The 55,621-nt window shown below is 71.9% G+C and carries 51 protein-coding genes and 1 pseudogene; 25 read left to right on the forward strand and 27 right to left on the reverse strand.

Annotated features, from left to right (window positions below):
- Positions 1 to 659, reverse strand: a pseudogene (locus tag B7P34_RS15850) (hypothetical protein); the annotation flags it as partial.
- A 180-nt stretch (positions 660 to 839) separates the two neighbouring features.
- Entirely contained in the window at positions 840 to 1,280 is a 441-nt protein-coding gene (mce, locus tag B7P34_RS15855; RefSeq protein WP_106677022.1) for a methylmalonyl-CoA epimerase, read from the reverse strand.
- A 207-nt stretch (positions 1,281 to 1,487) separates the two neighbouring features.
- Here mce and B7P34_RS15860 point away from each other — a divergent pair, with 207 nt between their 5' ends.
- From B7P34_RS15860 to B7P34_RS15870, 3 genes are all read left to right on the forward strand, one after another.
- Complete coding sequence (locus tag B7P34_RS15860; protein ID WP_223267897.1) at positions 1,488 to 2,705, forward strand: acetyl-CoA C-acetyltransferase; 1,218 nt, start codon at positions 1,488 to 1,490, stop codon at positions 2,703 to 2,705.
- A 43-nt stretch (positions 2,706 to 2,748) separates the two neighbouring features.
- Entirely contained in the window at positions 2,749 to 3,702 is a 954-nt protein-coding gene (gene meaB, locus B7P34_RS15865; RefSeq protein ID WP_223267904.1) for a methylmalonyl Co-A mutase-associated GTPase MeaB, read from the forward strand.
- A 154-nt stretch (positions 3,703 to 3,856) separates the two neighbouring features.
- On the forward strand, positions 3,857 to 5,755 hold the full coding sequence (locus B7P34_RS15870; protein WP_106677028.1) for a transglycosylase domain-containing protein: 1,899 nt from the start codon (positions 3,857 to 3,859) through the stop codon (positions 5,753 to 5,755).
- Between the two features lie 8 nt (positions 5,756 to 5,763).
- On the opposite strand, the gene B7P34_RS15875 is transcribed toward B7P34_RS15870, so the two are convergent.
- The 4 genes from B7P34_RS15875 to B7P34_RS15890 form a co-directional block, all read right to left on the reverse strand.
- Positions 5,764 to 6,246, reverse strand: coding sequence for a MarR family winged helix-turn-helix transcriptional regulator (locus B7P34_RS15875; protein WP_223267898.1), 483 nt, complete (start codon positions 6,244 to 6,246; stop codon positions 5,764 to 5,766).
- A 93-nt stretch (positions 6,247 to 6,339) separates the two neighbouring features.
- Entirely contained in the window at positions 6,340 to 7,113 is a 774-nt protein-coding gene (locus tag B7P34_RS15880) for an AIM24 family protein (RefSeq protein WP_223267899.1), read from the reverse strand.
- Positions 7,110 to 7,760: an AIM24 family protein gene (locus B7P34_RS15885; RefSeq protein ID WP_106677032.1), complete on the reverse strand. Its 651-nt coding sequence runs from the start codon at positions 7,758 to 7,760 to the stop codon at positions 7,110 to 7,112. The genes B7P34_RS15880 and B7P34_RS15885 overlap by 4 nt, the downstream gene beginning before the upstream one ends.
- Positions 7,760 to 8,398, reverse strand: a complete 639-nt coding sequence (locus B7P34_RS15890; RefSeq protein WP_106677033.1) for an AIM24 family protein — start codon at positions 8,396 to 8,398, stop codon at positions 7,760 to 7,762. The genes B7P34_RS15885 and B7P34_RS15890 overlap by 1 nt, the downstream gene beginning before the upstream one ends.
- 173 nt (positions 8,399 to 8,571) lie before the next feature.
- On the opposite strand from B7P34_RS15890, the gene B7P34_RS15895 reads away from it, so the two are divergent.
- From B7P34_RS15895 to B7P34_RS15930, 8 genes are all read left to right on the forward strand, one after another.
- A complete protein-coding gene (locus tag B7P34_RS15895; RefSeq protein WP_106677035.1) occupies positions 8,572 to 8,916 on the forward strand; it encodes a DUF3817 domain-containing protein in 345 nt (114 codons plus the stop codon).
- Positions 8,913 to 9,209, forward strand: a complete 297-nt coding sequence (locus B7P34_RS15900) for an MTH1187 family thiamine-binding protein (protein ID WP_030368034.1) — start codon at positions 8,913 to 8,915, stop codon at positions 9,207 to 9,209. The genes B7P34_RS15895 and B7P34_RS15900 overlap by 4 nt, the downstream gene beginning before the upstream one ends.
- Positions 9,210 to 9,387: 178 nt before the next feature.
- Positions 9,388 to 10,068, forward strand: coding sequence for a DUF4166 domain-containing protein (locus tag B7P34_RS15905; protein ID WP_106677038.1), 681 nt, complete (start codon positions 9,388 to 9,390; stop codon positions 10,066 to 10,068).
- Between the two features lie 38 nt (positions 10,069 to 10,106).
- The gene (locus tag B7P34_RS15910; protein WP_223267900.1) at positions 10,107 to 10,271 is read left to right on the forward strand and encodes a hypothetical protein; all 165 of its coding nucleotides are present in this window, start codon (positions 10,107 to 10,109) and stop codon (positions 10,269 to 10,271) included.
- 31 nt (positions 10,272 to 10,302) lie between these two features.
- Entirely contained in the window at positions 10,303 to 10,680 is a 378-nt protein-coding gene (locus B7P34_RS15915; RefSeq protein WP_106677040.1) for a hypothetical protein, read from the forward strand.
- A 43-nt stretch (positions 10,681 to 10,723) separates the two neighbouring features.
- Positions 10,724 to 11,254, forward strand: coding sequence for a MarR family winged helix-turn-helix transcriptional regulator (locus B7P34_RS15920; protein ID WP_106677042.1), 531 nt, complete (start codon positions 10,724 to 10,726; stop codon positions 11,252 to 11,254).
- A 57-nt stretch (positions 11,255 to 11,311) separates the two neighbouring features.
- On the forward strand, positions 11,312 to 11,641 hold the full coding sequence (locus B7P34_RS15925; RefSeq protein WP_030368039.1) for a DUF3817 domain-containing protein: 330 nt from the start codon (positions 11,312 to 11,314) through the stop codon (positions 11,639 to 11,641).
- Between the two features lie 132 nt (positions 11,642 to 11,773).
- Positions 11,774 to 13,474: an acyl-CoA mutase large subunit family protein gene (locus tag B7P34_RS15930; protein WP_106677044.1), complete on the forward strand. Its 1,701-nt coding sequence runs from the start codon at positions 11,774 to 11,776 to the stop codon at positions 13,472 to 13,474.
- A gap of 84 nt (positions 13,475 to 13,558) precedes the next feature.
- Here the strand turns inward: B7P34_RS15930 and B7P34_RS15935 are convergent, their stop codons facing one another.
- The gene (locus B7P34_RS15935; protein ID WP_106677045.1) at positions 13,559 to 14,185 is read right to left on the reverse strand and encodes a TetR/AcrR family transcriptional regulator; all 627 of its coding nucleotides are present in this window, start codon (positions 14,183 to 14,185) and stop codon (positions 13,559 to 13,561) included.
- Between the two features lie 182 nt (positions 14,186 to 14,367).
- Between B7P34_RS15935 and B7P34_RS15940 the strand changes: the two genes are divergently transcribed.
- The 4 genes from B7P34_RS15940 to B7P34_RS15960 all read left to right on the forward strand — a co-directional run bounded on the left by B7P34_RS15940 (position 14,368) and on the right by B7P34_RS15960 (position 18,432).
- Entirely contained in the window at positions 14,368 to 15,336 is a 969-nt protein-coding gene (locus B7P34_RS15940; RefSeq protein WP_106677047.1) for a tetratricopeptide repeat protein, read from the forward strand.
- A gap of 561 nt (positions 15,337 to 15,897) precedes the next feature.
- Positions 15,898 to 16,539, forward strand: a complete 642-nt coding sequence (locus tag B7P34_RS15950) for a DUF6230 family protein (RefSeq protein WP_106677049.1) — start codon at positions 15,898 to 15,900, stop codon at positions 16,537 to 16,539.
- Between the two features lie 92 nt (positions 16,540 to 16,631).
- Positions 16,632 to 17,144, forward strand: a complete 513-nt coding sequence (locus B7P34_RS15955) for a DUF6114 domain-containing protein (protein WP_106677050.1) — start codon at positions 16,632 to 16,634, stop codon at positions 17,142 to 17,144.
- A complete protein-coding gene (locus B7P34_RS15960) occupies positions 17,134 to 18,432 on the forward strand; it encodes a PT domain-containing protein (RefSeq protein ID WP_223267901.1) in 1,299 nt (432 codons plus the stop codon). The genes B7P34_RS15955 and B7P34_RS15960 overlap by 11 nt, the downstream gene beginning before the upstream one ends.
- Before the next feature lie 109 nt (positions 18,433 to 18,541).
- On the opposite strand, the gene pyk is transcribed toward B7P34_RS15960, so the two are convergent.
- From pyk to pta, 3 genes are all read right to left on the reverse strand, one after another.
- Positions 18,542 to 19,969, reverse strand: a complete 1,428-nt coding sequence (pyk, locus tag B7P34_RS15965; protein ID WP_106677054.1) for a pyruvate kinase — start codon at positions 19,967 to 19,969, stop codon at positions 18,542 to 18,544.
- Positions 19,970 to 20,041: 72 nt separating this feature from the next.
- Entirely contained in the window at positions 20,042 to 21,253 is a 1,212-nt protein-coding gene (locus tag B7P34_RS15970; protein WP_106677056.1) for an acetate kinase, read from the reverse strand.
- A gap of 104 nt (positions 21,254 to 21,357) precedes the next feature.
- Positions 21,358 to 23,466 carry a phosphate acetyltransferase gene (pta, locus tag B7P34_RS15975; protein ID WP_106677058.1) on the reverse strand — a complete coding sequence of 703 codons (2,109 nt, stop codon included), beginning with the start codon at positions 23,464 to 23,466 and terminating at the stop codon, positions 21,358 to 21,360.
- A gap of 321 nt (positions 23,467 to 23,787) precedes the next feature.
- Here pta and B7P34_RS15980 point away from each other — a divergent pair, with 321 nt between their 5' ends.
- On the forward strand, positions 23,788 to 24,813 hold the full coding sequence (locus B7P34_RS15980; protein WP_106677059.1) for an ATP-dependent 6-phosphofructokinase: 1,026 nt from the start codon (positions 23,788 to 23,790) through the stop codon (positions 24,811 to 24,813).
- 280 nt (positions 24,814 to 25,093) lie between these two features.
- Here the strand turns inward: B7P34_RS15980 and B7P34_RS15985 are convergent, their stop codons facing one another.
- From B7P34_RS15985 to B7P34_RS16005, 6 genes are all read right to left on the reverse strand, one after another.
- Positions 25,094 to 25,987, reverse strand: a complete 894-nt coding sequence (locus tag B7P34_RS15985; protein WP_106677061.1) for an NAD(P)-dependent oxidoreductase — start codon at positions 25,985 to 25,987, stop codon at positions 25,094 to 25,096.
- A gap of 142 nt (positions 25,988 to 26,129) precedes the next feature.
- Positions 26,130 to 28,670 (reverse strand): ABC transporter permease, encoded by a 2,541-nt coding sequence (locus tag B7P34_RS15990; RefSeq protein ID WP_106677063.1) that lies wholly within the window; start codon positions 28,668 to 28,670, stop codon positions 26,130 to 26,132.
- A 112-nt stretch (positions 28,671 to 28,782) separates the two neighbouring features.
- Complete coding sequence (locus tag B7P34_RS15995; RefSeq protein ID WP_189382819.1) at positions 28,783 to 29,583, reverse strand: ABC transporter ATP-binding protein; 801 nt, start codon at positions 29,581 to 29,583, stop codon at positions 28,783 to 28,785.
- A 229-nt stretch (positions 29,584 to 29,812) separates the two neighbouring features.
- Positions 29,813 to 30,811 carry an AraC family transcriptional regulator gene (locus B7P34_RS16000; protein WP_223267902.1) on the reverse strand — a complete coding sequence of 333 codons (999 nt, stop codon included), beginning with the start codon at positions 30,809 to 30,811 and terminating at the stop codon, positions 29,813 to 29,815.
- A 260-nt stretch (positions 30,812 to 31,071) separates the two neighbouring features.
- Positions 31,072 to 31,404 (reverse strand): DUF6255 family natural product biosynthesis protein, encoded by a 333-nt coding sequence (locus tag B7P34_RS39720; RefSeq protein ID WP_353620246.1) that lies wholly within the window; start codon positions 31,402 to 31,404, stop codon positions 31,072 to 31,074.
- A complete protein-coding gene (locus B7P34_RS16005; protein ID WP_146166830.1) occupies positions 31,329 to 31,547 on the reverse strand; it encodes a hypothetical protein in 219 nt (72 codons plus the stop codon). Before B7P34_RS16005 ends, B7P34_RS39720 begins: the two co-directional genes overlap by 76 nt.
- 114 nt (positions 31,548 to 31,661) lie before the next feature.
- Here B7P34_RS16005 and B7P34_RS16010 point away from each other — a divergent pair, with 114 nt between their 5' ends.
- Both B7P34_RS16010 and B7P34_RS16015 read left to right on the forward strand, forming a co-directional pair.
- Entirely contained in the window at positions 31,662 to 32,492 is an 831-nt protein-coding gene (locus B7P34_RS16010; protein ID WP_106677067.1) for a helix-turn-helix domain-containing protein, read from the forward strand.
- Complete coding sequence (locus tag B7P34_RS16015; protein WP_106677069.1) at positions 32,489 to 32,710, forward strand: DUF397 domain-containing protein; 222 nt, start codon at positions 32,489 to 32,491, stop codon at positions 32,708 to 32,710. Before B7P34_RS16010 ends, B7P34_RS16015 begins: the two co-directional genes overlap by 4 nt.
- Positions 32,711 to 32,857: 147 nt before the next feature.
- On the opposite strand, the gene B7P34_RS16020 is transcribed toward B7P34_RS16015, so the two are convergent.
- The 7 genes from B7P34_RS16020 to B7P34_RS16055 all read right to left on the reverse strand — a co-directional run bounded on the left by B7P34_RS16020 (position 32,858) and on the right by B7P34_RS16055 (position 37,774).
- Entirely contained in the window at positions 32,858 to 33,391 is a 534-nt protein-coding gene (locus B7P34_RS16020; RefSeq protein WP_146166831.1) for a hypothetical protein, read from the reverse strand.
- Positions 33,392 to 33,726: 335 nt separating this feature from the next.
- Positions 33,727 to 34,161: a hypothetical protein gene (locus B7P34_RS16030; RefSeq protein WP_106677076.1), complete on the reverse strand. Its 435-nt coding sequence runs from the start codon at positions 34,159 to 34,161 to the stop codon at positions 33,727 to 33,729.
- Positions 34,162 to 34,253: 92 nt separating this feature from the next.
- Positions 34,254 to 35,090 carry a carbohydrate ABC transporter permease gene (locus tag B7P34_RS16035; protein WP_106677078.1) on the reverse strand — a complete coding sequence of 279 codons (837 nt, stop codon included), beginning with the start codon at positions 35,088 to 35,090 and terminating at the stop codon, positions 34,254 to 34,256.
- Between the two features lie 119 nt (positions 35,091 to 35,209).
- Positions 35,210 to 35,542 (reverse strand): DUF6191 domain-containing protein, encoded by a 333-nt coding sequence (locus tag B7P34_RS16040; RefSeq protein WP_106677079.1) that lies wholly within the window; start codon positions 35,540 to 35,542, stop codon positions 35,210 to 35,212.
- Between the two features lie 38 nt (positions 35,543 to 35,580).
- Positions 35,581 to 35,769 carry a DUF1737 domain-containing protein gene (locus B7P34_RS16045; protein WP_106677081.1) on the reverse strand — a complete coding sequence of 63 codons (189 nt, stop codon included), beginning with the start codon at positions 35,767 to 35,769 and terminating at the stop codon, positions 35,581 to 35,583.
- Positions 35,770 to 35,846: 77 nt separating this feature from the next.
- Positions 35,847 to 36,344 (reverse strand): VOC family protein, encoded by a 498-nt coding sequence (locus B7P34_RS16050; protein WP_106677083.1) that lies wholly within the window; start codon positions 36,342 to 36,344, stop codon positions 35,847 to 35,849.
- Positions 36,345 to 36,394: 50 nt separating this feature from the next.
- Positions 36,395 to 37,774: a cation:dicarboxylate symporter family transporter gene (locus B7P34_RS16055; RefSeq protein WP_106677085.1), complete on the reverse strand. Its 1,380-nt coding sequence runs from the start codon at positions 37,772 to 37,774 to the stop codon at positions 36,395 to 36,397.
- Between the two features lie 253 nt (positions 37,775 to 38,027).
- Here B7P34_RS16055 and B7P34_RS16060 point away from each other — a divergent pair, with 253 nt between their 5' ends.
- The 4 genes from B7P34_RS16060 (at position 38,028) to B7P34_RS16080 (ending at position 42,864) form a co-directional block, all read left to right on the forward strand.
- Positions 38,028 to 39,728, forward strand: coding sequence for a sensor histidine kinase (locus tag B7P34_RS16060; RefSeq protein WP_106677086.1), 1,701 nt, complete (start codon positions 38,028 to 38,030; stop codon positions 39,726 to 39,728).
- On the forward strand, positions 39,725 to 40,426 hold the full coding sequence (locus B7P34_RS16065; protein WP_106677088.1) for a response regulator: 702 nt from the start codon (positions 39,725 to 39,727) through the stop codon (positions 40,424 to 40,426). Before B7P34_RS16060 ends, B7P34_RS16065 begins: the two co-directional genes overlap by 4 nt.
- Before the next feature lie 174 nt (positions 40,427 to 40,600).
- Positions 40,601 to 41,968 carry an extracellular solute-binding protein gene (locus tag B7P34_RS16075; RefSeq protein WP_106677092.1) on the forward strand — a complete coding sequence of 456 codons (1,368 nt, stop codon included), beginning with the start codon at positions 40,601 to 40,603 and terminating at the stop codon, positions 41,966 to 41,968.
- A gap of 2 nt (positions 41,969 to 41,970) precedes the next feature.
- Complete coding sequence (locus B7P34_RS16080) at positions 41,971 to 42,864, forward strand: carbohydrate ABC transporter permease (RefSeq protein ID WP_106677093.1); 894 nt, start codon at positions 41,971 to 41,973, stop codon at positions 42,862 to 42,864.
- Between the two features lie 33 nt (positions 42,865 to 42,897).
- Here B7P34_RS16080 and B7P34_RS16085 read toward each other — a convergent pair whose 3' ends face one another.
- Positions 42,898 to 43,671, reverse strand: coding sequence for a hypothetical protein (locus tag B7P34_RS16085; protein WP_106677094.1), 774 nt, complete (start codon positions 43,669 to 43,671; stop codon positions 42,898 to 42,900).
- Between the two features lie 149 nt (positions 43,672 to 43,820).
- Between B7P34_RS16085 and B7P34_RS16090 the strand changes: the two genes are divergently transcribed.
- A complete protein-coding gene (locus B7P34_RS16090; protein ID WP_106677095.1) occupies positions 43,821 to 44,267 on the forward strand; it encodes an RICIN domain-containing protein in 447 nt (148 codons plus the stop codon).
- Here the strand turns inward: B7P34_RS16090 and B7P34_RS16095 are convergent.
- Positions 44,264 to 48,406: a Pls/PosA family non-ribosomal peptide synthetase gene (locus B7P34_RS16095; protein ID WP_223267903.1), complete on the reverse strand. Its 4,143-nt coding sequence runs from the start codon at positions 48,404 to 48,406 to the stop codon at positions 44,264 to 44,266. The genes B7P34_RS16090 and B7P34_RS16095 overlap by 4 nt on opposite strands.
- Before the next feature lie 298 nt (positions 48,407 to 48,704).
- Between B7P34_RS16095 and B7P34_RS16100 the strand changes: the two genes are divergently transcribed.
- Complete coding sequence (locus B7P34_RS16100; RefSeq protein WP_106677097.1) at positions 48,705 to 50,843, forward strand: hypothetical protein; 2,139 nt, start codon at positions 48,705 to 48,707, stop codon at positions 50,841 to 50,843.
- Here B7P34_RS16100 and B7P34_RS16105 read toward each other — a convergent pair.
- Positions 50,776 to 51,378 (reverse strand): TetR/AcrR family transcriptional regulator, encoded by a 603-nt coding sequence (locus B7P34_RS16105; RefSeq protein WP_106677099.1) that lies wholly within the window; start codon positions 51,376 to 51,378, stop codon positions 50,776 to 50,778. The two genes, B7P34_RS16100 and B7P34_RS16105, sit on opposite strands and share 68 nt — an antisense overlap.
- A gap of 139 nt (positions 51,379 to 51,517) precedes the next feature.
- On the opposite strand from B7P34_RS16105, the gene B7P34_RS16110 reads away from it, so the two are divergent.
- Positions 51,518 to 53,194, forward strand: a complete 1,677-nt coding sequence (locus tag B7P34_RS16110) for an MFS transporter (RefSeq protein ID WP_106677101.1) — start codon at positions 51,518 to 51,520, stop codon at positions 53,192 to 53,194.
- A gap of 200 nt (positions 53,195 to 53,394) precedes the next feature.
- Here B7P34_RS16110 and glgB read toward each other — a convergent pair whose 3' ends face one another.
- Positions 53,395 to 55,587: a 1,4-alpha-glucan branching enzyme gene (glgB, locus tag B7P34_RS16115; RefSeq protein ID WP_106677103.1), complete on the reverse strand. Its 2,193-nt coding sequence runs from the start codon at positions 55,585 to 55,587 to the stop codon at positions 53,395 to 53,397.
- Positions 55,588 to 55,621: the final 34 nt, after the last annotated feature.

Raw genomic sequence — 55,621 nt, forward strand, 5'->3', positions numbered from 1 at the left:
AGCAGCCGCTCGGCGTCCGTACGGGCGCGGCGCAGCAGCGCCTCGGCCTCGGCACGGGCCTCGTCGGCGGCGGAGCTGAGCCGGCTCCGGGCCTGCTCGGCCAGGCGCTGGGCCTCGGCGCGGGCCGCGGCCAGGGCCTGCTCGGCCTCCGCCCGGGACTCCTCCAGCAGCCGGCGGGCCTGCGACTCCGTGCGCGCCCGCAGCTGCTCGGCCCACGCGACGTTCTCGTTGACGTGCGACTCGACGGTCTGGCGGCGCTCGTTGAGCTCCTCGTCCAGGCGCTGGCGGCGGGCGACGGCCTCCGCGTGGAGCTCGGCCTCCATCCGCGCCTGGCGCTCGGCCTGCTCCTGCAGCAGCCGCTGCGTCTGCGCCCGGGCCTCGCGCAGCTCGCGCTCGGCGTCCGTACGCATCTGATCCGCCTGAATCTGGGCATTGCGGAGCAACTGCTCCGCCTGGTAACCCATGTCGGCGGTGTCGTACGCCGGGCGGTGGGCGAGATTGCGGCGCGCCTCGTGGAGCTTGGCGCGCAGCACCTCGACCTGGTAGCCGAGGTCGTCGGCGTGCTGGACCGCCTTCTCCCGCTCCTTCTTCAGCCGCTCCATCTCGGCTTCGAATTGCGAGAGGTGGTCGTCAGCCTCGTAGCGGTCGTTGCCCCGCACTGCGCGGTCCCATCCGTCCCCTGGTCGCCTTGGCGGCCGGCCCGTTCCCGCGTGTATCGGTTGGAATCCGGAGCCCGCCCTTCCGAAGAAATGGTGTCAGATCATCGGTACAGCCCGGTCCGGGCCCCCACCCCAGGACCCCGGCCGAACCCGCACTCTACCGGCCGGGGGGAGTGCGGGTCAGTGCTCCTGGTCCGCGGGGGGTGCCGAGGTGACCAGTTCCGTCAGCACGCCGTGGCAGTCCTTGGGGTGCAGGAAGGTGATCCGCGAGCCCATCGAGCCCCGCCGCGGCTCGTCGTAGAGCACCCGGACGCCCTTGTCCCGGATGCCCTCGGAGTCCCCGTCCACGTCCGCCGTGCCGAACGCGATGTGGTGAACGCCCTCGCCGTTCTTCGCCAGCCACTTGCCCACCGCGGAGTCTTCCCGCGTCGGCTCCAGCAGCTGCAGGTACGAGGCCCCGCCGTCCGAGGTCTCGTTGATTTTGAGCATGGCCTCACGAACGCCCTGCTCCTCGTTGACCTCGGTGTGGAACACCTCGAAGCCGTACGTGGCACGGTAGAACTCGACAGTCCGGTCGAGGTCGAAGCAGGCGATCCCGATGTGGTCGATACGCGTCAGCATGGAACCAGTGCACCGCCGTACGGCTTGGTCACGCAACGTGTACGCAACGTGCTTGCGATCACACCCGTTGCCCGGTGACCGCGCGGGTACCGCTCAGTACATTGACGGAAACCACCGTGCTGCACTCCCCGGGGGGCAACCCCCGGACCCCCGGCCGGAAGCGCCGGGCGCCCCGTCGACCATCCACCACCCGAAAGGGCCGCTGCCATGACTGGTAGGAACGGCAACGCCGGCACCACTTCCGTGATCGTCGCGGGCGCCCGCACGCCCATGGGCAAGCTGCTCGGCTCCCTGCGCAGCTTCTCCGCGGCCGACCTGGGCGGCTTCGCCATCAAGGCGGCCCTCGACCGGGCCGGCATCGGCGGCGACCAGGTGCAGTACGTGATCATGGGTCAGGTGCTGCAGGCCGGCGCCGGGCAGATCCCGGCCCGCCAGGCGGCGGTCAAGGGCGGCATCCCCATGCACGTCCCCGCCCTCACCATCAACAAGGTCTGCCTCTCCGGCCTGGACGCCATCGCGCTGGCCGACCAGCTCATCCGCGCGGGCGAGTTCGACATCGTGGTGGCCGGCGGCCAGGAGTCCATGACCAACGCCCCGCACCTGCTGCCCAAGTCCCGCGAGGGCTACAAGTACGGCGCCATCGAGATGCTCGACTCGATGGACCACGACGGCCTCACCGACTCCTTCGAGTCCATCGCCATGGGCGCCTCCACCGAGAACCACAACACCCGCCTCGGCATCGGCCGCGCCGAGCAGGACGAGATCGGCGCCCGCTCCCACCAGCGCGCCGCCGCCGCCCAGAAGAACGGCATCTTCGAGGCCGAGATCACCCCCGTCGAGGTCCCGCAGCGCAAGGGCGACCCGGTCGTCTTCGCCCACGACGAGGGCGTCCGCGGCGACACCACCGTCGAGGTCCTCGGCCGGCTGCGCCCGTCCTTCCGCAAGGACGGCACGATCACCGCCGGCACCTCCTCGCAGATCTCCGACGGCGCCGCCGCCGTCGTCGTGATGAGCAAGGCCAAGGCCGAGGAGCTGGGCCTCGACTGGATCGCCGAGATCGGCGCCCACGGCAACGTCGCCGGCCCCGACAACTCCCTGCACTCCCAGCCCTCCAACGCCATCAAGCACGCGGTGGGCCGCGAGGGCCTGACCGTCGAGGACCTCGACCTCATCGAGATCAACGAGGCGTTCGCCGCGGTCCTCGTGCAGTCAATCAAGGACCTCGGCGTATCCCCGGAAAAGGTGAACGTCAACGGCGGGGCCATCGCGCTCGGCCACCCGATCGGCATGTCCGGCGCCCGCACCGTCCTCCACCTCGCGCTGGAGCTCAAGCGGCGCGGCGGCGGCATCGGCGCGGCGGCCCTGTGCGGCGGCGGCGGCCAGGGCGACGCCCTGATCATCCGGGTGCCCGGCAACGGCAAGTAACCGCACTGCCGGAGAGCCCCCTTACGAGAACGGAGCCGTGATGGTGGACGTCCCCGCCCTGGTGGAGCAGGCCCGCGAGGGCCGGCCGCGCGCCGTGGCCCGGCTGATCTCCCTGGTGGAGGGGGCGTCCCCGCACCTGCGCGACGTCATGGCCGCGCTGGCCCCGCTGACCGGCGGCGCGTACGTCGTCGGCCTCACCGGCTCGCCCGGCGTCGGCAAGTCCACGTCCACGTCGGCGCTGGTCAGCGCGTACCGCCGGATGGGCAAGCGGGTCGGCGTGCTGGCCGTCGACCCGTCCTCGCCGTTCTCGGGCGGCGCCCTCCTCGGCGACCGCGTACGGATGTCCGACCACGCCTCCGACCCCGGCGTCTACATCCGCTCCATGGCCACCCGCGGCCACCTGGGCGGCCTGGCCTGGGCGGCCCCGCAGGCCATCCGCGTGCTGGACGCGGCCGGGTGCGACGTGATCCTCGTCGAGACCGTCGGCGTCGGCCAGTCCGAGGTGGAGATCGCCTCCCAGGCCGACACGAGCGTGGTGCTCCTCGCCCCGGGGATGGGCGACGGCATCCAGGCCGCGAAGGCCGGAATCCTGGAGATCGGCGACGTCTACGTCGTCAACAAGGCCGACCGCGACGGCGCCGACGCCACGGCGCGCGAGCTCAACCACATGCTGGGCCTCGGCGAGGCCCGCGCCCCCGGCGACTGGCGGCCGCCCATCGTCAAGACCGTGGCCGCGCGCGGCGAGGGCACGGACGAGCTGGTCGAGGCGCTGGAGAAGCACCGGGCCTGGATGGAGGAGCGGGGCGTCCTGGCGGACCGCCGCACGGCCCGGGCCGCCCGCGAGGTCGAGACCATCGCCGTCACGGCGCTGCGCGAACGCATCGCCGACCTCCACGGCGACCGGCGCCTGACCGCTCTGGCGGAGCGCATCGTGGGCGGCTCGCTGGACCCGTACGCGGCGGCGGACGAACTGGTGGCGGGGCTCACCAACAGCTGAGCGCCCGGCGGCCGTCCGGCCGCTCCCGTCACAGAAGGCTCACCTGTCATAGAAGCTCACCTGTCATAGAACGCTCACACGAATAACTGAACCGGATCTTGCTCCGGGATCGTCTCCACCGACGTACCCCGTTCCCGTCGAGAGCGATCAGCCCTTGAGCAAGAACCGGCACAAACCGCGTCCCCGCCGCCGCACCACGGACGAGCCGGCAGCCCGCAAGCGCTTCGTCGACTACCCGCGCCGGGGGAGACGCGGCGTGCGCCGCTGGCTCCCGTCGTGGCGGCAGTGGCTGGGGACGGTGCTGTTCTTCCTCGCGTGCGCGACGGGCCTCTTCGCGTACGTCTACGCCACCGTCGACATCCCCGACGAGAACGCGGCGGCCCGCCAGGAGGCCAACACCTACTACTGGTCGGACGGTTCGCAGCTCGCGAGCGTCGGCGAGGTCAACCGCACCATCGTCCACCTGTCCGACGTGCCGGAGTCCGCACAGAACGCGGTGATAGCCGCCGAGAACGAGAGCTTCTACCGTGACCGCGGAGTCTCGTTCAAGGGCATCCTGCGGGCCTTCGCCAGCACGGCGGGCGGCGAGGAGACGCAGGGCGGCTCCACGATCACCCAGCAGTACGTGAAGAACACCTACCTCTCCCAGGAGCAGACGGCCACGAGGAAGGTCAGGGAACTCGTCATCGCCCTGAAGGTGGACCGGACCAAGAGCAAGCAGGAGGTCCTGCAGGGCTACCTCAACACCAGCTGGTTCGGGCGCGGGGCGTACGGGATCGAGGCCGCGGCGCAGTCCTACTACGGCATTCCCGCAAAGAAGCTGAATCCGAGTCAGAGCGCCATGCTGGCGGCCCTGTTGAAGGGGGCCGAGCTCTACGATCCGTCGGTCAGCGCGGGCAACCACGAGCGGGCGGTGGACCGCTGGAAGTGGATCCTCGACCGGGAGGTGCGGACCGGCCGGATGTCGCGCGCCGAACGCGACACGTACCGGGACTTCCCCGAGCCCCGCAAGCCGTCCATGGCGGGCGGCCTCCGCGGCCAGACCGGCTACCTCGTCGACGTCGCCAACAAGTACATCAAGCAGCGGGCCATGCTCACCGAGCAGGACCTGGCCCACGGCGGCTACCGGATCCACACCACCTTCGACAAGAACCGGACGCAGCGGCTGAAGGAGGCCGTCGACGACGTCGTCACCAAGGACATCGACCCCGGCAAGCGCCCGGAGACCGACTCGGACGTCCAGGTCGGCGCGGCCTCCGTGCGCCCCTCGGACGGTGCCGTCCTCGCCCTCTACGGCGGGCCCGACGCCACGAAGCACTTCGCCAACAACGCCGACACCTCGGGCGTTCCCGTGGGCTCCGCGTTCAAGCCGTTCGTCCTGGCCGCGGCCCTGGAGGGCGGGGCGGACGCGGACAGTTACTACGACGACGCCGGCAAGCTGAAGCCGGGCTCCGGAGCGGGCCCCGACGAGAACCACCCGACCCTGCGCCGTGCGCTGACGTCCGGCGGCAACGCCACGTACGTCCGCCTGGGCAAGGAGACCGGGATGGCGCAGGTCCGGGACACGGCCGTGCGCGCCGGACTCCTCAAGGGCAGCATGGCCGGCCCGGACGAGTCGTTCCCCGTCGGCTCGTCCACGCCGAGCGCCGTGCGCATGGCCGCCGCGTACGGCACGTTCGCCGGGCAGGGCCTGCAGAACGACCCCTACTCGGTGACCAAAGTCGTCAAGGACGGCCGCTCGGTGGGGGGTTTCGAGAGCCGCGCCAAGGCGAGGCGGGTCTTCTCCAAGGAGACCGCGGAGGAGGTCACGGAGGGCCTGCGCACCCCGGAGGGCCACGCGGCGGCCCGCACCGGCGACCAGGACCGGATGAACTCGGCCTGGTACGTGGGCTACACGGACAGTCTGTCCACGGCCGTCACCATGTTCCGCACCAAGCCGGACGGGGGGCCGCTCCTGCCGATGGCCGCGGTGGGAGGTGAGGACTCCCGGCGCGGCACCGTCTTCCCGGCCCGCATCTGGGCCGGTTACACGGGGACGGCGGACCGCCCCTGACGAGTGGGTCAGGTGCGGCCGCGGAGCGAGCGGAGGTGCTGGGCCACCGGGGTCAGGGAGGCGTGCAGCGACTTGAGGTCGGCCTCGCCCAGGAGGTCGATGAAGTGCTCGCGCACCGAGGCGACGTGGTGCGGGGCCACCTGGCGCATCGTGTCCCAGCCGTGCTCCGTGAGGACGGCGTACAGGCCCCGGCGGTCCGACTCGCAGTTCTCGCGGCGGACCAGGCCCGCGTTCTCCATGCGGGTGATCTGGTGCGAGAGACGGCTCTTCGACTGCAGGGTGGCGGTGGCGAGGTCGCTCATCCGCATCCGGTGGTCCTCGGACTCCGAGAGGTTGACCAGGATCTCGTAGTCGTTGTTGGTGAGGCCGAACGGCTGCAGGTCCCGTTCGAGCTGGTGCATCAGCAGGCGGCTGACGTCCAGGTGGGCGCGCCAGGCGCGCTGTTCCTCTTCGCTGAGCCAGCGGGTGCCGTTCTCGGTGTCCATAGACATAGAGGAATTCTACCTAAGAAAGTTGAAAGATTAACCAGTGTGGGTGCGGAGTGTGAGGTCACACGTTCGACGTCACACTCCGCAGAGTACCGCTCACAGCCCGAAGCGGCGCTGGAGGTCTCCGAGCTGGCCCGGCATCCGGGGCATAGATGGCTGATTAGACGGGGTTGCGTGCGGCACCCCCGCCTGGTCCGGGACCTCGCCCGTGGGGATGTCGGCCATCAGCTGCTCGGTGGACTGCAGCAGTACCGTACCGGCACCCACGAACTCGAACTGGTGCTCCTCGCCCGAGGTCCCGCCCAGCCCCGTGAACGCCCGCACGCCGCCCAGCACGCCCCGCAGGTACTGGTGGTCGTAGTGGTGACAGGGGGAGGGACAGTCCGCCCAGCCGACGAGGGCCTGCGGGTCCACCCGGACGGGTGGCTCGACGAAGACGACCGGGCCGTTGGAGGCCGCCACGAACTTGCCCGTGCCGATGAGCGTCAGGAAGCCCGGCACGATCGACTGCTTGAGCGACAGCGACGGCTGGAACGCCAGCAGGTTCCCCGACCGCACCGTCAGATTGCCGTCCTCCAGGTCGTAGGAGTTGACGTCGAAACTGCGGTCCGCGAGCAGCATCTTGCCCCGCCCCTCGGCGACCACCCAGTCCGCGGCGTGCAGCGGCGAGTGGAAGCTGTGCGCGATGAGGCGGTCCAGGCGGCCGTGGCCGATGCCGTGGAAGTCGATGCGCCCGTAATAGGCGATCATCTTGCCCTTCTGCAGGAACCACTGGCCGTCCAGGTCCACGCTGAAGGCGTACGGATTGACGTTGTCGTCGGCCGGCAGGGTGTGCGCGTCGAAGACGACCGGACCGTTCACCGAGCTCACAGCTTCTCCTCGCTGGCCTGTACGTACACCGTGCCCTCGCCGGACAGCTCCAGCTGGAAGGCCTCCCCGGAGCCGCGCCCCACCATCTCGCGCCAGCCGATCGCCGTGGAGAGCTTGCTGCGGACGTCACCGCGGTGCGCGACGTACGCCTGCGGGTCCACGTGCACGGGGCGGCCCGAGCGGATCGGCAGCTCGATGACGCCGCCGTGGGCCATCACGGCGACCGCGCCGCGGCCCTTGAGCGTGGTCGTGAACAGGCCCTGGCCGGTGACCTGCCCGCGGACCATGCCCATCACGCCGCCCTGCGAGCCCATGAACATGGTGCCCTGCTGCAGGGAGCCGTCGAAGGCGAGCAGGCGGTCCGCCTCCACGTAGAGCGTCTCGCCCGCCAGCTCCACCACGTGCACGTGGTGGCCGCCGTGGCCGAACATCACCGTGCCGCTGCCCTCCACGGTCATCAGCGGAGTGGCCTCATTGGCGACGCGGCGGCCGATCATGCCCAGGACACCGCCCTGGCCGCCGGTGATCGACGGGGTGAAGGAGACGTCGCCCTTGTAGGCGAGCATCGCGCCGCGCTGGCTGAAGAGGCGCTGACCGGGCACGACCGTCGCCTCGACCATGCGGGAGTTGAGAGGCCGGAACGGCATCAGACGTCACCCCCGAACGTCGTGCGCTCGCTCGGCTGGACGTACACGAGACCCTCGCCCTCGAAGCGGATCTGGAAGGCCTCGCCGGAGCCCTCGCCGATGAACGTGCGGAAGTTGACCCCGGACTGGAAATGCTGCTTGAGCTTGCCGGTGTGGGCTATGTACGCCCCCGGGTCGACCTGCAGGGGCGTGGACGGTGTCACGCGCAGGACGATCGCCGTGCCGTCCGACATGATCGCCGCCTGGCCCGAGCCCTCCACGGTCGTCGTGAAGAGGCCGTTGCCCTGGGAGGCGCCGCGCAGGCCCGTGAACGTCGTGCCCGTGCGGAGGGAGGAGTCGGCGGCGAGGAGGTTGCTCGCCTCCACGTAGAGCGTCTCGCCGCGGAGGGAGACGAGGTTGATCTCGGTCGCCCGGTCGGCGAAGTAGCAGGTGCCGTGCCCCTTCACCTCCATCACTTCCATCTGCTCGCCGGTGAGCCGGCGCGTGACCATGCCGCGGAGGCCGTCACCGCCGCCGCTCATCTTCTTGAACGTCATGTCGCCCTCGTACGCGACCATCGACCCGTTCTTGGCCTTGACCGCGTCGCCCGTCAGGTCGACGGCGAGGACTTTGCTCCCCTGGAGCCGAAACTGTGCCACGGGAGGACGCTAGCGGGCGGACTCGCCGGACGGACAGGGCCTTGGACCCGGAACGGCCCCGGATTCAGGCATCCGGGACGAGGCTGCAACAATGGACCAGCTTGTGAATACCCTCACAAGCTGTAGTTGATCCGCCACTGCCCAGCCACTGACTCACGAAGGTGCGTACCCCCGTGGACATCAAGACCGCCTCCGCCCTGCGCCGGCTCCGCCTGGTCTCCGCCCCGGAGGCCGTTTCCTTCCTGCTGCTGCTCGTCTGCTCCGTGCTCAAGCGCATGACGGACTTCAACGCCGTACCGGTGATGGGCGCCGTCCACGGCATCCTCTTCGTCATCTACGTCCTCTTCTGGCTGGACGCCTGGAACAAGACCAAGTGGCCCCTGAAGACCGCGGCCCTCTACTTCGTCCTCTCCGTCCTGCCGACCGGCGGCTTCTTCGCCGAGCGCATGCTGCGCCGCGAGGCGGAGGCGAGCGTCATCGCCGCCCGTGCACGCAAGGAAGGTGTGGTCAACGCATGATCGTCGCCTTCTCGGTGTCGCCCCTGGGAGTGGGCGAGGACGTCGGCGAGTACGTGGCCGACGCGGTGCGCGTGGTCCGCGAATCCGGCCTGCCGAACCGTACGGACGCGATGTTCACGTCCATCGAGGGCGAGTGGGACGAGGTCATGGACGTCGTCAAGCGCGCGGTCGCGGCCGTCGAGGCACGGGCGGGACGGGTCTCCCTGGTCCTGAAGGCGGACATCCGCCCGGGCGTCACGGACGGCCTGACGTCGAAGGTGGAAACGGTCGAACGGTACCTCGCGGAGGGCTGACCTCTCGGCTACGGGAACGGCCCGGTCCGGAGTGCATCTGCACTCCGGACCGGGCCGTTCTGCTGTTACCGCAGGCCGAAACGCGCTCTTGATCAGCTGCCCGTTGCCTCTTAGCGTGCATCCGAACGCTGTTTGAGCGACCGATTAAATCTCTTGATTAACGGGTGAGGCGGACGACATGACCTCGATCTTCCAGCGCGCCATGGGCTCCGAATTCGACCGGCTGCACCCGCAGCTCCAGCGCCGCTTCTCCGTCGGCCTCGACAGTGGCGAGGCCTGCGTCGGTACCGGCACCATGGACGAGATCCTGCACGGCCGCAGCTTCGTGCGGCCATTCCTCGCGCTCGGGGGCAGCCGCAACGTCCTCGTGCCGCGCGCGGGCCGGAACATCCCCTTCGTCATCGAGAACGTCCCCTACCTCGACTCGTACGGCCGCGAGACGGTCACCTTCGTCCGCACCTTCCGCTTCCCCGGCCGTCCGCGTCGCTTCGACGCCACGATGGTCTTCAGCCCGGAGCGGGGCTGCGTCGTCGACTACCTCGGCACCCACCAGCACCTCGCCAGCGACCTGCACTTCAGCGCCGACCGCACCGGAGCGCTCGTCATCCGCTCCGGCGAGCACCGCTTCCGCGAAGGCTCCGTCGACGCGCGCGTGCCGCAGTTGATCGGCGGTGACGCCGTCGCCCGCGAGTCCTACGACGACGAGGCCGGCTGCTTCCGCATCGAGGTCCGCGTCACCAACCGCCGCTTCGGCCTGCTCGTCGGCTACCGGGGCTCCTTCACCGCGCAGTACAAGGACGCGATGTCGTGCGGGGTGAGGAACGGGCTGCGGCCCGTGCGGGAGGAGGCGCGGGCCTGAGGGGGCATGCCACGGCTCCAGGGCGAGCCGGGCGGGCCATGACGTTGCAGACGGCGGGGACGATGACCGTGCAGGGGCTGGGGATGGCGCTCGCGGGGGCGGCCGCGGAGTGCGTCCCGGTGCACTGGGTCGTGGCGGGCGGCGGCCTGATCGGGACGTTCGTGGTCGGGAGCGTCGTGCGGCTTGTCGTAGGCTCTGGGTGATCCACGATCAAGGTCTGCAGGGGGAGTTGCCATGCTCGACGTGTTCACCGGCGGGACGAAGAAGTCCGGCGCCGACTTCGAGGTCGTGGTGCTGCGCGACTCGCACGCGGCCGCCACGGCGATACGCGAGGCGCTGGCGACCGCCGGCGCCGAGGAGCGGCCCGGTCTGGAGCGTGCGGCGGCGCTGATCGCCGAGCACGCGGCCCGGCCGGAGCGCGAGGTCCGGGCGGAGTGGGTGCGCGGCATCCTCGCCGAGGCCGGTGTGGACGCGCGGAGCCAGGAGCTTCACGCCATCAAGGCGCTGCGCAAGGCGGAGCGCGGGCTGAGTCTCGCGACGGCGGTGCGGCTGGTGCGCGAGGCCGCCGACGTGGCCGCGGAGCCGGGCCGTTCCGTCCCGTCCGGGATCTGAGATACGCCCGTCCGCGCAGTGACCGAACGGTAGGCTCGGGACCGTGCCCAAGCCGCTCAGCCTCCCCTTCGACCCCATCGCCCGAGCCGATGAGCTCTGGAAGCAGCGGTGGGGTTCCGTGCCGTCGATGGCCGCGATCACGTCGATCATGCGGGCCCATCAGATCCTGCTGGGCCAGGTCGACGCGGTGGTCAAGCCGTACGGGCTGACGTTCGCGCGCTACGAGGCGCTGGTGCTGCTCACGTTCAGCAAGGCCGGGGAGCTGCCGATGTCGAAGATCGGCGAGCGGTTGATGGTGCATCCCACGTCGGTGACCAACACGGTCGACCGGCTGGTGGCCTCCGGGCTCGTCGCCAAGCGGCCCAACCCCAAGGACGGCCGCGGCACGCTCGCGTCGATCACGGAGAAGGGGCGCGAGGTGGTCGACGCGGCCACGCGCGACCTGATGGCGATGGACTTCGGCCTGGGGACGTACGGGGCGGAGGAGTGCGGGGAGATCTTCGACATGCTGCGGCCCCTGCGGGTGGCGGCGGGCGATTTCCCGGACCCGGCGGAGGGCGCGGGCAACGCGTAGCGCCGTCCGGGCGGGGCGGCGAAGATCGGCCCGGAACGGCCGGTTACGCTCGTTGTCATGAAGAAGAGCGTCCTGACTCGATACCGCGTGATGGCCTACGCCACTGCCGTGATGCTGCTGGTGCTCTGCGCGAGCATGGTCCTCAAGTACGGCTTCGACACGGGCGCGAACGCCACCCTCGTGATCTCGCAGATCCACGGCGTGCTCTTCATCATCTACCTGGTCTTCGCCTTCGACCTCGGCTCGAAGGCGCGCTGGAAGTTCGGCAAGCTGCTGTGGGTGCTGGTCTCCGGCACCATCCCGACCGCCGCGTTCTTCGTCGAGCGGCAGGTCGTGCGCGAGGTCGAGCCCCTGCTGGAGGGTGCGCCCGCGCAGGCGACCGCCTGAGCCACCCCCCGGCGAACGCCGGAACCGCGCCGCGCCCCGGACACCCCTTGTGTTCGGGGCGCTCTTGCGCGAAAATTTACTAGGACGTCCTACTAAATTTCGCGCAACGGGGCACGGAGAGGCGACACCACCATGGACGCAAGCGCAATCGAGGCGGGGCGCAGCCGCTGGCAGGCCCGGTTCGACGCCGCGCGCAAGCGCGAGGCCGACTTCACCACCCTCTCCGGCGACGAGGTCGCCCCCGTCTACGGCCCCCGCCCCGGCGACGCCTACGAGGGCTTCGAGCGCATCGGCTGGCCGGGGGAGTACCCCTTCACCCGGGGCCTGTACGCCACGGGCTACCGCGGCCGCACCTGGACCATCCGCCAGTTCGCCGGCTTCGGCAACGCCGAGCAGACCAACGAGCGCTACAAGATGATCCTCGCCAACGGCGGCGGCGGGCTCAGCGTGGCCTTCGACATGCCCACGCTCATGGGCCGCGACTCCGACGACGCGCGCTCGCTCGGCGAGGTCGGCCACTGCGGCGTCGCCATCGACTCCGCGGCCGACATGGAGGTCCTCTTCAAGGGCATCCCGCTCGGCGACGTGACGACGTCGATGACGATCAGCGGGCCCGCCGTGCCCGTCTTCTGCATGTACCTCGTGGCCGCTGAGCGGCAGGGCGTCGACCCCGCCGTCCTCAACGGCACGCTCCAGACGGACATCTTCAAGGAGTACATCGCGCAGAAGGAGTGGCTCTTCCCGCCCGAGCCCCACCTGCGCCTCATCGGCGACCTGATGGAGCACTGCAGTCGCACCATCCCCGCCTACAAGCCCCTGTCCGTCTCCGGCTACCACATCCGGGAGGCCGGGGCCACGGCCGCGCAGGAGCTCGCGTACACCCTGGCCGACGGCTTCGGGTACGTGGAGCTGGGCCTCAGCCGCGGCCTCGACGTCGACACGTTCGCGCCCGGCCTGTCCTTCTTCTTCGACGCCCACGTCGACTTCTTCGAGGAGATCGCCAAGTTCCGCGCGGCCCGCCGCATCTGGGCCCGCTGGATGAAGGAGGTCTACGGCGCGAAGTCGGAGAAGGCGCAGTGGCTGCGCTTCCACACCCAGACCGCGGGCGTCTCCCTGACCGCCCAGCAGCCGTACAACAACGTCGTGCGGACGGCCGTGGAGGCCCTCGCCGCGGTCCTCGGCGGGACGAACTCCCTGCACACCAACGCCCTCGACGAGACCCTCGCCCTGCCCAGCGAGCAGGCCGCGGAGATCGCGCTGCGCACCCAGCAGGTGCTGATGGAGGAGACCGGCGTCGCCAACGTCGCCGACCCGCTCGGCGGCGCCTGGTACGTCGAGCAGCTCACGGACCGGATCGAGGCCGACGCCGAGAAGATCTTCGAGCAGATCCGGGAGCGGGGCCTGCGGGCCCACCCCGACGGCAAGCACCCCATCGGCCCCATCACCTCCGGCATCCTGCGCGGCATCGAGGACGGCTGGTTCACCGGCGAGATCGCCGAGAGCGCCTTCCGCTACCAGCAGGCCCTGGAGAAGGGCGACAAGCGGGTCGTCGGCGTCAACTGCCACCACGGCTCGGTGACGGGCGACCTGGAGATCCTGCGCGTCAGCCACGAGGTGGAGCGCGAGCAGGTCCGCGTCCTGGCCGACCGTAAGTCCGGCCGGGACGACGCCCGCGTACGGGCCTCCCTGGAGGCCATGCTGGCCGCCGCGCGGGACGGCTCGAACATGATCGGGCCGATGCTGGAGGCGGTCCGGGCCGAGGCGACGCTCGGTGAGATCTGTGACGTGCTGCGGGAGGAGTGGGGGGTTTACGTGGAGCCGGCGGGCTTCTGAGTCCTCCCGGGCGAAGGCCCGGAAGACCGGTCGCACGGGCCCGGTCCCGCCGAGACGCCGGCGGGAGCGGGCCCGTCCGGCTTGTCAGGAGCCCCGCAGGCCCCCGATCAGGAGCGCGGCGAAGCCGCGGGCCCATTCGGGGTCCACCGGCTCCGCGCTGACCAGAGTGCGGTGGACGACCGCGCCCGCGATGACGTCGAAGATGAGGTCCGCCGTGCGGGCCGCCGCCGCGGGGTCGTCCTCGCGCGGGAGCTCGCCGCGGCGCTGCGCGCGGTCGCGGCCGAGCAGCACCAGGGACTTCTGGCGGTCGACGATGGCCGAGCGGATGCGGTCGCGGAGAGCGCCGTCCCGCGTCGACTCGGCCACGACGGCCATCAGGGCCGTCTTGGTCTCCGGGCGTTCGAGCAGGGCCGCGAACCGCAGGACGACGTCCTCGACGTCGGCCTGCAGACTGCCCCGGTCCGGGAGTTCGAGATGCTCGTCGAAGAGCGCCGCCACCGCGTCTACGACGAGCTCGCTCTTGCCCGCCCAGCGCCGGTAGAGCGTGGTCTTGGCGACCCCCGCGCGGGCGGCCACGTCGCCCATCGTCAGCTTTCCCCAGCCCAGCTCGACCAGCGCGGCGCGCGTCGCGTCGAGGATCGCGCGGTCGGCCTCGGGGCTGCGCGGGCGGCCGGTGCGGCGCGGCGCGGGGGAGGAGGCGGCGGAGCTCATGGCACCGGACCCTACCGCCGGGTAGTGCGGGTGGCGGGAGGGGCTTGCGGAGAGGGCGGGGGGTGGAGTTACGCTACGGCTCGTAGCGTAAGAGCGACAACCACGGACGCCGGGTGGGGACCCGGTGTCACGGAGCCACCGCTATTTTTCCGGTTCGCGCGCGGAGGGGGGAGGATGGGCCCATGCAGCCACGGAACATGTCCATGAGTGGAGTGGTCGACCTCGCCGCGGTGAAGGCGGCCGGGGAAGCCAAGCAGAAGGCGGAGCAGGCGCGCGCCGAGGCCGCCCGCACGGGTGCGCCGCCCGCCGCCGCGGGCCGCCTCGTCTTCGACGTCGACGAGGCCGGCTTCGAGGCCCAGGTCCTGCAGCGCTCCGCCGAGGTGCCCGTCGTCATCGACTTCTGGGCCGACTGGTGCGAGCCGTGCAAGCAGCTCGGCCCGCTGCTGGAGCGGCTGGCGGCCGAGTACGCGGGCCGGTTCGTGCTCGCCAAGGTCGACGTCGAGGCCAATCAGCTGCTCTTCCAGCAGTTCGGCGTGCAGTCGATCCCCGCGGTGTTCGCGGTGGTGGCGGGCCAGGCCCTGCCGCTGTTCCAGGGCGCCGCGCCGGAGGCGCAGATCCGTCAGGTGCTGGACCAGCTGGTGCAGGTGGCCGAGCAGCGCTTCGGCATCGTCGGTGCGCCCGTGTCCGCCGAGGGCGCCGGGGAGGGCGCTCCGGAGCAGGAGCAGCCCGCCGGCCCGTACGACGGCGTGCTGAGCCTCGCGCACGAGGCGCTGGACAAGGGCGACCTGAGCGGCGCGGTCCAGGCGTACAAGAACGTGCTGGCCGACGACCCGGCGCACCCGGAGGCGAAGCTGGGCCTGGCGCAGGCCGAGCTGCTCCAGCGCGTGCAGGGCGTCGACCCGCAGGCGGTCCGCAAGGCCGCGGCGGACGCGCCCGGCGATGTGCAGGCGCAGATCGCCGCCGCCGACCTGGACCTGGTCGGCGGCCATGTCGAGGACGCCTTCGGCCGTCTGATCGACACGGTGCGGCGCACCGCGGGCGAGGACCGGAACGCGGCCCGCGTGCGGCTGCTGGAGCTCTTCGAGGTGATCGGGGCGGAGGACCCGCGGGTGAGTGCCGCGCGGACCGCGCTCTCGCGCGCACTGTTCTGACCCACATGACTCAACGGCATCGCTTTACCAAAACTTGGTAAAAGCGGCCTCCGTTACTGCGAGTAAGAAAAGCCCGGGCTTTCGCCCGGGTTTTTCGCGTATCTCCCCTTCTCTCCGGACACGGTGGGGCGACCTCGTCCCGTTCGCCGATGCACACCGGACGCCCCGCGGTTATCGGCTCGTTACTCGCTAGTAATGAACCTCTTGTGCGGCAGCCGCGAATGCACCACGATCGGCCACGCTCGGTCCGTTTCCCCAACCTGACAGCCGGTCGGTGTCGGGGGAGCGGGTCCCCACCGGGCGGACCGGCCCCGCGCGGGCCGGTTCAGGGACAGGGGGGTCCCCGCCGCACTCCGGCAGGGCCTGTCCCGGAGGTTGCGCGAAAGGCGTGGCCAAGTGGTTGTCGCTCGGGGGTGATCGCCGGTGTTCCCGGAGGCGTTTCGCGTCGCCGGACGGCGGCGCTCTCCTTCCCGAGGACGTAGCACGTCTCCCATCCCCGGGCGCGGATCCGCGATGCGCGGAGCCCGAGCCGGAGATGCACGTCCGAGAAGGAGGCAAGTCATGGAGTCTTTGACTCGCGGTGGGACCAGATGGCGGCGGTTCGCCGTCGTCATGGTGCCGAGCGTCGCGGCGACGGCCGCGATCGGCGTTGCCATCGCGCAGGGTGCGCTGGCGGCGTCGTTCAGCGTGTCGGGCCAGCAGTTCCAGGTCACCGCAGGGAAGCTGCACGGCACCGGGTTCGTCCAGTACGGCGCCCTGGACCAGACGAAGGCGGGCGGCAAGCCCGTCGCGGTCGTCGGCATCGACGAAGCGCAGATCACCAAGCTCTGCCAGGCCGTCACGATCCCCATCCCGCTCACCGACAAGAAGGTGTCGATGAAGCTGGAGGCGGGTGGCGACAAGCAGGTCACGGCCTCGAAGCTGTACATCGACGCCGAGGACATGAAGGCGAACGCCACGTTCAAGAACGTCGACATCGGCGTGTCCGTGGACAACACGACCAAGGGCCCCGGCCCGGCCGGTGCGGGCAAGAACGGCGAGGGCCAGCACGTGCCCGGCTCGTTCGCCCAGCAGGCGGACGAGGTCTGGTTCGACAGCGTCGACCAGAAGGCCTGGGCCACCTCGGCCGGAACGTTCACGCTCCCCGGTCTGCACATGGGCATCAACTGGGGCGAGTCCCAGTGCGACGTGCCCAAGGGTTGACACGCTGAACGGGCCGGTACGGGGCGGGAGTTCCCGCACCCGTACCGCGTCCGCGCCGTACCGAAGAACATGCCCCCGAGGAGCTGTACGACATGAGCGTCGACACGCGACCCCAGCAGATCAGTTCATTCGGCCGCGCCCGCCGTTCGTTCCGGGAGTGGCGCTGGCAACGCCCGTTCTGGGGCGGTCTGTGGACCCTGCTGGCCGGATTCCCGATCATGTACATCCCCTACCAGACCATGACGCTGGGCGATCTGCACATCCGCATGGCCACCACGGCGGGCGCCGGCTCGCTGATCATAGGGGTGCTGCTGGTCGTCCTCGGCCTGACGCTCTGGTTCCAGCAGCAGTCGCGGATCTTCGCCGGGGTGGCGGCCATCCTGCTCGCGCTGGTCTCGCTCGTGGTCTCCAACTTCGGCGCGTTCCTCATCGGCTTCCTGCTCGCCCTCGTGGGCGGCGCCCTCGGAGTGTCCTGGGCGCCCGGCAGGCCGGCCGCCGCGGCGGCGGCACGGCCGCAGCCCGAGCCGGCCGTCTCGCTCAGCAAGGACGACAACGGGGCGACGGGTGCGACGGGTGCGACGGACGGAGGTCACCGTGCCGACTGACGGGCCGCGCCACGCCGCGCCCAGAAAGCCGCTGCTCGCCCGGCTGCACATGCCGGCGGGAAAGGCCGTCGCCCTCGCGGCGATGCCGAGCGCCGTCCTCATGGGCATGGGGCTCACACCGACGCTGGCCGCCGCCAAGCCCGCGCCCAAGAAGCTGTTCGACGGCGCGTGCGCCACGGCGCCGGACACGGCGGCGGAGAGCGCGAGCCCGGAGGCGGGGAAGTCCGCCGACCCGAGCGGCAAGCCGAGCGAGAAGCCCGGCGAGAAGCCGAGCGGCGAGCCCAGTGGCAAGCCCAGTGGCGGTCCGAGCGCGGCGCCGAGCGCGGGGGCGTCCGCGCCCGCCCGGAAGCAGAAGGAGCCGGAGAAGCCGGCGGCTGCCGAGAAGCCGGCGTCCCCGAAGCCCGCCGCGTCCTCCGGCGCGCCGTCCCCGGCCCCCTCCCCTTCCCCCTCCGCGTCGAAGGCCACCAACCCCCTCGACCCGCTGGGCCTCGGGGACAAGCTGCACGACATCCTGACCGGCGGCGGGAAGCCGGCTCCTCCGGCGGCTTCCCCGGCCGCCTCCGCCCCGGCGTCCCCGGCGCCCGCCCCCAAGCCCTCGGCGGATCCCGGCAAGGCCCCGGCGGGGCCGGCGGGGAAGCCCTCCGGGAAGGACGGGGACGAGGGTGGGGACAAGGGCGGCGCGGCCAGGACCGGGGACGAGGGCAAGGACGCCCCGTCCGCCGGGCCGTCCACGTCGCCGAGCCCGGACCCCTCCGGCTCCACCTCGCCCTCCGCCGTGCCGGAAGCGGGGGACGGCGAGCTGCCGCCCTGCCCCAAGGGCAGCGTCGTCGACGAGAACGAGCACCACGCCTTCCCCGACCAGCCCTGGTACCTGGAGGCGAGCAAGCTCACCCTCACCGGGCTGACCTACGAGGGCGTCAAGAAGATCACCATGGTGAACGGGCAGAAGAAGGACGTCCTCAAGTTCACCGCCGACTCCCTGGCGATCAAGGATCTGCACCAGATCGTCAACAGCCGGGGCAAGCAGTACCACGTGGCGGGCATCGGAACCGAGTCCACCATCACCGGCGGCAAGGTCACCATGTACACCGAGGAGCTGAAGGGCAACCTCCTCGGGCTCATCCCGGCGACCCACTCGCCGAGCGTCCCGCCGCCGCTCATACCCGGGCTGAAGCTGCCGATCCCGGTCTTCTACACCAACGTCAAGATCCGTCAGGCCGGGCAGTTCGGCGGCACGCTGCACATCCCGAACCTGCACCAGTACCTGACCGACGGCACGTACCCGTAGAGCAGGCACGTACCCGTAGAGCAGCACGCGCGCCAGAACGCGCGCGGATACGGCTGTGGCCGCCGCCCCGCGAGGGGACGGCGGCCACAGCCGCGAGGAAGCGCGGAACCTAGCGGTTCTCGCCGCCCAGGTGGTGCACCCGCACCATGTTCGTCGTGCCGGGGACGCCGGGCGGGGAGCCCGCCGTGATGATCATGGTGTCGCCCTGGGTGTAGCGCTTGAGCTTCAGCAGCTCCGCGTCGACCAGGTCGACCATCGCGTCCGTGTTGTCCACGTGCGGGACGACGAAGGTCTCGACGCCCCAGCTCAGGGTGAGCTGGTTGCGGGTCGAGGCGTCCGTGGTGAAGGCCAGGATCGGCTGGGCCGCGCGGTAGCGGGACAGGCGGCGGGCGGTGTCACCGGACTTGGTGAAGGCCACCAGCGACTTGGCGCCCAGGAAGTCCGCGATCTCGCAGGCCGCGCGGGCGACGGAGCCGCCCTGGGTGCGCGGCTTCTTGCCCGGGACCAGCGGCTGCAGGCCCTTGGAGAGCAGCTCCTCCTCGGCCGCCTCGACGATGCGGGACATCGTCTTGACGGTCTCGATCGGGTAGGCGCCCACGCTGGACTCGGCGGAGAGCATGACCGCGTCGGCGCCGTCGAGGATGGCGTTGGCGACGTCGGAGGCCTCGGCGCGGGTCGGCCGCGAGTTGGTGATCATCGACTCCATCATCTGGGTCGCGACGATCACCGGCTTGGCGTTGCGGCGGCACATCTCGATGAGGCGCTTCTGCACCATCGGGACCTTCTCCAGCGGGTACTCCACCGCCAGGTCGCCGCGGGCCACCATCACGCCGTCGAACGCCATGACGACGTCCTGCATGTTGGCGACGGCCTGCGGCTTCTCGACCTTGGCGATGACCGGGACCCGGCGGCCGACCTCGTCCATGACGCGGTGGACGTCGAGGACGTCCTTGGCGTCGCGGACGAAGGACAGGGCGACCATGTCGCAGCCCATGGCGAGGGCGAACTTCAGGTCCTCGACGTCCTTCTCGGACAGCGCCGGGACGTTCACCGCCGCGCCGGGCAGGTTGATGCCCTTGTGGTCGGAGATGACGCCGCCCTCGATGACGATGGTCCGCACGCGCGGGCCCTCGACCTCGGTGACCCGCAGCTCGACGTTGCCGTCGTTGATCAGGACCTGGTCGCCCTTGGTGACGTCGCCGGGCAGGCCCTTGTAGGTCGTGCCGCAGATCGTCTTGTCGCCGGGGACGTCCTCGGTGGTGATGGTGAACTCGTCACCGCGCACCAGCTCCACCGGGCCGTCCGCGAAGGTCTCCAGGCGGATCTTCGGGCCCTGCAGGTCGGCGAGGACGCCGACCGCCCGGCCGGTCTCCGCGGCGGCCTTACGGAGGCGGTGGTACCGCTCCTCGTGCTCCGCGTGGGTCCCGTGGCTCATGTTGAAGCGGGCCACGTTCATGCCGGCCTCGATCAGCGTCTTCAGCTGCTCGAAGGAGTCGACGGCGGGGCCCAGGGTGCAGACGATTTTGGAACGGCGCATGGGGCAGATCCTATCGGTTTGTTTCGGAGCGGAATATTCGAGCTGTGGGAACGACCTAGTAACGGCCGACGATCAAGCGCTGACCAGGTCGTACGTCTGGGTGGCGATCTCCAGCTCCTCGTCGGTGGGCACGACGGCGACCGCGACCCGGGCGTACTCGGGGGAGATCAGGCGCGGCTCGCCGGAGCGGACGGCGTTCAGGCCGGCGTCCACGGCCAGGCCGAGCTCCTCAAGGCCCGCGACGGCGGCCTCGCGGACCGGGGCCGCGTTCTCGCCGACGCCGGCGGTGAAGGCCACGGCGTCGACCTTGCCGAGGACGGCGTAGTAGGCGCCTATGTACTTCTTCAGCCGGTGCACGTAGATGTCGAAGGCGAGCTTCGCCTGCTCGTCGCCCTCGTCGATGCGGCGGCGGATCTCGCGCATGTCGTTGTCGCCGCACAGGCCGATCAGACCGCTCTTCTTGTTGAGCAGCGCGTCGATCTCGTCGGTGGACATCCCGGCGTTGCGGGACAGGTGGAGCAGGACCGCCGGGTCCAGGTCGCCGGAGCGGGTGCCCATGACCAGGCCCTCCAGCGGGGTCAGGCCCATGGAGGTGTCGACGCACCGGCCGCGCTCGACCGCGGAGGCCGAGGCGCCGTTGCCCAGGTGCAGCACGATCACGTTGACCTCGGACGGGTCCTTGCCGAGCAGCTTCGCGGTCTCGCGGGAGACGTAGGCGTGCGAGGTGCCGTGGAAGCCGTAGCGGCGCACCATGTGGGCGTCGGCGGTGGCCGTGTCGATGGCGTAGCGGGCCGCGGCCTCCGGCATCGTGGTGTGGAAGGCGGTGTCGAAGACGGCGACCTGCGGCAGGTCGGGGCGGAGCGCCTGCGCGGTGCGGATGCCGGTGATGTTGGCCGGGTTGTGCAGCGGGGCGACCGGCACGAGCCGCTCGATCTCGGCCAGCACCTCGTCGGTGATCACGGTGGGGGCGGTGAACTTCTGGCCGCCGTGCACCACCCGGTGGCCGATCGCGGCGAGCTCCGGCGAGTCCAGGCCCAGCCCGTCCGCGGCCAGCTCCGCGGCGACCGCCTGCAGCGCGGCCTCGTGGTCGGCGATCGGCGCCTCCGTCTCGCGCTTGTCGCCGCCCGTGGCGAGCGGGGAGTGCACGAGGCGGGAGGTCTCCTCGCCGATGCGCTCGACCAGGCCCGCGGCCAGCCGGGCGCCGTCGGCCATGTCGAGCAGCTGGTACTTGACCGAGGAGGAGCCGGAGTTGAGGACGAGGACTCGGGTGGGGTTGGCAGTCATGAACGCTTTCCGGTGTGTGGGGGTCTCGTACGTCTACGTCTACGTCGGGAGTGGGGGGCCGGGCCGTACGGGACCGGGCGGCGGTCCCGTACGGCCCACGGGCGTCAGACGGCGGGCGCGTCCGGCGCGGTTCCGTCGCGGCGCTCGCCCTGGGCCTGGATGGCGGAGATCGCGACCGTGGTCACGATGTCCTGCACCAGGGCGCCGCGGGAGAGGTCGTTGACGGGCTTGCGCAGGCCCTGCAGGACCGGGCCGACGGCCACGGCGCCGGCCGAGCGCTGGACGGCCTTGTAGGTGTTGTTGCCGGTGTTGAGGTCGGGGAAGATCAGCACGGTGGCCTTGCCGGCCACCTCCGAGCCGGGCAGCTTGGTCTTGGCGACCGCGGCGTCCACGGCGGCGTCGTACTGGATCGGGCCCTCGACCAGCAGGTCGGGGCGGCGCTCGCGGACGATCTCGGTGGCCTTGCGGACCTTGTCGACGTCCGCGCCGGAGCCGGAGGTGCCGGTGGAGTACGACAGCATCGCGATCCGCGGCTCCACGCCGAACTGCGCGGCGGTCGTGGCGGACTGGATGGCGATGTCCGCGAGCTGCTCGGCGTTCGGGTCGGGGTTGACCGCGCAGTCGCCGTAGACCAGCACCCGGTCGGCCAGGCACATGAAGAAGACGGACGAGACGATCTGGGCGCCCGGCGCCGTCTTGATGATCTCGAAGGCGGGGCGGATGGTGGCGGCGGTGGAGTGCACCGCGCCGGACACCATGCCGTCGGCCAGGCCCTCCTGGACCATCAGCGTGCCGAAGTAGGAGACGTCGGTGACCACGTCGTGCGCGAGCTCGACGGTCATGCCCTTGTGGGCGCGGGCCTTGGCGTAGATCTCGGCGAAGCGCTCGCGCAGCGGGGAGCTCTGCGGGTCGATGATCTGCGCCGCGGCCAGGTCGATGCCCAGCTCGCCGGCGCGCTTGCGGATCGCGCCCTCCTCGCCCAGCAGCGTGAGGTCGCAGATGTCGCGGCGCAGCACCACGTCGGCGGCGCGCAGCACGCGCTCCTCGGTGCCCTCCGGCAGGACGATGCGGCGGCGGGCCGAGCGGGAGCGCTCGATCAGCTCGTGCTCGAACATCATCGGGGTGACGCGGCTGGAGCGGGCCACGGCGATGCGGTTGGTGAGCTCCGCGGTGTCCACGTGCCGCTCGAACAGGCCGAGCGCCGTCTCCGCCTTGCGCGGCGAGAACGCGTCCAGCTTGCCCTCGATCGCGAACAGCTCGGCCGCGGTCGGGAAGGAGCCGCCCGGCACCGACACCACCGGGGTGCCCGGGGCCAGCCGGTCCGCGAGGGCCAGGATGTCCGGGCCCGGCTTCTCGTCCAGGGTCAGCAGCACGCCGGCTATCGGCGGGGCGCCGGCGCTGTGCGCGGCGAGGGCGCCGACGATCAGGTCCACGCGGTCGCCCGGGGTCACGACCAGGCAGCCCTCGGTCAGCGCGGGCAGGAAGACCGGCAGCATGGCGCCGCCGAAGACGAAGTCCTTGGCGTCGCGGGAGAGCCCCGCGTCGTCGCCGAGCAGCACCTCGGCGCCCAGCTTGCGGACGATCTGCGCCACGGTCGGCGCGGACAGCCCGGCCTCCTCGGGGAGCGTGTAGCAGGGGACCGGCAGGCTCGCCGAGAGGCGCTCGCCGACGGCCTCGCGGTCGGCCGGGGCCACCCGGTTCACGACCAGGGCGACGACGTCGCAGCCCAGGGCCTCGTAGGCGCGGTAGGCGTTGCGGGCCTCCGCCCGGACGGACTCCGCCGTCTGGTCCTGGCCGCCGACGACCGTGATCACCGAGGCGCCGAACTCGTTGGCGAGGCGGGCGTTGAGCGCGAGCTCGTCGGGGAGCGTCGAGCCGACGTAGTCCGTGCCGAGCACCAGCACGTACTCGTACTCGCGGGCCACCGCGTGGAAGCGCTCGACCAGCCGCGAGACCAGCTCGTCCGTGCCCCGCTCGGCCTGCAGCGCGGAGGCCTCGCCGTAGCTCATGCCGTACACGGACTCGGCGGACTGGCCGAGGCGGTAGCGGGACCGCAGCAGGTCGAAGAGGCGGTCCGGCCCGTCGCCGTGCACGAGCGGGCGGAAGACGCCCACCCGGTCCACCTGCCGGGTGAGGAGCTCCATGACTCCCAGCTCGATGACCTGGCGCCCGTCGCCCCGGTCGGTACCGGTCACGTACACGCTGCGCGTCACGCGTGCTCTCCTTGCTCCATCGCCGTGTTCTTCGGTTTGTTCTGCGGTCTGCACTTCGGTGTGCTCCGGCGTGTTCCACGCCGTATTCCACGCCTTAAAAATTACCCGTTATGGTGGGCTTGACCTCTTGACAATACCTGCGCCCCTGGATAAGGCGCGCGTCAGCGTCCGGGACCGCGCCATGGGAGCGGAGGTCCCGGACCGGCGCCCGTACGGGTGTGTGCCGGTACCCGTCGGACCGTGAAACAATCGGCCCGGCTCACATGTACCATCCCCTTACCCTCGGTAGGGGGGACCCCAGAGCAGGAGACACAGCACGCGATGCGCATCGGAGTTCTCACCGCAGGCGGCGACTGCCCCGGCCTGAACGCTGTCATCCGCTCGGTTGTGCACCGCGCGGTCGTCGGCCACGGCGACGAGGTCATCGGCTTCGAAGACGGCTTCAAGGGCCTGCTCGACGGCCGGCACCGCAAGCTCGACCTTGAAGCGGTCAGCGGCATCCTGGCCCGCGGCGGCACCATCCTCGGCTCCTCCCGCCTGGAGCGCGCCCGCCTCCGCGAGGCCTGCGAGAGCTCCAAGGAGCTCGCCCGCGAGTACGGCATCGACGTCCTCATCCCCATCGGCGGCGAGGGCACGCTCACCGCGGCCCGGATGCTGTCGGACGCGGGCCTGCCCGTCGTCGGCGTCCCCAAGACCATCGACAACGACATCTCCTCCACGGACCGCACCTTCGGCTTCGACACCGCCGTCGGCGTCGCCACGGAGGCCATCGACCGGCTCAAGACCACCGCCGAGTCCCACCAGCGGGTGATGGTCGTCGAGGTCATGGGCCGCCACGCCGGCTGGATCGCCCTGGAGTCCGGCATGGCCGGCGGCGCCCACGGCATCTGCCTGCCCGAGCGGGCCTTCGAGGTCGACGACCTCGTGAAGATGGTCGAGGAGCGGTTCTCCCGCGGCAAGAAGTTCGCCGTCATCTGCGTCGCCGAGGGCGCCCACCCCGCCGAAGGCTCCATGGAGTACGCCAAGGGCGCCATAGACCAGTTCGGCCACGAGCGCTTCGCCGGCATCGGCACCAAGCTCGCCACCGAGCTGGAGCGGCGCCTGGGCAAGGAGGCCCGCCCGGTCATCCTCGGCCACGTGCAGCGTGGCGGTACGCCGACTGCGTACGACCGTGTTCTCGCCACTCGCTTCGGGTGGCACGCGGTCGAGGCCGCGCACCGTGGGGACTTCGGCAAGATGACCGCGCTGAAGGGCACGGACATCAAGATGGTGCCGATCGCTGACGCGGTCACCGAGCTGAAGCGGGTGCCGGAGAGCCGGATGGATGAGGCGGAGTCGGTCTTCTGACGCGCCCTTCTCCGCCTTTTCAGGCCTTTCAAGGCTGACGACGAGGCTGATGACGAGGCCCCCGCCGACCTGTAGTCGGCGGGGGCCTCGTCGTGTGCGGCTTGCGGTGTTGTGGCCGGTGCCGGGCCGGGGGCTCCGGGGCAGGGGTCCGGGACCGTATATTTACGGGCCCACCGAACCGTTGCGTCGCCCCGCGTCGCCCCCGCAAATACACGTCAGCGTCCCGGACCCCTGCCCCTGCGCCCCCGGCCCTCCCGCCGGGCAGTCCTCCCGGCGTCCCTCACGCCTGCTTTCGCAGCAGTTCCACGATGCCCGTGACGTCCTCGTGGCCGTGGCCCCCGGCCACCCGGCGGGCCATCAGCGACTGCATCGGGGCGATCAGCTCCGGGCTGAGGCCCTGGTCCTCCGCGGCCTGCATGAGGTTGCCGAACGCGGCCGACTGCATCGCCACGTTGGACACCACCCCGTCCGCGTACTCGCGGGACCCGATCTGCCGGGCGTAGTGCGGGATGCCCGTCGCCATCGCCCCGATCCAGCCGCTCAGCATCGGCGCGAACTCCTCCGCCGGCACCTCCTCCGTGCCCACCAGCGCCAGGGCGTGGAAGACGCCGGCGAACATCCCGTACATCCCGCTCAGCAGCGCGATGTCGAGCAGCGCCGCCAGCCCCGCGTCGACGCCCGCGAAGTGCGCCGCGCCCAGGCGCTCCAGCACCGGCAGGTGCGCGTCGAAGGCCTCCCGCGGCCCGCTGTAGAGGACGAACGCCTGCTCCGTGCCGATGCCCGGGGGCACGGCCATGATGCCGCCGTCCAGGTACGTGATCCCGTGCCCGGCCGCCCACGCGGCCGTCTCGCGGGCCTGCGCCGGCGTGCCGTTGGTGAGGTTGACCAGGGTGCGGCCCTTCAGCCGGCCGGCCACCGGGTCCAGGACCTCGTGCACGGAGGCGTAGTCGAGCAGGCACGTGATCACCAGTTCGCTTGCTTCCACGGCCTCCGCGACGTCTTCGGCACGCACCGCGCCGAGGGGGAGCAGGGCGTCAGCCCGTGCGGCGGTTCGGTTCCACACCGTGGTGGGGTGGCCGTTCGTCAGGAACGCGGTGGCCAGGGCCGTGCCCATGGCGCCCAGGCCGAGGACGGTGACAGGGGAGGCGGAAGCAGGGGCAGGCGAGGTGCTCATGTGCGGAAAGCTCCAGATGTGCGGTGCGAAAACGGCTGTGGCGCGCCTCCATCAGAGTTCCTGATGGGGCGCGCCACGCCAAGTACGCACAAAAAGGTGGGCACTTACCTGGAGGTGAGTGGCCCCCGCGGGGCCCGGGAGGCTACTGCGCCCCGATCGACTCCAGCATGTTGAGCTTCGCCGCCCTGCGGGCCGGCCAGACCGCGGCCAGCACGCCGACCGCCAGGGCCAGCAGCAGGAAGACCGCGATCCGCGCCCACGGCACGACCATCTCGTACTGCGGGAAGGACGACCGCAGCAGGTGGCCCCCGGCCCAGGCGACGAAGATGCCGGTGCCGACGCCCAGCACCGCGCCGAACATCGCGATCATCACGGACTCCAGCCGGACCATCCGCTTGACCTCGCGGCGGGCCAGACCGATCGCGCGCAGCATCCCGATCTCGCGGGTCCGCTCGAAGACGGACATGGCGAGCGTGTTGACGACGCCGAGGACGGCGATGACGACGGCCATGCCGAGCAGGCCGTAGGCGAGGTTGAGGATCGGGTCGATGTTCCCGGACTCGGCGCGGCGCAGGTCCTCCGGCGACTCCACCTTGATGATCGGGTTGCCGCCGAACGCGTCCTTGATCTTCTCGCGCAGGCCGGCGGCCTCGCCGGGCTCCGCCTTCACGAGCACCGAGTCGTCGCGCACCTTCTCCTGGTGCGGGTCGACGAGGGCGGGCGCGGTGAGGACGTCGCCGAGCACGTCGTTGTCGGCGTGGACGGCCACGACCTTCGGCGCGGCCCGCTTGCCGTCGTAGAACTCCATGGGCAGCGTGGAGCCGGTCTTCAGGCCGTGCTTCTTCGCGTACGACTCGGAGACGGCGACGGCCCCGGTGCCGCGCACGTCGGCGAGCGAGCCCGAAGTGACGCGCAGGTAGGTCACCTTGGCGATCGACGACGGGTCGGTGGCGACGGCCAGGGACGGCTGCCCGTCCGACTGGAAGCCGGACATGCGCAGCGGGACGGCCGCGGCGATGCCGGGCTGGGCGGCGAGCTTCTTGCCGACCTCCGGCGCGAGGCCGAGGTAGCTGGAGGACTTGACCTGGTAGTCGGCGGTCAGGTCCTGCTTGCCCATCCGGCCCACGCCCTCGTTCGCCGAGACCGCGCTCACGGTCAGGCCGGTGATCAGCGTGAGGCCGATCATCAGCGCGGAGGCGGTGGCGGCCGTGCGGCGCGGGTTGCGCAGGGCGTTCTCCTTGGCGAGCTTGCCGCTGACGCCGGAGAAGCGGGCGGTGAGCTTCCCGAAGAGCCGGACGAACGGCCGCGACAGCAGCGGGGCCAGGACGATGACGCCCGTGAGCGTGAGGGCCGAGCCGGCCATGGCGTAGGTCAGGCCGCTGCGGTCGCGGAACGTGGTCGTGTAGAGCAGGGAGGCCACGCCGAGTGCGGTGAGCACGGCGCCGATGCAGTTGCGGACGACCAGGCTGCGCGGCGCCGGAGGCTGGTCCCCGGAGGACAGTGCCTCGACCGGGGCGATCCGCGCGGCCTTGCGCGAGGGCAGCCAGGCGGCGAGCACGGTCACGACGACGCCGACCGCGAGGGCGCTCAGCACGGCCGGAGCCTTGATCACGAGCGGTCCGTCGGGCAGGTGCGCCCCGTTGGCGTTGAGGAGCTCCGGCAGCAGGACGGCGACCCCGAGGCCCAGCCCCAGGCCCAGCGCGGAGGCGATCAGGCCCAGCAGTCCGGCCTCGGCGAGCACCGAGCGCACCACCTGGCGGCGGGAGGCGCCCACGGCCCGCAGCAGCGCGATCTCACGGGTGCGCTGGGCGATGAGCATGGTGAAGGTGTTGGCGATGATGAAGACGCCGACGAAGAGGGAGATGCCGGCGAAGACCAGGAACGTCGTACGGATCGACCGGGTCTGCTCGTCGATCATCTTGGACTGCTCGGCCGCCAGCTTGGCGCCGCTCTGCGCCTCGAAGGTCGCCGGCAGCGCCTTGCGGACCTCCGCGGTCAGCTTGTCCTTGTCGGTGCCGGGCGTCGCGGACACCACGAGCTCGCTGAACTCGCCCGGCTTGCCGAAGAGTTTCTGCGCCGTCGCGGTGTCGAAGACGGCGAGGCTGCCGCCGGCGCTCACGCGCGGGTTGTCCGTCCGGACGATGCCGACGAGCTTCTTCTCCAGGACGGGTCCGTCGACGGCCATGCGGACGGTGCCGCCGATCTTGGCGCCCGTCTTCCCGGCCGTCCGCTCGTCCAGCGCGATCTCGCCCTCGGCGGCGGGCGCACGTCCCTTGACCAGCGGGTAGCGGCTGTCCTTGCCGTCCTTGCCGGGCGCGTAGTTGACGCCGGCACTGCCCCACTCGCCGCCGGTGGGGTTGTTGTGCTTATCGGCGATCATGGCCACGCCCTCGACGGAGGGGCGGACGGAGGCGACGCCGGGGAGGGCGCGCACGGTCTCGACGGCGCGGTCGCCGAGCTTCTCCGGCTTGTCCTTGCCCGTGCCGGGCCGGCCGCCGCCCTCCGTCACGGAGACGGCGACGTCGTCCAGGCTCCGGGACATCTTGTTGCGGAAGGCGCTGCCGACGGAGTCGCTGAAGATCAGGGTGCCGGAGACGAAGGCGGTGCCGAGGAGGACCGCGAGGGCGGTCATCATCAGCCTGGTTTTGTGCGCGAGGAGGTTGCGCAGGGCGGTACGGAACATGGTGGTGGCGTCAGTCCTGGAGGTCGTCGTGTCCGGAGTGCCGGAAGTCGTCGTGCCCGGAGTGCCGGAGGTCTTCGTGTCCGGCGGCCGTGAGCTCGTACGGCCCTTGCCGTCAGCTCGTACGGCCCTTGGCGTCGAACGCCTTCATGCGGTCGAGGACCGCGTCCGCGGTCGGCTCGCGCATCTCGTCGACGATCCGGCCGTCGGCGAGGAACACGACGCGGTCCGCGTACGAGGCGGCGACGGGGTCGTGCGTGACCATGACGATCGTCTGCTGCAGGGCCTGCACGGACTCGCGCAGGAAGCCCAGGAGTTCGGCGCCGGAGCGGGAGTCGAGGTTGCCGGTCGGCTCGTCCGCGAAGATGATCTCGGGCTTGGCGGTGAGCGCGCGGGCCACGGCCACGCGCTGCTGCTGGCCGCCCGAGAGCTGGCTCGGCCGGTGCGAGAGGCGGCCGGAGAGGCCCACCGTGCTCACCACCATGTCCAGCCAGGCCGGGTCCGGCTTGCGGCCCGCGATGTCCATGGGGAGGGTGATGTTCTCCAGGGCGGTCAGGGTCGGGAGCAGGTTGAACGCCTGGAAGACGAAGCCGATCTTGTCCCGGCGGAGCCGCGTGAGGCTCTTGTCGTTCAGCGAGCCCAGCTCGGTGTCGCCGATCCGGGTCGAGCCGGACGAGATCGTGTCCAGACCGGCCATGCAGTGCATGAGCGTGGACTTGCCGGAGCCGGAGGGGCCCATGATCGCGGTGAACTCGGCGCGGCGGAACTCCACGGAGACCGCGTCCAGCGCCGTCACGCGGGTGTCGCCCTGCCCGTAGACCTTGCTGAGGCCGGTGGCGCGGGCGGCGACGGCGATGCCGCCGCGCGGGCCGGCGGGAGCGCCGGGGGTCGTGGGAAAGGCAGCCGCGTGGGACACGGGTCTCCTCCGGGAGGTAGGGGGAAGGGCTCCGGCCCCCGCTCCGCGCCGGGAACTCCCGGGGACGCAATGGCCGGAATCAACTCCTCCAATTCTCGGCGCGCGGCCTGCGCCGAGCGTCAGCCGTACGGCCGGAAAGTCCGTACGCCCGGAGGTCAGGGGGGAGGGCGCCCGCGTAGTCCCTGAGACGGACACCGTCCGTCTCAGGACCCACTCGTCCCTCTCGGGACTACGCGCGCAGCGTGCGGGAGGGCGGGCGCCCGTAGCGCCGCTGGTAGTACCCGGCGAAGCGGCCGAGATTGTTGAAACCCCAACGGTAGGCGACTTCGGCCACGGTGACATCGCCGTCCCCGCGGGCCGCCGACAGCTCCTGGTGCACCCGGCCCAGCCGGACCTCCCGCAGATAGCCCAGCGGCGTGGTGTCCACGTGCCGGCGGAACGCCTCCTGCAGCGCGCGCGGGCTCACCCGGGCCGCCGCCGCGAGATCGGCCAGCGTCAGCGGCTGGTCCGCGCGCTCCTCCGCCAGCGCCATCGCCCGCCGCACGGCGGGGTGCGCCACCTCGCCCGGACGCTGCGCGTCCACGCCCTGGGTGATCAGCTCGTGGCTCTGCATGAGGATCGCGGCCGTCGACTGCGTCAGATGCCCGGCGACGAGGGGGCTGCTGCGGGCCACGCCCTCGCCGAGCACCTCCCGGTGCACCGCGGCCGAGATCCCGGCCCAGCTGCGGGCGGCCGCCGCGGAGGTGGTGCCGTTGAGCGAGAAGCGGGCCCGTAACGGCCCCTCGACGCCCAGCGCGTCCGCCGCCGCCTTCTCCACGGTCTCCCGGTCGAGCCGGAGCGTCGTCATGCGGGCGCCGGGCGACCAGTGCACTCGGAAGGAGCGGTACGGATCGAGGACGTACGTCTGCCCCGGCCCGACGACCCGCTCCTCCCGGCCGGGCGACATCACCCGCACCCGGCCCCGCACCAGCTGGCACACCAGCAGGTACGAGTCGAGGGGCTGCGGCGCGACGAGCGTCTCCGCGCCGTACTGCAGCCCCGACACCGTGATCCCCGGGAAGCCGCCCTCCGCGTACCACGCGGAGAACTCCTTGGGATCGCCGAGCACGCTGAGTTGATAAGGACTGTAGGCAGAGCTGATGATCTCCCTGGTCTCGTCGAGATCATTGCTGAGGACGAGCGTCCGCATGTTGCCGGGGGCGTCGGGGCCCACCCGTGGTTCGGTCATGAGGCTTCCCTCGGATGTCCGCGTATCGGGGACAGGAGCCGCGTTCGGCGAGTAGCCGGTGGATGGCCCCGTTAGTACCGTTGCCCCTGTCCGCAGTCAAGGCGAGGGCCGGTCCCCACAACTGTTTCGGGACAGGGCCCCGCCGGGGGGAAGAGCGGGTAAGGCCCTGGGTTCACGGGGGACATCCAGGGCCGGTCCCGCCGCGGGGGCGCCCCGCCGTCTCGCGGACGGACGGCGGGGTCTTCGCGTGCGCGCTGCCGCTACGGTCCGGGTGACGGCCGAGCCCCGGGCGAGCCGAGACGGGGGCAGCCCCAGCCGTATGCCGGGCCGGGCGCCCTGTCGGGCAGCGGCATCCGCAGCGCCGCGTAGGCCGTGTGCCGCTCGGTGCCGCAGAGGGGGCATCGTTCGACGCCGAACGAGCGGACCCAACGCGCGGGGTGCGCGCAGCGGCGGGGGATGAGACGGCCGGCCGCCATGCGGGTGGCGGCGGCGACGTCCCTCTCCGGCGCGAGCGCGGTCACGAGTGCACCACCTGCTGGTGCCGGAGGAACTCGGCGTTCAGCGCGACGGCCTCCGCGGTGCGGCCCAGGCATGCGGCACCGTGGAAACGCACGCGGAGCTCGGCGCACCGCAGGCACCACTTCGAAAGGTCATCGGGCCGCCGCCCCGGGGCCTCTTCCGGCGTGTAACCGTGCTCTAGCTGCTGCTGTCCGCCCACGCGACTTGCCTCCGTCACATTCACCCCTTGGTGGGGTGCTCGTTGTCTGCAAGGTCCAGCGTCGCGGGCCGTACCTACGCTCGGCCAGAGGTTCAATTCCCAACCGGGTGCTTGAGAAAAGGAGTTGCCTGAATGGCGCGTCCACCGCGGAAGCTGACACCGGACCGGTCCGCCCGCCACCTCTTCGGCGCCGACCTCAGGCACCGACGGGAAGCGGCGGGCATGACGCTGGAGAAGCTCGCCGAGGTCGTCTGCTACAGCCGCAGCCACCTGGCGCGCATCGAGACGGCCGAACACGTACCGCCGCCGGATCTGCCGGGGAGGCTGGACGAGGTCTTCGGCACGGGGGAGCATTTCGTGCGGCTTTACGCGATCGCGCGGCATGAGGTCCATCCGGAGAAGTTCCGCAGGCGGATGGAGCTTGAGGCGCGGGCCAAGGCGATGGACGAATACGCCGGCAGCCTCGTGCCGGGCATCCTCCAGACGGAGGGCTACGCACGCGCTCTCTTCCGCGTCGGCAACCCGGAAGCCTCGCCGGACGAGATCGATGAGAAGGTGTCGGCACGGATGAGCCGCCAACTGCTGTTGAGGGGTGAGGCGCCGCCGTATTTCTCCGTGGTACTGGACGAAATGGTGCTCCGGCGGCCTATCGGAGGTCCCACTGTCATGCGGGCCCAACTGGCCGCTCTGGCGGAGCTTGTGGACACCGCCAGGACGACTGTTCAGGTTCTACCGTTCGAACACGGGGAACATGCCCTGGTTAGCGGCGGCACGCTGACGCTGATGACGCTCGACGACGATACGAGCGTCGCCTACGTGGAGAGCATCGCCACTGGCTTGCTGATCGAAGATCCGGAGGCCGTCAGTGCTCACCGTCGGTCCTACGATCTACTGAGGGCCTACGCCTTGTCGCCACGCAAGTCGGCGGGCTTCATCCGAGCTGCAATGGAGGCACCCTCATGAACGCTCACCTCGCCCTCCCCGGAGTGGAGTGGGTGAAGTCCAGCTACAGCGGTCCTGAAGGCGGCGGTTGCATCGAATGGGCCCCCGCCCTCGCCACCGCCCACGGGATCGTGCCCCTCCGGGACTCGAAGATATCCGGCGGCCCGGTGCTGACACTGGGACCAGGAGCGTGGTCTTCGTTCGTGACCGCGGTACGCGACGGCGGATTCCGGCGCTGACAGTGGCGGAGGGCGTCACCCGAGGCGCGAGCGGGGAGCCTGTATGAAGGAGCAACGAGTCACTGTCGAGCCCTCGACGAGGCGCGCCCGTGGGAGGGGGGCCGTGCTTCATGACGTGATGGTGCTCGACCTCGGCAAGTGACGCTTTCAGCCGGTGTACGGGACGGGGACCGCGCGGCCGTCCGCGTAGACGTCGATTCCGCGTGAGGGCGTGAGCCGGGCGTACCGGGGATTCCCGCCTTCCTCCGACACCCCCGCGTAGGCCTGCACGCGGCGCGTCTCCCCCTTGAGGCCGCGGATGCAGTTCCGCAGCTGGCTGGACCAAGTCGTGCCCGGGGCGATCACGACATGGTCCTGAGGGAACGGCGTCGAGCAGTCGTACCGATGCGCGGTCATCCAGTACTCGACCCACACCGCGACAGCCACTTGCCGGCTGCCGGTGTTGCGCACTTTGACGCCGAACTGTGCGTTGCCGGCGTAGCTCTTCGCGTACGTGCAGGCCTGGAAGTCGACGCCCGTCATCCCGGGCACCTGCGTCCAGCGGTCCCCGGCAGCGCATACCGTGCCGTCCGGATAGGAGTCGCTCCACGATTCCTGGCGTGCTGCTGCGCGCGGGGTTTCTTCCGTGCGGGGCTCGGGTGCCGGTTCCTTTTCCGGGGCCAGGGCCGGGGTCGCGGACACGCTCGGTGTCACCCTGGGTTCCGGTACGGAAGAAGCCCGGTTGTCCGCCGACGCCCTGGGGGACACCGGCTGCACAGGCGGCGCGGAATGCGCGGGCGTCCCGGCCGTGCTCGTCCGGTCCGGCTCCGAAGGAAGCCGCAAAGCCAGAGTGATCACCGTGGCCGCGGCCGTGACGGCCGCGGCGGCCGCGACGAGGACCGGCCGCCTTGCGAACCGCCTCTTGCCCTGCGGCGGATAGACATTGATGTCGCCGCTCTGCGTGATGTATTGAGTCCCGCTCTCGCGAGCGGTGTTGTCCTGCGCGCCGCCGGGCGGTTGGTCGCTCATCCCGGCCCTCAGTCACCACTCCGGCCGCCGCGGCCGACATTGATGTCGCCGCCCTGGGTGATGTACTGGATCCCGCCCGCCTCGGCGGTGTTGTTCTGCACCCACGACTCCCGCGCCCGCGGCAGCTCGGCGCGTACGCGTTCGATCAGTTCGCGGAGCTCGTCCGCCGCCTCGGGGTGTTCTTCCAGGAGGATCTCCAGCCGACCGGTCCAGCGCCCGCGCAACTTGTCGCGCAGCTGCTGCCGCATCCCGTCGGCGGCCTGTTCGATCTCGGTCGCGGTGCGGTCGAGCCGTTCGATCGCGTACCGCTCCCGGCCCGAGTCCCCGCGGCCGAGCAGCCGTGCGACGCCGGCCCGCGCCGTGTTCCAGGCGTCCGTCGCCGCCGCTCCCACCACCGCGGAGCCGCCCGCGGCCGCCAGCCCTTCCAGTGCTTCCGTTAACACCCGTACCTCCCTGCCGCCCGGCCAAGACTTTCCCTGGGAACAACTCCCGGCGAATGGTGAGGTAACGGCCCGCCGTACGGATCCGGCCGGTGTCAGCCCTTGACCGCTGCCCCCAGCGCGAAGCCGCCTCCCACCCGCCGGGCGATCAGCGCGTACATCAGGATCACCGGCGTCGAATACAGGATCGAGAACGCCGCGAGCTGCCCGTACGCCACCTGCCCGAAGTCGCCGAAGAACGTGAAGATGCTGACGGACGCCGGGAGCTGGTCGGGGGAGAGCAGCAGCATGAAGGGAACGAAGAAGTTGCCCCACGACAAGGCGAAGCAGTAGATCGCGACGACCCCGACACCCGGCCCCATCAGCGGCAGGATGACCCGCACCAGCGCCTGCATCCGGCTCGCGCCGTCCGTCCAGGCCGCTTCCTCCAGCACGGCCGGGATGTCGTCCATGAAGTTCTTCATGAGCCAGATGGCGAAGGGGAGTTGGGCGGCGGCCATGAAGAGGGCCGTGCCGTACAGGGTGTCGATGAGGTCGACGCGTACGAAGAGGCCGTAGACCGGCACCATGACCGCCGTCACGGGCAGGCAGGTCGTGAACAGCACCCCGAGCAGATACGGCCGGTTCAGCCGGGACCGGAAGCGCGACAGCGGGTACGCCGCGAGCGCCGCGCACACGATCGTCACGGCCGTGGCGGCTCCGCAGAGCAGCAGGCTGTTGAGCATGGGCGTGAAGGTGATCTCGTCGGTCAGCACCGCGGAGAAGTTCTCTGTCGTCGCTCTTTCCGGCACCCGTACGGCGAGCCCCGCCTCCTGGTCCACGGACGCGAGCAGCAGCCACACGAGCGGTACGGAGAAGGCCGCGAGGACGACGAGCAGCGCGGCGTCGGCGGCCAGCCGCCGGCGGGTGCGGCGGGCGAGGAGCGGGCGCATGGCACCTCCGGGCGGGGCGGGGGAGTGCGGGGCCGCACAAGGGGTACGGAGACGAACCCCTCACGTCGTGGATTCCCGCAGGAGCTCCGGTGGATCCCTGGGCGCGCGAGCTTTCCCGGCTACGGTTTCGGCGCCCGCCGCCGCACCACCGCCGTCCCCGCGTCCAGATCGACGCCCATCCGCGGCGGGGCGCCGTCCTGGGTGTCGTCCCGCAGGACCAACTGGACCCGGCGCTGTTCCATCGTCACGCGCTTGTTGGCGTTGAAGAACGCGTGCAGTTCCTCGGTCACCGTGGCTCCCAGGCCCATCCCGCCGTGCGGCGGGCGCGCGGCCAGGCGGCGCCGCAGCCAGGCCGGACGGCCCGAACGCAGCACCACGTACCGGGCCGATGCCAATGTGAACGGCACGATCACCAGCACGGTCATGCACAGCAAGCCCGCCATCATCACCATGCCTGCCCAACGCCCCTGCGGCGCTTGCCGTTCCCGGGCTACGGCTGCTGCTCGCCCCAGATGACGGCTTGGGCGACGATGACGCGTTCCCCGTCGAACGTCACCGAAGGGCCCTCGTGGAGCCGGTAGCCCAAGGCCAGCATCTCGCTCACGCGGTGGCAGAAGGCGGAGTCGTCCGGGCCGGTCAGGACGCGGTAGACGGGCAGGCCGTCAGGCGGTGTGATCATGCTGCGAGCATGCCATGCCACGGCCGCGCTCGTACCACGCCCGCCGCCCGCACTCATGCCACGGCCGCGGGCCGCGCTCACGCCACGCAGAACTCGTTGCCCTCCGGGTCCTGCAGGACCACCCCGTAGTGGTCCTGCCCCGGATCGTCCAGCACGCGTATCACCGTCGCCCCGGCCGCCGTCAGCCGGTCCACGGCCACCGTGACCCGTACCGTACGGGTCTCCAGCGGGACCCCGCGGCCGCCGCCCACCTTGAGGTCGAGGTGGAGACGGTTCTTGGTGGTCTTCGGCTCCGGGACCTGCTGGAACCACACTCGCGGTCCGCGCCCCGCGGGGTCGACGATCGACTCGGGGGTCTCCCCGGCGCCGTCCGCCAGCTCCGCCTCCGGCACGCCCATGGACGACCAGTACTCCCGCCATGTGGCGTGGCCTTCCGGCGGCGGCTCGGGGACGTACCCCAGTGCCTCCGTCCAGAAGGCCACCATCCTGCGCGGGTCCGCGCAGTCGATCGTCAGCTGCAGTTGCGGAGGCGTCCCCGTGTTCCCCGTGTTCTCCGCGTTCTCCGTGATCCCCATGCCCTACAGCCTGGCAGAAGGCTCTGACACTCAGGCCCGCGCGCCGACCCTCAAGCCCGCACGCCCACCGCCTCCTTCGGCGGCTCCGGCAGGGACTCGTCCCCATGACCGTCCGCGGCCAGCGTCGTCTCGTCGAACGGCACCCGCCCGGCGAGGACTTCGCCCACCCGCTCCTTGTCGATCTCCTTCGTCCACGTGCCGACGAGGACCGTCGCGACCGCGTTGCCCGCGAAGTTCGTCAGCGCCCGCGCCTCGCTCATGAAGCGGTCGATGCCGACGATCAGGCCGACGCCGTCGACGAGTTCGGGGCGGTGGGACTGCAGGCCGCCCGCGAGCGTGGCGAGGCCCGCGCCGGTGACGCCGGCCGCGCCCTTGGAGGCGACGATCATGAAGAGGAGCAGGGAGATCTGCTGGCCCAGGGCGAGCGGCTCGCCCATCGCCTCCGCGATGAACAGCGACGACATCGTCAGGTAGATCGCCGTGCCGTCGAGGTTGAAGGAGTAGCCGGTGGGCACGGTGATGCCGACGACCGGCTTGCTGACGCCCAGGTGCTCCATCTTGGCGATCAGCCGCGGCAGGGCGGACTCCGACGACGACGTCGAGAGGATCAGCAGGAACTCCCGGCCCAGGTACTTCAGCAGCGCGAAGATGTTCACCCCGGCCACCAGCCGCAGCAGCGTGCCCAGCACCACGATGACGAACAGCAGGCACGTCACGTAGAAGCCGATCATGATGACGGCGAGGGACTTCAGGGCGTCGGTGCCCGTCGCGCCGACGACCGCCGCCATGGCGCCGAACGCGCCCACCGGCGCCGCCCACATGATCATGGCGAGGATGCGGAACACCAGCTTCTGGACGTGCCCGATGCTGCGCAGCACCGGCTCGCCCGCCGCGCCCATCGCCTGCAGCGCGAAGCCCGAGAGCAGGGCGACCAGCAGGGTCTGCAGCACCTGGCCGCCGGTGAAGGCGGAGACCATCGTGGTCGGGATGATGCCGAGCAGGAACTGGGTCGTGGACTCGCTGCCGCCCTTCGCCTGCGCCGCCCCCGCGTGGCGCAGCGCGTCGGTCAGGTGCAGCCCGCTGCCGGGCTCCAGGATGTTGCCCACGACGAGGCCGATGGCCAGCGCGACGGTCGACATGACCAGGAAGTAGCCGAGCGCCAGGCCGCCGACCGCGCCGACCTTCGCGGCCTTCCGCACGGAGCCGATGCCGAGCACGATCGTGCAGAAGATGACCGGCGAGATCATCATCTTGATCAGGTTGACGAAGCCGGTGCCGAGCGGCTTGAGCTCGACCGCGACGCCCGGCGCCGCGAGGCCGACCACGATGCCGGCGAGGACGGCCGCGATCACGGCCAGGTAGAGGTAGTGGGTCCGGTCCGGCCGCCGGGGCGCCCGCCCGGCCGGTGGTGGTGCTGCCTGTGCCGTCACGGGGGTCTCCTCGTCGTCGCGGCTCTGGGTGCGGCCGGGTTCGCCCGGCCGGGTCCGAAGCGACCCGGCCGTGTCCGAACAGGCCTGGATGGTTTGTCCAAATGAGTCCGGAGGGGTCTGGATACGTCCAGGCGTTTTCCGGACACCCCGCTCTTCCGACGAGGGGGCTCCGGCGACTATGCACGGCTCTGTGACCGTGGTCACCCTTATGTGCATTACGTTCACGGCCGCGGCCCGGTGCACACTGTCCGCCATGCGCAGACCCCGCATCCGCCGCCCCCGCAGCCTGGCCGGCCAGCTCTTCGCGATGCAGATCGTGCTGGTCGCCGTCGTGGTGGCCGGCTGCGCGGCCTTCGCGTACGTCGCCGACCGCGGCCAGGCCGAGGAGGCCGCGCGCCGCGAGGTGACCGCGGCGGCGGTCGCCGTGGCCGCGTCCTCGTCCGTCCGGGACGCCGTCCGCTCGCCCGACCCGGCCGCCGGGCTCCAGCCGTACGCCGAGCGCGTCCGCCGCGACACCGGCGTCGACTTCGTGACGATCATGAACCCGGACGGCATCCGCTGGACCCACCCGGACCCCGCCCGCATCGGCGAGCGCTACCTCGGCCACACCGGCCCCGCCCTGCGCGGCGAGACGTTCTCCGAGACGTACACGGGCACGCTCGGCCCGTCGGTCCGGGTGGTCGTGCCGGTCATGGACGGCGGCAGGGCCGTCGCACTGGTCAGCGCGGGCATCACCGTCGACGCGATCAGCGCCGAGATACGCCGCCAGCTGCTCGGGCTGCTGCTCGTCGCCCTGGGCGCGCTCGGCCTCGGCGGGGCGGGCACGTACCTCCTCAACGCCCGGCTGCGCCGCCACACCCACGGCATGAACGCCACCGAGCTGAGCCGGATGCACGATTACCACGAGGCGACGCTCCATGCCGTGCGCGAGGGCCTGCTGATGCTCGACGGGCAGCACCGTATCGCCCTCATCAACGACGGCGGCCGCGAACTCCTCGGCCTCACCGGTGAAGTGATGGGCCGTCGCATCGACGCCCTGGGCCTGCCGCCCACCCTCACGGACGCCCTCGTGGCCGCCGGGCCGCGCGTCGACGAGGTCCACGCGACCGCCGACCGCATCGTCGTCCTCAACACCTCGCCCGTCTCCGGCGGCGAGCGCCACGGCACCGTCGTCACCCTGCGCGACCACACCGAACTCCAGGCGCTCTCCGGCGAGCTGGACTCCGTGCGCGGCTTCGCCGAGGCGCTGCGCTCGCAGGCGCACGAGGCGGCCAACCGGCTGCACGCCGTGGTCTCCCTGATCGAACTGGGGCGCGCGGACGAGGCCGTCGAGTTCGTCACCGCCGAGCTCGAACTCGCCCAGGCCCTCACCGACGAGGTGGTCGGCGCCGTCGCGGAACCCGTCCTCGCCGCCCTGCTGCTCGGCAAGGCCGCCCAGGCCAACGAGCGCGGCGTCGAGCTCGTCCTCGCGCCCGACACGCACGTGGACGACGGCCTGCTGCCGCCCCGCCTGCCCGCCCGCGACCTCGTCACCATCCTCGGCAACCTCGTCGACAACGCCGTGGACGCCGCCGCCGAGGAGGCCAACCGCAGCGCGGCGGAGGTCCGGCACGCGCGCGTCACCGTCACCCTGCGCACGGAGACCGGAAGCGGCGCCCGCGGCGCCGGCGAGCTGCTGCTGCGCGTCACCGACACCGGCGCGGGCGTGGCGCCCGAGGTCATGGAGGAGGTGTTCCGGCGCGGCTGGTCGACCAAGTCGCCCGGCAGCGCGCCCCACGGCCGCGGGCTCGGCCTCGCGCTCGTCCGGCAGGCCGTGCGCCGCAACGGCGGTACGGTCTCCGTCACCGGCTCGCCCGGCGGCGGCGCGGAGTTCACCGTACGGCTTCCCCTGCACGCCACCCACCCCGCGGACCCGCCGCCGACCCCCGCCGTACGGACCGGAGCGCCCTCATGAGCAGACCCGACACCGCCCCGCGGCCCATCCGCGTCCTCGTCGTCGAGGACGACCCCGTCGCCGCCGACGCGCACGCCCTCTACGTCGGCCGCGTGCCCGGCTTCGCCGTGGCCGGGATCGCGCACTCCCTGGGCGACGCCTCGCACTTCCTCAAGCGCACGCCCGTCGACCTGCTGCTGCTCGACCTCTTCCTCCCCGACGGGCACGGCCTGCAGCTGCTGCGCTCCCTGCGCACGGCCGGGCACACCGCCGACGTCATAGCCGTGACCTCGGCGCGCGACCTCACGGTCGTACGGGAAGGGGTGTCGCTGGGCGTCGTGCAGTACGTCCTGAAGCCGTTCACGTTCGCCACCCTGCGGGACCGGCTCACGCGCTACGCCGACTTCCGCTCGGTCGCGGGCGAGGCCAGCGGGCAGGAGGAGGTGGACCGCGCGTTCGCCGCCCTCCGCGCGCCGCAGCCGGCCGCGCTCCCCAAGGGGCTGAGCCAGGCCACGCTCCAGCTGATCACCGAGGCCCTGCGGGGCGCCGGCGAGGACGGCCTGTCCTCGGGCAACGCGGCCGAGGCCGTCGGCATCTCCCGGATCACCGCCCGCCGCTACCTCGAACACCTGGTGACGACGGGGCGCGCGGCCCGTACGCCCCGCTACGGCCAGATCGGCCGCCCCGAACTGCGCTATCACTGGCAGAGCAGGGCCTGACCCGGCTCCCGGGCCGGCTCCTGCGGGCGGCACGGCTCCCGCAGGTGGCACGACTCCTGCTGGCGGCACGACGCGTGCACTCCGCACGGAACGGGAACGTACGACTTCAGGAAGGCGCAGCACCCGCCGAAGCGCCGCCCCCGGCGCGTCAGGCCCGCCCCCAGGAGGTCGTCCGTGCGCCCTGCCACGCCCGCTCTGCTCGCCGTCGCCGCCCTCGCGGCGGCCTCCCTCACCGCCTGCGGGGAGGGCTCCGGCGGCGGCGATCCGGACACCGTCCGGATCGCCTACCAGCGCAACACCGACAACAAGAACCGGATCGTGGACGACTACCTGGCCGGGATCAAGAGACAGTTCGAGCGCGCCCACGAGGGCAAGAAGCTGGAACTGGTGCCCATCCAGGCCGCCCAGGCGGACTACTTCGCCAAGCTGCAGCAGATGATGCGGTCGCCGAAGACCGCGCCGGACGTCGTCCGCGAGGACACCTTCCTCATCAAGTCCGACATCAAGGCGGGCTACCTGCGCCCGCTGGACGACAAGCTGGCGGGCTGGAAGGACTGGGCGCGGTTCGTGCCGGCCGCGAAGGCGTCGGCGCAGGGCCAGGATGGAAAAACGTACGGGGTGCCGGACGGCACCGACACCCGCGCCCTGTGGTTCAACAAGGAGATCTTCGCGCGGGCCGGGCTGCCCGCCGACTGGCACCCGCGCACCTGGAACGACGTCCTGGACGCCGCGCGCACGGTGGCGAAGAAGGTCCCCGGCGTCACGCCGCTCAACGTCTACACCGGAAAGGCGGCGGGCGAGGCCGCGGCCATGCAGGGCTTCGAGATGCTGCTGTACGGCACGGGCAAGGACCCGTTGTACGACCCGGCGGCCCGCAAGTGGGTGACGTCGAGCCGGGGTTTCCGCGACGCGCTGGAGTTCGTGCGGACCGTCTACGCGGAGAAGCTCGGCCCGGACCCGGCGGACGCCCTCGCGCCCAACGTGGACGGCCGCGTCGCCACGGACTGGCTGCCGTCCGGCAAGCTCGCGATCGACCTCGACGGCTCCTGGATGGGCAAGTACTGGCAGCCGGCGGGCACGAGGCCCTGGCCGCGGTGGACGTCGGTGATGGGCCGGGTGCCCTTCCCCACGCAGAACGGCGCGGCGCCCGGGGCGGTCAGCATGTCCGGCGGCTGGGCGTGGGCGGTGAGCGCCAGGTCCGCCAAGGCCGACCTGGCGTGGCAGGCGATCGAGACGCTGCAGACGACGGAGAACGCCACCACGTGGACGGTGAGCGACGGGCAGATCGCCGTACGGGACGACGTCGCCGCCTCGCACAAGTACTTGTCGTCGATGCCCGGCGTCGACTTCTTCACCGGGCTCGTCCCGTACACGCACTACCGGCCGGCGCTGCCGCTCTACCCGCAGGTCTCCAGCGCCATCAGGGACGCGATGGAGGCGGTGACGACGGGTGACGCGACCGTGGTGCGGGCGGCGAAGCGCTACGACGAGGAGCTGAAGTCCGTGGCCGGGGCGCCGGGTGTGACGGCGCGGGAGCGGTGACGGTGGCCGGCCGGCACGCGGCCCCGCGCCGGCGCCGGTACCGGGGCCCGGCCGTGCGCCTGCTGCCCCTCGCGCCCGCGACCGCCCTCCTGCTGCTCTTCCTCGCGGGACCGGTCGCGTACTGCGTGGCCATCGCCTTCACCGACACCCGGCTGACCGGCCAGGCGTCCGCTTCCTTCGTCGGCTTCGCCAACTTCCGCCACGCCTTCGGCGACGACGGCTTCCGCAACGCGGTGGTGCTGACGCTCGTCTTCACCGTGCTGTCGTCGCTCGTCGGCCAGAACAGCCTCGGCCTGGCCCTCGCCGGCCTCATGCGGCGCGCCTCACGGCCGGTGCGGACGCTCACGGGCGCCGTCGTGATCGCCGCGTGGGTGCTGCCGGAGATCGTGGCCGGCTTCCTGCTCTACACGTTCTTCAACCGGCGCGGCACGCTGAACGCCGTCCTGGAGTGGCTCCACCTGCCCGACCAGAACTGGCTGTTCGGGTTGCCGATTCTGGCCGTCTCCTTCGCCAACGTGTGGCGCGGCACGGCCTTCTCCATGCTCGTCTACTCCGCGGCGCTCGCCGGGATCCCGCAGGAGATCCGGGAGGCGGCGGAGGTGGACGGCGCGAGCGGGCCGCGCCGCCTGTGGCACGTCACCCTGCCCATGATCCGCCGCTCGATCGCCACCAACCTCATGCTCAACACCCTGCAGACGCTGTCGGTGTTCGGCCTGATCTGGGCGATGACGCGCGGCGGACCGGGAGACCGGAGCACGACGCTCCCCGTGTTCATGTACGACCAGGCGTTCCAGAAGTCGCTGATCGGCTACGGGACGGCCGTCGCGCTGCTCCTGCTGCTGGTGGGGGCGTTGTTCTCGGTGGTGTACCTGAGGCTGATGCGGGAGGAGGTGTGAGGACGTCCCTTCCTCCCGCACCGGCGGCCCGGCTCAGCCGAGCTTCTTGACCTGCGCGTCGACGACGGCCTTCGGCTGCTCGGCTTGGCCCGCGAGGCTCAGGGCGTAGAACGTGGCGACCGTGGCGCCCTTGCGGACGGCGACCAGGTGGGTCGTGCCGGCCTTGCCGTCCAGATCCATGGCGAGCGTGAACGCGACCGCCTCGTCACCCGCGGTGAGGTCGGCGGGCGCGACCTTCGTGAACTTCGTCTTGTCGGAGCCGGAGACGAGGGTGAAGCCGCCCGCGCAGTCCGCACCGGACTTCTTCAGCGCCGCGATCACCTCGCCGGCGGCCTTGTCGTCACCGTACGAGCCCAGGGTGTCGGAGGTGAGGGTGCCGCTCAGGGCGCCGAGGCCCGCCTTCATCTTGTCCTCGTCGGAAGCGCCCGGGGCCGCGGACGGCGCCGGCGGGAGGACCTTGCGGATGACGGTCGCGGCGGGCGTGCCGCCGGAGCGCAGGCTCATGGCGTCCACCAGCGGCTTGCACTCGGCCTTGTCGGCGCTGACGCCCTTGGCCGTGGCCAGGTCGGCCGGAGTGGCCTCGGTGACCTTGCGGCCGGGGACGTCGGCGTCGGTCAGCACGAGCTTCTCCAGCTCGGCCTGGGAAGCGCCCTTCCCGGCGGGGGCGGCCGGGGCGCTCGACGACGCCTTGCCCTTGGGCTCGTCCTTCGCCTCGGACTTGCCCGAGCCGCCGCAGGCGCTCATGAGCAGAGCGAGGGAGACCGCGGAGGCGGCGACGGCGGTACGGCGGACGGTGGTGCGGCGCATGGGTGGCTTTCCTCTGACTGGATCGACAAGCGACCCCACATATAGTCATGCGCAAGTAAAAAGTTCAATGTCTTTCCCGTCGTCGGACGCCCGGCGCGCATTACGATCACATCTCGAACGCATGATCGACTACGGCTGGGGTTCCGGAGATGGAAGGCACGTACCGCGTACGCAACGAAGGCAGCGGTCTGCTGCTGGAGGTCGAGGGCGGCCGCAAGGGCAGCGGCGCCAACGTCCAGCAGGGCGCGGAGGACGGCAGCGAGGCCCAGCTGTGGCACGTGAGCCCGGTCCACGAGGGCAGCGGCCTGCACCACTTCGTGAACGCCGCCAGCGGCAAGCGGCTCGACGTCGCCAACGCCAGCACCGAGAACGGCGCGAACGTCCAGCAGTGGAAGGCCAACAACTTCGGCGCCCAGGAGTGGCTCATCGAGCAGCACCTGGACGCCCCGGGCACCGTCACCCTCGTCGCCCACATCAGCGGCCTCGTGCTGGAGGTCGCCGGCGGGTCGAAGGAGCCCGGGGGCAACGTCCAGCAGGGCGAGGACACGGACGCCCCCGGGCAGTGGTGGCGGCTGGAGCCCGTTACCGGCGCCTAGCCGGCGGTCAGCTCGGCCGCGGGGTTCCCCCGCCAGTGCGTCCGGGCCGGCACGTGCTCGCCCTTCATCAGGAAGGAGTCGGCGTCGATGCGGGCGCCGTCGTCGATGACGACGCCGTAGTGCACGAACGCGCCGGTGCCGATGGTGCAGCCGTTGCCGATGGCGATGCGGCGGGACTTGAAGACGCCGTCCTCCAGGGAGTGGGCCTGGAGGGTGCTGCCGACGTTGAGGGCGCAGCCGTCGCCGACCCGGGTGAGGGTGCGTTCGATGATGCCGCAGCCGTCGTCGAAGACCCGGCGGCCCATGCGGACGCCGAGGAGCCGCCAGAGGAGCGGCTTGAACGGGGTGCCGTTGAGGACGGCGTGGTACGCGGTGGGGGGCACCTTCCAGTACCGCTCGTGTCTCCAGAACGCCCTGTCGTAGATGGAGCAGAAGCGGGGCCGCAAGCCGTGCGGGCCCACGACCGCCCGCTCGACCAGCGCGAACCAGCCGACGGTGAAGACGAGCCCGGCCACGACGGAGCAGGCGGTCTCCAGCCAGTGCAGCGCGGCGTCGTCCCCCAGGGGGAGCATGGCGATCAGCACCAGGCCGAAGACATACAGGCACCGGACGGTCAGGAACAGGACGGCAGTGACCGCGTTGTGCCGGTTCTTGGCCGCGAGCCGGCGCCGCCGCTCGCTCCCCGTGGCCGGGGCATCGACGTCCTGGTCGCGCTCGACCGAGCGGGGGATCTCGAAGGGCGGCGAGCCGAGCAGGCCGGTGGCCTCCCTGAGCGGGCCGCTGACCGGGATCATGGCCTTGGTCGCCAGCAGGCAGTCGTCGCCGGTCCGGCCCCCGGCCGGGTAGGCGACGTCGTTGCCCAGGAAGTTGCGCCGGCCGATCGTGGCCGGGAGGGTGCGGAAGGACGTGCTGGAGAACTCGGCGTTCATCAGGGACAGCCCGTCCGAGACCATGGTCCCGGTGCCGATGCGGCTGAGCGTGGGGACCTCGTGCTTGAGGGTCATGCCGAAGTTGGACCCGGTCTGCTCGACCGGCCTCAGGCGGTAGCCGAGGGCGCGCAGGTAGTGCACGACGGCCGAGGTGTCGCCGAACAGCGCGTTGCAGAAGGTGATGTTGCTGAGCCGGGCGGTGGCGCGCTGCAGCGCGAACTGCACTCCGTACAGCGGGTGGACCGCGCCCGGCCGCACGAGGCGGCACAGCACCCGCGACAGGGAGGCGATCAGGACCGGACCGGCGACGGCGAGGCCGAACACCATGGCCGCCGAGATCTGCAGGCCGTTGGCGTAGTACGCCCAGGTGTCCGGGCCGGCCGTCCCCGTGACCGTACGGGCCAGCAGGGAGGGCCGGGACTCCAGCAGCGCGGCGACGGCCACGTCGGCCGCTCCGACGGTGGCCACCGCGATCAGCAGCCGGAAGGCGCTGTGGCAGGCGCGGCGCAGGGTGCCGCAGCGGGCCGGCGGGACCGTGAGGTACTGACAGTCCGCCGGTGCGGGGACGGCCGGTGAGCCGTGCCAGCACTGCCCGGCCGGCACGGACTGGCCGGTGTGCAGCGAGGAGGCGTGCCCGAGCTGGGCGCCGTCGCCGAGGCGCGTGCCGGTGTCGAGGACGCTGTGCTCGCCGACGAAGGCGCGGTCGCCGATGGTGACGGGGCCGGTCTCGACGGCCCCGTCGCGGGCCCGGTAGCCGTTGAGGTAGGTGTCCTTGCGGATCACGCTGTCGGCGCCGATGGCCAGCAGGTCGGTGCACACCGGCACATGGGTGGTCAGGATCAGGGCGCGGGGGCCGACCTCGGCGCCCAGCGCCCGCAGGTACAGCGGGTACAGCGGCGTGCCGACGCACATCCGGACGAGCGGGTTGGCGACGACCAGGGTCTTGACGCACCAGAAGCGGACGTAGGCCGTGCTCCACAGCGGGACGCGCCGTTCCGTCCAGCGGCCGATCAGGGCCCACTTCGCGGCGATCGGCACCAGCGTCATGCCGCCCAGCACGGCGGCGGCGAAGGCGACCGCGCGCCCGTAGACGGCTTCCCAGCCGCTCGCCTCCATCACCCAGGTGGTGCCGGCGTCCAGCGCCACCGACCCGAGGCTCACGTACACCAGGAACACCAGGAGCTGCATCGCCGCGCACAGCACGTACCGGGGAGCGCTCACCGCCGGTGCCGGGCGCTGTCCGGGTACGCGATCCCGGGCGCGGTCCGGCGCGGCGGCCGGCGCCGCCCGGTCCAGGACCGCGGCGAGGTCGCGGACGGTGGGATGCAGGTAGACGTCCTTCATCGACACGCCGGGCAGGTCCGGGCGTTCGCGGACGGCCGCGTTGAAGTGCGCCATGAGCAGCGAGTTGGCGCCGAGCTCGTCGAAGAAGTGGCTGTCCACGGAGACCCGTTCGACCTGCAGGACGTCCGCCAGCAGTCCGGCCAGCACCCGTTCGGTGCCGGTCTCCGGAGGCGCGTGGGCGCGCTGCGCGGCGAGCCGGCGCGGGCCGCTCGGCGCGGGCAGGCGGCTGCGGTCCGCCTTGCCGCTGGGCAGCACCGGTATCGACGCGACGGGTTCGAGATAGGCGGGGACCATGTACGCGGGCAGCCGCTCGCGCAACTGCGCGACGACGCTGCCGGGGTCCACGCCGGCGCCCTCGCGGGTCGTGTAGAACGCGCACAGCTCCACGGCGCCCGGGGCGGGCTCGTACCGGGTGACCACGGCCTGGGCGATGCCGGGGACGCGGAGCAGGACGGATTCGATTTCGGCCGGCTCCACGCGGTAGCCGCGGATCTTGACCTGGGTGTCGATGCGGCCGTGGTGCTCGATCTCGCCCCGGGGGTTGACCCTGCCCAGGTCCCCGGTGCGGTAGATGCGGCCGGACGGGTTGCCGGGGACGCCGAGGAAGTCCGGGACGAAGGCGCGCTCGGTCAGGTCCGGCCTGTTGAGGTAGCCGTCGGCGAGCCCCATGCCGGCGATGCCGATCTCGCCCATCGCGCCCTGCGGCAGGGCCGCGTCCTCCCGGGGATCGAGCAGGACCACCGCGTACGTGGGCAGCGGGACGCCGATCGTCACCGGGCGGTCCGGGTCCAGCAGGGTCCAGGTCGCGGTGACGGTCGCCTCGGTCGGGCCGTAGACGTTGAGGAACCGCCGGCCCGGCCGGGCCCAGCGGCTGATCAGGTCCTGCGGGCACGACTCCCCGGACACCAGCAGGAACCGCAGCCCGGAGCGCTCCTCGTCCAGCGTGGCCAGCAGCGTGGGAACGCAGCACAGCGCGGTGACCCGCCGCTCCCGCAGGAACGCGTCCAGCTCCGCCCCGAGCAGTCCCGGCCCGGCCGGCCGGGGCACCAGCGTCGCGCCGGCCATCCACGGCACCCACGTCTCCTCCACGGAGAAGTCGAAGGCGAGCGTCATGCCCTGGTAGACCCGGTCCTCGCCGGTGATGCCGTAGACCTCGGCCGCCACGCGGACGAAGTTGCAGATCGCCGGGTGCCCGACGGCCACGCCCTTCGGGCGGCCGGTGGTGCCCGAGGTGTAGATGACGTAGCAGAGGTCGTCAGCCTCCTGAGCCTCCTGCCCGGCGGCGAGGGGGCCCGGGCGCCGGCGCGGCTGCGCCGCCACCTCCGCGCGCACCCGGTCCACGTACAACAGATCGGCTCCGGCGGCGAGATGCTCCGCGCGGCCGGCGAGGCGGGAGAGCGACAGGACCGTCCGCACGGAGGCGTCGGAGACGATGTACGACAAGCGGTCCGCGGGGAAGCCGGCGTCCAGCGGCACGTACACGGCGTGCGCCTTCAGCGCGGCCAGCATGCCGGTGTAGGCGTCCACCGCGTCGTCGAGGAGGAGTCCGATCCGGTCGCCGGGCCGGGTGCCCCGCGCCAGCAGGAAACGCGCGAGCTGATTGGCCCTGTCGTCGAGCTCCGCGTAGGTCAGCGTGACGTCGCCGGCGTCCACCGCGAGCCGGTCCCGGTGCCCCTCAGCCCGCAGCCGGTCGCACCGCTCCTCGAACAGGCACTCCAGCCGCTCGCCGTCCCGCCACCGGGCCGACCCGTCGTCCCCGGCGCACGTCAGCACCCCGTCCGCCCGGCTCGCCGACCGCGGCACCGCGCCCCACGGCGGATCCCGCCGGGGCGCCTCTCCGTCTCTCCGCTCGTCGTACGCCATCATGACATTCAGGGAAATATTGGGCCTTTGAAGGCCCCTACATTTTACCGGAGGGGGGCCCGCGCAGTGCTACTCGATTGCCTACGCCGCACTGCGGACGCCCCCTGCGGACAGTGCTCCCCGCCCGGGCCCGGAGACGGCCACCGCGCGGTACGCCGGGTGTACGACTCCGCGCTCCGTGAGGGCGCGCAGTGCATCCAGGGGGCGCGCGGGTGCGTGGGGCGTACCGGGTGCTGGACGAGGATCCGTGCGAGGCGGACGCTGCCGTTCGACGGCGCGTCCTTCGTGCCCAGGGGGATATGTGTACAGCGTTCTCTACGGCAGTTCCCGCATCACTCTCACGTCCCGCAGCGGCACCCGCCTCCAGCGGTCGGAGCTGCTCCTCCGCGACCCCGGGCTCCGGCACCGGTGGACCGGCCCGCCGCCCGTGCTGCTGGGCCGGGAGGAGGTGCTGGCCACCGCCCGGCGGGAGATCCTGGACGGGCGGCCGGTCGAGTTCCACGGGCCCTGCGGGTTCGGGAAGAGCAGCCTGCTCCGCAACCTCGCCTCGGGCGGGAGGCGCAGCGCGTTCGTGAGCGTGGGCCGCACCCCGCTGGAGGACGTTCTCCAGCTGCTCGTCGACGAGTTGTACGTGTCCGCGGGCCCGGAGCCGGTGAAGTACTCCGGGCCGGTGTGCCGGCAGCTCGTCCGGCACACCCGGGCGCTGATCGTGCTGGACGACGTGCCGCCCGGGTCGCGGATACCGCGTCAGCTGGCTGACGCCCTGCCCGGCTGCGTCCTGCTCGTGGGCGGGGAGCAGCCGGTGCTGGGCGGCGCCGCGGCGGCCTCACGGCTGCTGCCGGGGCTGCCGCAGGACGCGGCCTTCGACCTGTTCGTCCGCTCGCTGGGCCGCGCCGTGCGGGACCCCGAACTGCCCTTCGTGCGGAGGCTGCTGGAGTCCGTGCGGGGACGGCCGCTGTCGGTCCGGCAGGCCGCGGCCCTGGTGCGGGCCGGACACCCGGTCGGGGCGGTGGCGGAGCGCGCCGCGCGGGGCGTGCGCGAGCTGGACCGGATGAGCGCGGGACGGCTGCCGGGGCCGGAGCGCAAGGCCCTCGCGGTCCTGGCGCTCGTCGCCGGGGCCCTGGTGCCGGGGAACTGGGTCGCGGCCGCCGGCGACATCGCCTACGTGACGCAGGCCCTGCTGTCCCTGCACGAGCGGGGGCTCGTCGAGCGGCCGGAGGAGGACCGCTTCGGGCTGCCGGTGTGCGTGGCGGACAGCGTCCGGGACCTGCTGCTCGACGCGGTCTCGCTGAGCGCGACCGTCAACGGGCTCGCCGACTGGCTGGAGGGTGCCCTCGACGGGGGAGTGCACGGGCTCACGGACGCGCTCGACGGCGTGGAGGGCCTCGTCGGGCTGCTCGGGTTCGCCGCCGAGCGGGCGGAATGGCGGGCCGTGGTCCGGCTGGCGAGGGTCACCGAAGCCGCGCTGTTCGCCGGACGTCGCTGGCAGCAGTGGAAAGAGGTGCTGGAGCAGGGCGAGGACGCGGCCCGGCGGATCGGCGACCGGGCCTCGGAGGCGCTGTTCTCCCACCAGCTGGGCACCGTGGCCTACGTGGAGGACCGGCCCGGGGACGCCGCCGCCCGGCTGCGGCACGCGCTGCAGCTGCGGGCGGCCCTGGGCGACACCGAGGGAGCGGAGCTGACCAGGGCGAACCTCACCTACGTGGAGGCCTACGGCCCGGGCCGCGGAGAGGGCCGCGACCCGGACCGGCGGGCCCTGCTCCGGCGCGGGCTGCTCGTGCTCGCCGGGCTGGTCGCCGTCGTCGCGGTGATCGCTGCGGTGCGGGCGGCGGTCGCCGGCGCCGGTGACGGAGATCCGTCCCCGGGGCCGCAGCCGGGCTCTTCGGGGACCGTCGCGGGCGGCAGCCCGTTGCCCGGCGGCTCTCCGGGCGGGGCGAGCGGTCCTCCGGTGAGTTTCAGCCCCGGTCCCGGCCCCGGCAGCGAGGGCCCCGGCAGTGAAGGCCCCGGCAGTGAAGGCCCCGGCCCCATCACCGGCGGCAGTCCGCGCCCCAGCGGAGTGACGAGCTCCCTGCCCGGTCCGGGCCCCGGCCCCAGCCGCAGCGTCGTGGTCAGTCCGGGACCGAGCCGTAGCGCGAGCTCAAGCCCCGGCCCCGGCTCAAGTCCCTGCTGCAGCAGGGGCCCGGTCGTCAGCAGGAGTCCGAGCGTCAGCGTCGGCCCGAGTCGTAGCAAGGGCCCCATCATCCGCCGCCCCGGCGCGAGCAGCCCCGGTTCGGGCCACGACGGTGAGGGCGAGCGCGGCGACGGCGGACGCGGCGGTGACGGCGCACGCGGCGACGGGAGGCTGCCCGTGCCGCAAGTGGTGCCACCCGGCTCTATGGCGCTGCTGTCAGGCCGGCCACCAGCTTCTCAGCCTCCACAGCGGGCACTCCCGCCGCGGTGAGCGCGGTCACGGCGGCCGAGCGGCCGGCGTCCGCCGGGTCGAGGACGCCGTCGTTGACCGCCTGCATGAGGCCGAAGAGGACCTGCTCCCGTACGTACGCGAGGGCGATCGCGGGCAGCGGCGAGACGAAGCGGCCCTCGTCCAGGCCGCGTTGCAGCATCGCCGCGCACTCGCGGCGCACCGGCTCCAGGCGGCGGTGGATGCCCTCGACCGTGACGCTGCGCTGGGCCAGGGAGATCAGGAGCCGGTAGCCGTCGGCGATCTCCCAGGCGGCGAGCATGGAGAGCGCGAGGGCCTCGGCGGGGTCGGCGACGTCGCGCAGGGCCTCGGCCTGGGCGACCTCCACCGCGCTCGCGGCGTCGTCCACGAGCGCGCTCATCAGCGCGTCGCGGCTCGGGAAGTGGCCGTAGACCGTGCGCCGGACGACGCCGGCGGCCCGCGCGATCTGGTCCATGCTCGCGTCCGCGTCGCGCAGCAGCTCCAGGAGCGCGATGTCCATGATGCGGCGGCGATTGGCGTCCGCTCTGCCGGCCATTGGTCTCTTCTCTGTCCGTCGGGCGGCCTTCCGTGGCCGACATCCCGCCCCTCATTTTGCACGCGGCCGCCCCATCCCGTAATTTGCACACTGCTGTGTAATTGCACAGCAGTGTGCAAGTGTCTGGAAGGAGTGGCCGATGGGCCTCGCGATGTCGACACCGGTCGACGAGATGGACGGTCCGTACAAGAGGCGCTGGGCGGCACTGGGCGTGCTCTGCATCAGCCTGCTGATCATCGTCATGGCGAACACGTCCCTGACGGTGGCCGCGCCCGACATGGTCAAGGACCTCGGCCTCGGCAGCTCCGACCTGCAATGGGTCATCGACGGCTACACCGTCCCGTACGCCGCGCTGATGCTGATCCTCGGCGCCGTCGGCGACAAGTACAGCCGCCGCGGCGCCCTCGTCCTCGGCCTCTTCGTCTTCGGCGCGGCCTCCGTCGCGGGCTCGCTGGTCGACAGCTCGGCCGGCGTCATCGCCGCGCGCGCGGTCATGGGCATCGGCGCGGCCATGATCATGCCGGCGACGCTGTCGCTGCTCGCCGCGACCTTCCCGCGCGAGGAGCGCGCCAAGGCCATCACCATCTGGACGGCCACCGCCGGCCTCGCCATCGCCGTCGGTCCGCTCGTGGCCGGTGCGCTGCTGGAGGACCACGGCTGGGCCTCCACCTTCCTCATCAACGTGCCGATCGCCGCGCTCGGCATCATCGGCGCGCTGGCGCTCGTCCCGCCGTCCAAGGCGGCGAGCACCGGCAAGGAAGCAGCCAAGATCGACTACGTGGGCGGCCTGCTGTCCGTCGTCTGGGTCGGCTCCCTCATCTACATGATCATCGAGGGCCCGCACTTCGGCTGGGGCGCCAAGGCGATCGCCGCCGCCGTCATCGCGGGCGTCGGCCTGGTCCTCTTCGTCCTCTGGGAGCTGCGCCACCCGCACCCGGTCCTCGACGTCCGCCGCTTCACCAAGCGCGCGTTCGCCGGCTCGACCATGGCCGTCGCGCTGTTCTTCCTCGCCGTCTTCGGCGCCTTCTACTACCTCACCCAGCACCTGCAGTTCGTCCTCGGCTACTCGCCGCTGGACACCGGCGTGCGCATGCTGCCGCTGGCCGGGGCGGTGTTCGTGGGCGGCGCCCTGACCGCGATCCTCACCCCCAAGGTGGGCATGAAGGTCACCGTGGCGTGCGGCATGACCGTCGGCACGGTCGCCATCGCGCTGCTCGCCCGCGTCGACGCGTCCTCCACGTACGACGACTTCGTCCTGCCGCTGATCATCCTGGGCCTGGCCATCGGCCTGTCCCTGTCGCCGTGCACCAACGCCATCATGGGCTCCTTCCCGGAGGACCAGCTGGGCGTCGGCGGCGCCGTCAACAGCACCTCCATCGAGATGGGCGGCTCGCTGGGCATCGCCATCCTCGGCACCGTGCTCGCCAAGACCTACTCGTCCAACCTCGGTGACGCCGCGGCCGAGGCCGCCGCTGCCGGCGGCCCGAAGCTGCCGGAGAAGGCGCTCGGCGTCGCACAGGACTCGGTCGGCGCGGGCCTGGCCGTGGCCAAGGAGGTCGGCAAGCAGGTCGCGGCCGGCGCCGCGCCGAAGGTCGGGCCGGAGAAGGCCGCCGTCCTGGGCGCGCAGCAGGCGCAGGCCGTGGTCGAGGCCGTGCACAAGTCGTTCGCGGACGCCGTCGCCCACACCAGCGTCGTCGGCGCGGTCATTCTCGGCGTCGGCACGGTGCTGGTCGCCTTCCTGCTGCCGGGCCGGGAGAAGAACAAGCCGCAGGCTGCCGCGGCGGCCGAGGCCGAGAAGGAGACGGCCGACGTCTGACGGCCTCCGGCCGCGGGCTTCCGTCCGGGGCCGGTCCGGCACCGCCGGATGCCCCGGTGGGGGCTGATCGCCGTTGCGGTGGGGATTCTCTCCCCTGACCCTCCCCCGGCTACCGCTGGGAGGTGCCCCCGCTTCCCGTAACCGGGGCGAGCCCCGGACCCCTGTGGGTCCGGGGCTTCGTCATGCCGCCGGGAGCGTCCTCACACCGCCCGCCACCACACCGTCGCCAGCGGCGGCAGCGTCACCGTGATGCTCGCCGGCCGCCCGTGGTGGCGCGTGGCCTCCGTCTTGACCGGGTCGGGCGTGGTGACGCCGCTCCCTCCGTAGCGGCCCGCGTCCGTGTTGAGGATCTCCTGCCACGCCGTGAACCGGCCCGGCACGCCCAGCGCGTAGCCGTGCCGCACCACGGGGGAGAAGTTGCTGACGGCCAGCAGGGGCGCGCCCTGGGCGTCGAAGCGCAGGAAGGCGAAGACGTTGTCCTCCGAGGCGTCGCTCACCACCCACTCGAAGCCCTCGGGCACCGTGTCCCGCTGCCACAGCGCGGGCGTCGACAGGTAGGCCGCGTTCAGGTCGCGGACCAGGTCGCGGACGCCGCGGTGGTCCGCCTCGGCGGAGTACGAGGGGTCCAGCAGCCACCAGTCGGGGCCGTGCGCCTCGGACCACTCGGCGCCCTGCGCGAACTCCTGCCCCATGAAGAGCAGCTGCTTGCCCGGGTGCGCCCACATGAAGCCCAGGTAGGCGCGGTGGTTGGCGCGCTGCTGCCACCAGTCGCCCGGCATCTTCGAGACCAGCGACCGCTTGCCGTGGACGACCTCGTCGTGCGAGATCGGCAGCACGTAGTTCTCGCTGTACGCGTAGATCATCGAGAACGTCATCTCGCCGTGGTGGTACTTGCGGTGCACCGGCTCCTTGGAGACGTAGACCAGGGAGTCGTGCATCCAGCCCATGTTCCACTTCAGGCCGAAGCCGAGGCCGCCGAAGCCGCCCGCGCCGACGTGGTGCGTGGCGCGGGTGACGCCGTCCCAGGCCGTGGACTCCTCCGCCACCGTGACGACGCCGGGGCAGCGGCGGTAGACGGTCGCGTTCATCTCCTGCAGGAACGCCACCGCGTCCAGGTTCTCCCGGCCGCCGTGCACGTTCGGCAGCCACTGGCCCTCCTCGCGGGAGTAGTCGAGGTAGAGCATGGAGGCGACGGCGTCCACGCGCAGCCCGTCGATGTGGAACTCCTCGCACCAGTACACGGCGTTGGCCACGAGGAAGTTGCGGACCTCCGCACGGCCGTAGTCGAACTCCAGCGTGCCCCAGTCGGGGTGCGCGGCGCGCAGCGGATCGGCGTGCTCGTACAGCGGGCGGCCGTCGAACTCGGCCAGCGCCCAGTCGTCGCGCGGGAAGTGCGCCGGCACCCAGTCCATGAGGACGCCGATGCCCGCCGCGTGCAGCGCGTCCACCAAGTACTTGAAGTCGTCCGGGGTGCCCAGGCGGGCGGTGGGGGCGTAGAAGCCGGTGATCTGATAACCCCACGAACCCCCGTAGGGGTGCTCGGCGATCGGCATCAGCTCCACGTGCGTGAAGCCCAGGTCCTTGACGTACGCGGGCAGCTGCTCGGCCAGCTGCCGGTACGTCAGGCCGGGCCGCCAGGACGGCAGGTGCACCTCGTAGACCGAGAACGGGTGCTCGTGGACGGGCCGCTCCGCGCGCGCCGCCATCCACTCCGCGTCCTGCCAGGCGTGGTGCGAGGCGTGCACGACGGACGCGTTCGCCGGAGGGGCCTCGGTGCGCCGCGCCATCGGGTCCGCGCGCATCGTGTGCGAGCCGTCCGGGCGCGTGATCTCGAACTTGTACAGCGCCCCCTCGCCGATGCCCGGCAGGAACAGCTCCCACACCCCGGACGCGCCCAGCGAGCGCATCGGGTGCCCCGTGCCGTCCCAGTAGTTGAAGTCGCCGACGACGCGCACGCCCCGGGCGTTCGGCGCCCACACCGTGAAGCGGGTGCCCGCCACCCCCTCGTGCTCCATCGGCTCCGCCCCCAGCGCCCGCCACAGCTGCTCGTGGCGGCCCTCGCGGATGAGATGCAGGTCCAGGTCGCCGAGCGCGGGCAGGAAGCGGTACGGGTCGTGGGCCTCCAGCTCCGTGCCCTCGTAGTCCACCAGCAGGCGGTAGCCGGGCGGCTCGATCAGCGGCAGCACCGCCGCGAAGAAGCCGTCCCCTTCGTCGAACAGCTCCACGCGCAGGCCCTTCGCGCTGACCGCCACGGAGCGTGCGAAGGGGCGCAGGGTGCGGAAGCGCACGCCGCCGGGCACCGGGTGCGCCCCCAGCAGGCCGTGCGGGTCGTGGTGCGCGCCGTGCAGCAGCCGCTCCCGGTCCTCCGCCCCCAGCGGCTCCGCGGGCCGCACCCCGCGCCGGCCGGGCGCGTGCTCCGCGCGCCCC

This window comes from Streptosporangium nondiastaticum (assembly GCF_003011965.1).
GTDB classification, from domain to species: domain Bacteria; phylum Actinomycetota; class Actinomycetes; order Streptomycetales; family Streptomycetaceae; genus Streptomyces; species Streptomyces nondiastaticus.

Excerpts from the sequence above, each read along its gene's own strand:
- mce (WP_106677022.1), bottom strand. The coding sequence starts at position 1,280 with ATGCTGACGCGTATCGACCACATCGGGATCGCCTGCTTCGACCTCGAC.
- B7P34_RS15860 (WP_223267897.1), top strand. The coding sequence starts at position 1,488 with ATGACTGGTAGGAACGGCAACGCCGGCACCACTTCCGTGATCGTCGCG.
- B7P34_RS15875 (WP_223267898.1), bottom strand. The coding sequence starts at position 6,246 with ATGTCTATGGACACCGAGAACGGCACCCGCTGGCTCAGCGAAGAGGAA.
- B7P34_RS15885 (WP_106677032.1), bottom strand. The coding sequence starts at position 7,760 with ATGCCGTTCCGGCCTCTCAACTCCCGCATGGTCGAGGCGACGGTCGTG.
- B7P34_RS15900 (WP_030368034.1), top strand. The coding sequence starts at position 8,913 with ATGATCGTCGCCTTCTCGGTGTCGCCCCTGGGAGTGGGCGAGGACGTC.
- B7P34_RS15905 (WP_106677038.1), top strand. The coding sequence starts at position 9,388 with ATGACCTCGATCTTCCAGCGCGCCATGGGCTCCGAATTCGACCGGCTG.
- B7P34_RS15910 (WP_223267900.1), top strand. The coding sequence starts at position 10,107 with ATGACGTTGCAGACGGCGGGGACGATGACCGTGCAGGGGCTGGGGATG.
- B7P34_RS15915 (WP_106677040.1), top strand. The coding sequence starts at position 10,303 with ATGCTCGACGTGTTCACCGGCGGGACGAAGAAGTCCGGCGCCGACTTC.
- B7P34_RS15925 (WP_030368039.1), top strand. The coding sequence starts at position 11,312 with ATGAAGAAGAGCGTCCTGACTCGATACCGCGTGATGGCCTACGCCACT.
- B7P34_RS15930 (WP_106677044.1), top strand. The coding sequence starts at position 11,774 with ATGGACGCAAGCGCAATCGAGGCGGGGCGCAGCCGCTGGCAGGCCCGG.
- B7P34_RS15935 (WP_106677045.1), bottom strand. The coding sequence starts at position 14,185 with ATGAGCTCCGCCGCCTCCTCCCCCGCGCCGCGCCGCACCGGCCGCCCG.
- B7P34_RS15940 (WP_106677047.1), top strand. The coding sequence starts at position 14,368 with ATGCAGCCACGGAACATGTCCATGAGTGGAGTGGTCGACCTCGCCGCG.
- B7P34_RS15950 (WP_106677049.1), top strand. The coding sequence starts at position 15,898 with ATGGAGTCTTTGACTCGCGGTGGGACCAGATGGCGGCGGTTCGCCGTC.
- B7P34_RS15955 (WP_106677050.1), top strand. The coding sequence starts at position 16,632 with ATGAGCGTCGACACGCGACCCCAGCAGATCAGTTCATTCGGCCGCGCC.
- pyk (WP_106677054.1), bottom strand. The coding sequence starts at position 19,969 with ATGCGCCGTTCCAAAATCGTCTGCACCCTGGGCCCCGCCGTCGACTCC.
- B7P34_RS15970 (WP_106677056.1), bottom strand. The coding sequence starts at position 21,253 with ATGACTGCCAACCCCACCCGAGTCCTCGTCCTCAACTCCGGCTCCTCC.
- B7P34_RS15980 (WP_106677059.1), top strand. The coding sequence starts at position 23,788 with ATGCGCATCGGAGTTCTCACCGCAGGCGGCGACTGCCCCGGCCTGAAC.
- B7P34_RS15985 (WP_106677061.1), bottom strand. The coding sequence starts at position 25,987 with ATGAGCACCTCGCCTGCCCCTGCTTCCGCCTCCCCTGTCACCGTCCTC.
- B7P34_RS15990 (WP_106677063.1), bottom strand. The coding sequence starts at position 28,670 with ATGTTCCGTACCGCCCTGCGCAACCTCCTCGCGCACAAAACCAGGCTG.
- B7P34_RS16000 (WP_223267902.1), bottom strand. The coding sequence starts at position 30,811 with ATGACCGAACCACGGGTGGGCCCCGACGCCCCCGGCAACATGCGGACG.
- B7P34_RS39720 (WP_353620246.1), bottom strand. The coding sequence starts at position 31,404 with ATGCCTGGGCCGCACCGCGGAGGCCGTCGCGCTGAACGCCGAGTTCCT.
- B7P34_RS16010 (WP_106677067.1), top strand. The coding sequence starts at position 31,662 with ATGGCGCGTCCACCGCGGAAGCTGACACCGGACCGGTCCGCCCGCCAC.
- B7P34_RS16015 (WP_106677069.1), top strand. The coding sequence starts at position 32,489 with ATGAACGCTCACCTCGCCCTCCCCGGAGTGGAGTGGGTGAAGTCCAGC.
- B7P34_RS16035 (WP_106677078.1), bottom strand. The coding sequence starts at position 35,090 with ATGCGCCCGCTCCTCGCCCGCCGCACCCGCCGGCGGCTGGCCGCCGAC.
- B7P34_RS16040 (WP_106677079.1), bottom strand. The coding sequence starts at position 35,542 with ATGGTGATGATGGCGGGCTTGCTGTGCATGACCGTGCTGGTGATCGTG.
- B7P34_RS16045 (WP_106677081.1), bottom strand. The coding sequence starts at position 35,769 with ATGATCACACCGCCTGACGGCCTGCCCGTCTACCGCGTCCTGACCGGC.
- B7P34_RS16050 (WP_106677083.1), bottom strand. The coding sequence starts at position 36,344 with ATGGGGATCACGGAGAACGCGGAGAACACGGGGAACACGGGGACGCCT.
- B7P34_RS16060 (WP_106677086.1), top strand. The coding sequence starts at position 38,028 with ATGCGCAGACCCCGCATCCGCCGCCCCCGCAGCCTGGCCGGCCAGCTC.
- B7P34_RS16065 (WP_106677088.1), top strand. The coding sequence starts at position 39,725 with ATGAGCAGACCCGACACCGCCCCGCGGCCCATCCGCGTCCTCGTCGTC.
- B7P34_RS16085 (WP_106677094.1), bottom strand. The coding sequence starts at position 43,671 with ATGCGCCGCACCACCGTCCGCCGTACCGCCGTCGCCGCCTCCGCGGTC.
- B7P34_RS16090 (WP_106677095.1), top strand. The coding sequence starts at position 43,821 with ATGGAAGGCACGTACCGCGTACGCAACGAAGGCAGCGGTCTGCTGCTG.
- B7P34_RS16095 (WP_223267903.1), bottom strand. The coding sequence starts at position 48,406 with ATGATGGCGTACGACGAGCGGAGAGACGGAGAGGCGCCCCGGCGGGAT.
- B7P34_RS16105 (WP_106677099.1), bottom strand. The coding sequence starts at position 51,378 with ATGGCCGGCAGAGCGGACGCCAATCGCCGCCGCATCATGGACATCGCG.
- B7P34_RS16110 (WP_106677101.1), top strand. The coding sequence starts at position 51,518 with ATGGGCCTCGCGATGTCGACACCGGTCGACGAGATGGACGGTCCGTAC.